Below are 57,671 nucleotides of genomic sequence, written 5' to 3' on the forward strand. Positions count from 1 at the left end.
AAAGCTACACTGCAGGCGCAGGAAGCGGCAGCGGAAAAGGTCGAAGCCGTATACACTATTGTGTCTATGCACAGGGACAATGTCATGTCCCAGATGCTGGAACGAATCGAGTCGCTTAATCAGGATGATCAGATTTCCAGCTCGGATAAGGCACAGATATACAGCCAGGAGATTCCGCAGCGCATTCGTAATTCGGTTGCTAATTTTATCCGCAATCAACGGGAATCAGGTAACTATTCCGCACAGCTGTTGGATGAGATGCAGAAGACCATTGCCAATCAGACCTACAGCATTCCGGAAGAGACTTTCCTGAAGATTCCGCGTTTGTCCACAGAGGAAGTTCAGCAAATGAGCCAGGTGGCCACGTCGATCGTCTCCAGACTGATGAGCGATCAGATCAGGGATGCCCAGTCCGCCAGAGCACGTGTGGCAGAGATGGTCAGTACCAGCTCGCTGAACAGCCGGACAGCGCGTGAAGTCTCACAGGAGTTGATCCGGGCTACATTGACGGCCAACAAGTTCTACGATGAAGAAGCGACCAAGGCTGCCAAAGTAGAAGCGCGTGAGAATACGCCAGTCGTGTATGTGCAGCAGGGAGATGTTATTGTACCTGCAGGCCAGATTATTACCCAGGAAATGTACACACTGCTGGACGAGAACAATTTACTCAAAAACGAAGTGAACTACTGGCCTCAGCTGGGGCTGCTTTTATTTGCTTTTCTGCTGACGCTGGGGATCTATGTGTTTTTCCGCCAGAATGCCCAGAGAGGCACACCGTACAACAATTCGCAGCTGCTTATGCTGATCCTTATTTTTGCGATTAGTATTGTAAGCTTCCATCTGGTGCGTATTTTACAGGCGGGCAATTTCCCGTACTTTGGTTATCTGGTGCCTGCGGCACTCGGAGCGATGCTGATTACCGTACTGCTGGATATTCATCTGGCTTATGTATGTTCAGTTGTACTGAGTATTCTGGTCAGCGTAATTCTCAATATGCGGCAGAATGAGATATTCGATTATCAGTTTGGATTGTTTACCCTGGTCGTTTCATTGACGGCTATTCATTGTATCCACCGTGCGAGCCAGCGTTCCACCATTCTCAAGGCAGGCATTATGACCTGTCTGTTTGGAGCGTTGACGGTACTGGCACTTGTGTTGTTAAATGATGAAAGCTGGACGCGCATGACCGTCATGTATGCGCTGGGTTTTGCTTTTATCGGAGGTCTGCTGACGACTGTGCTGGTGCTGGGGTTGATGCCATTTTTCGAGACGACTTTTGGTATTCTGTCGGCGCTCAAGCTAGTGGAATTGTCCAACCCGAATCATCCGCTGCTGCGCAAGCTGCTGATTGAGACGCCGGGTACATACCATCATAGTGTAATGGTCGGTAATCTGTCCGAGGCCGCAGCGGAAGCGATTGGCGCGAATGGCCTGCTGTGCCGTGTCGGTTCGTATTATCACGATATCGGCAAGACCAAGCGGCCGGGTTACTTTATCGAGAATCAGAATCATATGGAGAATCCGCATGACAGCATAGATCCGAAGCTCAGCAAGTCGATTATTATTGCTCATGCCCGTGATGGTGTGGAGATGCAAAAGGAATACAAGCTGCCCAAGCCGATTCGCGATATTGCCGAGCAGCATCATGGTACGACTTTTTTGTATTTCTTTTACCAAAAGGCGCTCAAGCTAGCGGAAGAGCAGGGGTTAGAACCTGACTTTACAGAAGAAGATTTCCGTTATCCGGGTCCCAAAGCACAGACCAAGGAAGCGGCGGTGGTTGGTATCGCGGACAGCGTGGAAGCGGCGGTACGTTCCCTGAACAAGCCGACTGTCGAGCAGGTCGAAAGCATGATTGAGAAAATTATCAAAGGGCGTCTGGATGATCACCAGTTCAATGAATGTGATCTGACGATGAAAGAGCTGGATGTGATTGCCCAAACGCTCAAAGAAGCGGTAATGGGAATTTTCCATTCCCGTATTGAGTATCCGGAAGATATCAAGAAGCCGGAGATAAAGGAGAAGAACGTATGAGTTTGCAGCTCGCTTGGGAGAATGAACAAACTGAATATGAAATTACCGGGGAGCTGATCTCGCTGCTGGAGCAGGTGCTGCAAAAGGCAGGCGAGCAGGAAGGTGTTCAGGAAGGTGAGGTCGCGCTTACCTTTGTGGATGATGAGGTGATTCACCAGCTGAACAAGGAATACCGGAATATGGATCGCCCGACAGATGTATTGTCCTTTGCCATGCATGAGTCTATGGACGATGAGATGGAGATCAACTATGGTACAGATCCGGAAGCAGACGGTGAGCCGCTGCCTGGAGATATGCTGGGTGACATTATTATTTCCATTCCGCGTGCAATTGCACAGAGCGAGGATTATGGACATTCGGTGGAGCGTGAGATCGGGTTCCTGTTCGTGCATGGATTTCTGCATCTGCTCGGCTATGATCATCAGGATGATGAGAGTGAAGCGGAAATGATGGGCAAACAGGAAGCGGTATTGCAGCAGATCGGATTGACCCGCTAATGAAAAAGAGAACGTGGAGAGCTGTATTTTATTCTGCGATTGAAGGCGTGATTGCAACCTTCCGTACGGAACGCAATTTCCGTGTGCATGTGCTGGCGACGATGGTAATTATCGCGGCAGGCTGGTTTTTTCATGTTGATATTGGAGACTGGATGCTGTTGACGCTGGCCATTGCGATGGTGCTTGGCGCGGAACTGATGAATACCGCTGTTGAGGCTGCTGTTGATTTATGCTCTCCCGACTGGCACCCTTTTGCCAAAAAGGCCAAAGACGCCGCGGCAGGCGCTGTGCTGGTCGCTTCTCTTGCGGCGGCTGTAATCGGTATTGCTGTTTTTATCGGGCCGGTGCTGAGCTGGCTGAATATTTGAATGGGCAAGCTGATAATTATAGAACCAACCTGATTGAATCGGGTGTCATTTGCGAAATCCTCTTCTGCAGCACTTTCGGGTGGCAGGGAGGATTTCTTTGCTCCGTGAGCGAGAATATGGCTTTGGTGTAGATCACAGAAAGATAGTCTGACAGCAAAACCGTTTCACTATGGGCGAACAGGCATAAATCGTGTAAAATAGATATATACTGCTGTATAGCCAGTGATAGACGTCGCTGTCCGAACAACAGCCATTTTCCGATGCAGCAAGCAGAGACCGCAAATGAATGATAGGCAGTATAATTTCTGTACAGGAAATACTTGTCTGTTTATACGGATTTGATTATAAATCAACGTTATGGATAAGATGCGCAGCAGTAAGCAGCCGCGCACATTGTATACAGCAACCTGCAGGGAACCAAACGGGATAATGAATTCCGAATTATAGGAGGAACACGATGGAAGCATCACAATTACTACAGGAAGCCATAATCGCGCGTGCCAAAGCCTATGTTCCCTATTCGCATTTCTCGGTAGGCGCAGCCCTGCTGGATGCCAGTGGACAGGTGCATCATGGCTGCAATATCGAGAATGCCGGCTACTCTCCAAGCAACTGTGCAGAGCGTACGGCCCTGTTCAGTGCGATTGCACAGGGGCAGCGTCCGGGTACTTTCAAAATGCTAGCCGTCATTGGAGAGACCGATGAGCCGATTGCTCCCTGCGGGGTATGCCGTCAGGTGATGGTGGAACTGTGTCATCCCGATATGCCTGTACTGCTTGGCAATATGAAAGGTGATATGCGTATGACGACCATTGCCGAATTGCTGCCGCATGCGTTTGGTCCATGGAATCTGGATCAGTAAATACAGAGATTCATAAAAGCCGGATAAGATTAATTATTTTTAACAACCCAGGCGGATACCGATCCGCTAATGAACGGAGTGTAATATGTCAAAAAAACAATTCAAATCAGGATTTGTCGCGATTGTAGGCCGTCCGAATGTAGGGAAATCCACCCTCATGAACCAGGTGATCGGTCAGAAAATCGCGATTATGTCCGATAAGCCACAGACGACGCGTAACAAGATTCATGGAGTGTATACAACCGAAGAAATGCAGATCGTGTTTCTGGATACACCGGGCGTGCACAAACGTCAGTCCAAACTGGGCGACTTTATGAACCAGACGGCGCTGAACACGCTGAATGAAGTCGAAGCGGCTCTGTTCCTCGTGGATGCAGCTGAAGGACTCGGCGGTGGTGACCGCTTTATCATCGAACATCTCAAAAAAGTAAAAACGCCGGTATTCCTCGTGATTAACAAAATTGATCAGGTGGCTCCGGAGCAGCTGCTGCCGATCATTGACAAATATCGTTCGCTGCATGAGTTTGCCGAGATTGTACCGATCTCCGCCAAGCTTGGCAATAATGTCAATACACTGCTGGAACAGCTGGGCAAATACCTGCCACAAGGTCCTCAGTACTATCCGGACGATCAGGTAACCGATCATCCGGAGCAGTTTGTCTGTGCCGAACTGATCCGTGAGAAGATTCTTCAGATGACCCGCGAAGAAATTCCGCATTCCATCGCGGTAACGATCGAAGACATGTATACCCAGGAAAATGGACTTGTAAATATCTCCGCTGTCATTTATGTGGAACGTGATTCCCAGAAAGGTATCATTATCGGCAAGCAGGGCGCACTGCTCAAGGAAGTGGGCAAGCGAGCGAGGATGGATATCCAGAACCTGCTCGGTTCCAAAACCTTCCTGGAATTGTGGGTAAAAGTGAAGAAAGACTGGCGTAACCAGGATCGGGTCCTCAAGGATCTCGGCTTCCACCGGGACGCGTAATGAAGCGAAACAGAGCATTGATGCAATGCTCTGTTTCTTTTGTAACAGCAATCATACTATCGGCAAATACTCCAACCAGCGCCGGATCGACCCGCTGGAATTCAATACAGATCAGGAGATGACGCATGCTATACAGAGTGGGAGGTATCGTCATCCGCAGCATGGATTACGGCGAAGGCAACAAGATCATTACCCTATGCACGGAAGCACACGGTAAAGTCGCCGTATTTGTGCGCGGAGCCAAAAAAGCAAGAAGCCGCCATGGTGCGCTCGTACAGCCATTTACCTATGGAGAGTTTTCCTTTATCCGCAGCGGAACGGGAATGGGGACGCTGAATCAGGGAGAAGTAATCGAATCTAATCACCGGCTGCGTGAAGATATTATACTGGCCGCGTACAGCGCATATGCGTGCGAGCTGGTGGACAAGGCACTGCAGGATAATGAGACCGGCCATTTCTGGTTTGAACAGCTCAAGGCCTATCTGTCCTTTCTCGGGGAAGGCCGTGATCCGGTCGTGCTCACTTCACTGTTCGAGATGAAAGTGCTGCAGGCCGCCGGTTACGGACCGCAGGTGGATGCTTGCATGTTCTCCGGCGAGACAGAGGGCAAGTTCTGGATCAGTGCGGGACTGGGCGGCATTTTATCCGAGAAGGAGCGGCGCCAGGACCCTGCAGCCGTACTCGTATCTCCGGGTGTGCTCAAGCTGCTGCGTCTGTTCAGCCGGCTGGATATCCGCCGGCTGGGCAATATTGATGTCAAGGAAGAGACCCGTACAGAGCTGAAGAAAGTCATGAATTCCTTTATGGAAGCGCAGCTCGGCCTCAAACTGAAATCACGCCGCTTCCTGGAGCAGCTCGAACGCTACGAGATCTAATAGGCATGAAGATTGGCGTTAGGAAGACATCAGGCAGATATTCCCATGTTTTCCATTGATGGAGAAATGGTAGTTCGCCGAACAGTGGGCCACCGTCATTCCGTCTGGTTTTTCAGCTTGTTGAACCTGTGCGAATGTAGAAATCTGCCTGTAGACTCCTATCCATTTCGTGCATCATTGCAAAACGACATTGACGAACCACGCTAATTCCGATATGATCTAACTTATAAATTGTGTCTCCTGCAGACACACATGATGCGTTGACCGGTATAGTAAATTGCTGATTATCGTCCACTAGCGAGTCAGGGATCGTGAGAGCCTGATGACGACCAGCAGTTGAATGGCAGCCGTGAGCATATGAGCTGAATATGGAAAAGTGGATGACATGCAAATGTCTTCAAATAGGGTGGAACCGCGGGAACTGAACCTCTCGTCCCTATGTCTGTAACCAGGCGTAGGAACGGGAGTTTTTTGCGTGCGTTGCAGATGCCTATTTCAGCGGGAGAGCACGACCGGTTGCTGGCTGCCGGAACCCGATCTTTTCATGGATACAAGATTCGGGCCGATTCCAGTAATCCCACTACGAAGATAAAGGAGTAATGTCAATGAACTTCCAGCAAATGATTTTGACGCTGCAAAATTTCTGGGCCGAGCATAACTGTATTATCGTCCAACCTTACGATACGGAAAAAGGTGCCGGCACGATGAACCCGATGACATTCCTGCGTTCGATCGGTCCTGAGCCTTGGCGTGTCGCTTATGTTGAGCCTTCCCGCCGTCCTTCCGATGGCCGTTATGGGGAGAACCCGAACCGTCTGTACCAGCATCACCAGTTCCAGGTGATTATCAAGCCTTCACCGGACAACATCCAGGAGATTTATCTGGACAGCCTCAAGGCGCTTGGTATTGAACCGCTGGATCACGATATTCGCTTTGTCGAAGATAACTGGGAGAACCCGTCCCTCGGCTGTGCGGGTCTCGGCTGGGAAGTATGGCTGGATGGTATGGAAATTACACAGTTCACTTATTTCCAGCAGGTGGGCGGTATCGAGACCAATCCGGTATCGGTTGAGATCACCTACGGTATGGAGCGTCTGGCTTCGTATATTCAGGAAAAGGAAAATGTATTTGATCTGGAGTGGGTAAATGGCATGACCTACGGCGATGTATTCCATCAGCCGGAAGTGGAGCATTCCACCTATACGTTTGAAGTATCCGATGTGCCTATGCTGCTCAATCTGTTCAGCACCTATGAACAGGAAGCCAAGCGTGCGATGGATCAGCATCTGGTATTCCCGGCTTATGATTATGTACTGAAATGCTCGCATACATTCAACCTGCTCGATGCGCGCGGCGCAATCAGTGTCACCGAGCGGACGGGCTACATTACCCGTGTACGGAATCTGGCGCGCCAGGTGGCGGCCACTTATCTGGAAAATCGTGAGAAGCTTGGCTTCCCGATGCTCAAGAAAGGAGAGATGTAATCATGGCGAAGGATTTATTGCTTGAAATTGGTCTGGAAGAAGTGCCTGCCCGCTTCCTGCGTGCGGCAATGAACCAGCTGCGTGATAAAACGGTCAAATGGCTGGATGATTCCCGTCTGACTTATGGAGAAGCCAAAGCATTCGCAACACCGCGTCGTCTGGCCGTATGGATCAAGGATGTAGCGGAAAAGCAGGAAGACATCAACGAGGAAGTGAAAGGACCTTCCCGTAAGATTGCCAAGGATGAAAACGGCAACTGGAGCAAGGCTGCACTTGGTTTTGCCCGCAGTCAGGGTGTTGATCCGGAACAATTTACATTCCGCGAAGTCGGTGGTGTGGAATACATCTATGCCCGCAAGAGCAGTATCGGTACCAGCACGGAGACTATTGTGGCCGAGGCGCTGCAAAATATCATTACATCCATGAACTTCCCGAAAAATATGCGCTGGGGTGCATATGATTTCCGCTTTGTTCGTCCGATCCGCTGGATGGTCGCTCTGTGGGGACATGATGTAATTGATTTTGAAATTACTGGTGTTCGTACAGGACGTGTGACACGCGGTCACCGTTTCCTCGGCACCGAGACCGAGATTGCCGAGCCTACACTCTATATGGAAGCACTGCGCGGACAGCATGTTATCGCTGATGTGGAAGAGCGTGAAGCGATGATCAGTGCCCAGATCTCCCATCTGGCAGCCGAGCAGAAGTGGAATATCGATGTGAAGGAAGATCTGCTGGAAGAAGTACTGTTCCTGGTAGAGACGCCGACGGTACTGTATGGTACGTTTGATCCGTCTTTCCTGAACATTCCGCAGGAAGTGCTGATCACTTCGATGCGTGAGCATCAGCGCTATTTCCCGGTACTGGATAACGAAGGCCAGCTGCTGCCGTACTTTGTAACGGTTCGTAACGGTGACAGCCGCTCGCTGGATGTGATTGCCAGAGGTAACGAGAAAGTACTGCGTGCCCGTCTGTCGGATGCGAAGTTCTTCTATGAAGAAGATCAGAAGATGAAGATCGAAGACGCGGTTGCCAAGCTGGATAATATCGTTTTCCATGAAGAAATTGGAACACTCGGCGAGAAAGTGCGCCGTATTCGCCAGATCGCCGATCAGCTGGGTACTGCACTGCAGGTGCCGGCCGACCAGGCAGTGGCCATCAGCCGTGCTGCAGATATCAGCAAGTTTGATCTGGTGACCCAGATGGTCTATGAGTTCCCTGAACTGCAGGGTGTCATGGGTGAAGATTATGCCCGCAAAGCTGGCGAGAGCGAAGAAGTGGCCCGTGCCATCTTTGAACATTATCAGCCGCGATTTGCCGGTGAAGCCGCACCTGCTTCGGTGACCGGGGCACTGGTCAGCATTGCGGACAAGATCGATACGATTGTAGCCTGCTTCTCGATCGGCATTATTCCGACCGGTTCACAGGACCCATATGCACTGCGTCGTCAGGCGGCAGGCATTGTTCAGATCTTGCTGGAACGCGGATTGTCGCTGACTCTGGAACAGATTTTTGATATTGCACTGAATATTCATGAAAATTTAAGGAATATGAAACGTTCTTCCGATATAATACGTATAGAATTATATGAGTTCTTTGGACTGCGTGTGAAAAAGCTGCTGTCCGAGGCACTCCGCTATGACGTGGTAGATGCTGTTATTTCGGCAGGATTCAATCATATTGGCTCCGTGGTCGCACGCGGTAATGATCTGATGCAAGCTGTTAATGAAGTCCCTGACTTCAAGCTGATCATCGAATCGTTTGAACGTGTATCCAATCTGGCTGCCAAATCGGCAGGTGCAGTTGTGAATCCGGCGCTGTTTACAGAAGCAGGAGAGACAGAACTCTATGCAGCATGGCAGTCGGTCAGCGTGCCTTACCATAATCTGCTTGCCGATAATCGCACAGGAGAAGCATTGACTTTACTGGCAACACTTCGTCCGGCGATTACGAACTTCTTTGATCATATTATGGTTATGGTGGACGACGCTGCGGTACGCGAGAACCGTCTGGCTCTGCTGACTGTGATCGATCGCGATATCAAGCTGTATGCAGATTTCTCCAAGCTGGTTAAATAATATATTATATACTAACAGATACAGTTATACGGAACGACGATGAGAAATGATGTCGTTCCGTATTTTCGGCTTTGTAAACGAACGTATGATCCGTGAACCTGTATGCTGTCTAATGTAATCCCGGAAAGGAGGACATGTATTGGAATCGGAATCGCTAAGCCGTATCCCTACCATCGTGGTAGATGGCGATGCCTGCCCGGTCAAAGCAGAGATTGCTGAGACAGCGCGCTCTTTTGGAGTGCCTGTACTGATGGTGTCCTCCTTTGATCACCGAATTCAGGCAGAAGAAGGTGTACGTGTTGTTCAGGTAGACCGCAGCGATCAGAGTGCGGATCTATATATTGTGAATCATGTTCATGCCGGCGATATCGTCATTACCCAGGATTATGGGCTGGCTACGATTGCTCTGGCCAAGCACTGCCGGATATTGTCCTTCCGGGGAATGGAGTTCCATGCAGACAATATCGAATTTCTGCTGGCACGCCGTCATGCACAGGCCAAAGCAAGACGTCAGGGCAAGTATGGTAAAGGGCCCAGACCGCTTACAACGGACGATAAGAAAAATTTTCAGGCCAAGCTCGTAAAACTTTTAACAAATTTGCAGGAATTTCATTCGGAATAGCGAATATTATTTATCGTGTGAAAAGAGATGAAGGTGGTAACGATGAACACCGGATATAGCGGTGGTATTCCTGATGAAGTCATTGAAGCGGTACTTCAGCATAATGACATTGTTGACACGGTAGGCAAATATGTTCATCTGACCAAACAGGGAAAGTACATGAAGGGCCTCTGTCCGTTTCATTCGGAAAAGACTCCTTCGTTCACAGTCACACCGGAACGCCAGATTTTTTACTGTTATGGATGCGGCGCGGGCGGCAATGCCATCAAGTTCAGAATGGAAATTGATGGTTTGTCTTTCCCGGAAGCGGTCAGATTAATGGCAGAAGAATCACATGTCCCTTTCCAGGATGGAAAAGGAGCGGCAGCCACTCCGCAGAACAAGGAACTGGAACGTCTGCTTCAGGCTCATGAATGGGCTGCCAAGCTGTTTCATTATCTTTTGAAAAATACGGAACACGGGAAATCTGCGATGGAATACCTGCGGGCCCGCGGATTCGGCGATAAGCTGATTGATCAGTTTCAGATTGGTTATGCTCCGGACCGCTGGGATACGCTTGTGCAGTTTTTTGAGAAACGTTCTTTTGATCTGAAAGAAATGGAAAAAGGGGGACTGCTGTCTCCCAGACAGAATGGCTCGGGCTATGTGGACCGCTTCCGCGGGCGGGTCATGTTCCCGATCATGAACCGCAGCGGAAGAGTAATCGCATTTGCAGGCCGGATTCTGGGCGAAGGCCAGCCGAAATATCTGAATTCGCCGGAGAGCCGACTGTTCAACAAAAGCCGTACACTGTATAATCTGAACCTGGCCAAAGGACCAATCCGCAAGCAGGGACAAATTGTATTGATGGAAGGCTTTGGTGATGTGATTGCAGCATGGGATGCGGGGGTACAACATACTGTAGCGACAATGGGTACAGCATTGACCGACAATCATGCCTCACTGATACGCACGCTAACCGAAGAGGTGGTGGTCTGCTATGACGGCGATAACGCCGGTCAGGCAGCAGCACTCAAAAGTATCCCCATTCTGGAAGGTGCAGGCCTGCATGTGAAGATTGCCGTACTGCAAAACGGGCTGGATCCTGACGAATACATCAAGACGTATGGTCAGGAACGATTTGTGGAGCAGATTATTCATGGTGCAGTGTCAACAACCAAGTTCCGGCTGATTTACATCAAAAAGAATTACAATCTGCTGGAAGAGGACGGCAAGGCTGCCTATGCGCAGGAAGCGATCAATGTGATTGCCAATCTGGGTTCACCGACCGAGCGGGAAGTATACCTCAAGGAACTTTCCGTTGAAGTGGGTGTATCTCTGGACAGTCTGAAGCAGGACTGCAATCTGGCGCGCCAGACGCTGAATCGCAAGCAGCCGCAATCCGGCCAGCAGGGCGGTCGTGGCGGTGGCAGTGGCGGAAATGGACGGAGCTCACGCAAGCCTACTGCTCCGACGCTGCTGCCCGCCTATCATGTGGCTGAGCGACGTTTACTGTCGATTATGCTGCAGGATGGGGAGGCGGCCACCTATGTGGCGCAGCATCTGGGAGAAGCTTTTAATATCCCGGAACATGCAGCGCTGGCTGCCTATATCTATTCGTATTATGCACAGGGCAAAGCGCCTGATGTCAGCCGGTTCATCGGGTCGCTCCATGATGACCGGCTGGAGAAGACTGCAACATCCATCTCCATGATGGATGCCCCGCTGGATGAGACGCTGCGCGGAATGGATGATTACATTCGTGAAATCAAAAAATTCCCGCAGCAAAAACTGATCGAGCAAAAAAGAGAAGACATGCTGCGCGCGGAGAAGTCCGGTGATTTCCTGCGTGCAGCTCAAATTGCAAGTGAGATTATCACCCTGGAAAGACAATAAATGTTCTGAGCATTTATTTTCAGGGAGGAGGGAGTCGAAAGATGGCGAACGATCAGCATACTGAATTGGAAACCGAATTAACGCTCGAACAGGTAAAAGAGCAGCTTATTGAGGTAGGTAAAAAGAGATCCTCCTTGAATTACAAGGATATTATGGAAAGACTGGCCGCTTTTGACCAGGATGCTGAACAGATCGACGAGTTCTACGAACAACTCGGAGATATGGGTATCGAAGTAATCAATGAAGGTGACGAGGAAATCACAACCGATTCCGAGAATGAGCGTGAAAACGGGGATAACGAGTTCAGCTTTGACGATGATCTGGCACTGCCGCCAGGTATCAAAATCAATGACCCGGTCAGAATGTATCTGAAAGAAATCGGTAGAGTACCTCTGCTTTCCGCTGACAGCGAAGTCGAGCTGGCCAAGCGGATTGAACAGGGAGATGAAGAAGCGAAGCGCAGACTGGCTGAAGCCAACCTTCGTCTCGTGGTCAGTATTGCCAAGCGGTACGTAGGACGCGGTATGCTGTTCCTGGATCTGATTCAGGAAGGCAACATGGGTCTGATCAAAGCCGTTGAGAAATTTGACCATACCAAAGGATACAAGTTCAGTACGTATGCAACCTGGTGGATTCGTCAGGCCATTACCCGCGCGATTGCGGACCAGGCCAGAACAATCCGTATTCCGGTGCATATGGTAGAGACCATCAACAAGCTGATCCGGGTATCCCGTCAGCTGCTGCAGGAACTGGGGCGCGAACCGACGCCGGAAGAGATTGCAGCCGAGATGGAACTGAGCGTCGAAAAAGTACGCGAAATCATGAAAATCGCACAGGAACCTGTATCTCTGGAGACACCAATCGGGGAAGAGGATGACTCTCACCTGGGTGACTTTATCGAGGACCAGGATGCACTGGCACCGGCTGATGCAGCAGCTTACGAGCTGCTCAAGGAACAGCTGGAAGATGTGCTGGATACGCTGACTGAGCGTGAAGAGAATGTACTTCGTCTGCGTTTTGGCTTGGACGATGGACGTACTCGTACACTCGAAGAAGTGGGTAAAGTGTTCGGTGTTACCCGTGAGCGTATCCGTCAGATCGAAGCCAAAGCCCTTCGTAAACTGCGCCATCCAAGCCGCAGCAAACGTCTGAAGGACTTCCTGGAATAGAATTCAACCGCTTATTTAAATAAGCAATCATACAAGGGATCTGCTGCTATTGCTGCGGCAGATCCCTTTTTGTTCTGAATAAATGGAACCCCTTTACTTTTGGCACCAATTCAGCGATATATACTATAGGTATAAATGAACTTTGAATGAATGCAGAAGCGGGGGAGTATTGTGAATCAGGACAAAAGAGGAGTTATTCTGGACGAAATTGAATACTGGCGGGAGAATCGTCTGCTGCCGGCGCATTATTGCGACTTTTTGATGAATCTATATGACGTAAACCAGGAGCGGGGCGACAAGAAAGTATTGTCCATGCAATCATTCAAGCAGGGCAATATCAGGACCTGGATGTTTACGTTTCTGATGCTTTGTTTTATCTGTATGGTACTGCTGTACTTTACGACATTTCCAATTCTGGTACAGCTGGTCTGTGTGCCGGTATTTACGGCGCTTTGTTATACAGGCGGCATCCGCTGGCGCAAACGCAATCCGATTGCTTCGTCTTTTCTGCTGGCGGTCGGAAGTATGTTAATGTTGGGACTGGGTATACTGGTGATCCGTCAGCATGGACTGGATCCATCTTTTTGGATTACTGTACTTGTCCTTGGATGTGGGTTAATCTGGTGTATAATGGGATATGTGATTTCCAGTCCGGTGCTGCTGTATATCGGGTTTGGTGCTTTTGTATTGTTGTATGCCGGATTTTTTGCCCGTGTGAATCCAGAGGCGTCATGGCTTGTACTGCAAGGCCTGTGGCTGCCGCTTAGTCTGCTGCTCGTATGGTTCAGCTGGCTGGTACATCATCGTGGTAAAAAGCTGGCGGCCGTATATTTTACGAGTGGAATCGCGATCTGGTTTATGCCGGAAGTGGATGAAGTACTGCTTCGCGGTCAGATGCCGGATATTTTTGCAGCGCTGTGTGTAACCAAGATTGCACTGGCTTGCATTCTTTTATTTATACTTCGAAAAAAATGGATAGTGTGGGTGGCTGCATGAAATTATCAACTAGATTAACAAGAATTGCGGAGCAGATTCCAGCAGGGAGCCGGCTGGCGGACATTGGGTCCGACCATGCCCTCCTGCCGGTATTTGCTGTGCGTCAGGGACGGGTAACGCAAGCAGTAGCCGGAGAGGTCAATCAGGGACCGCTGGATGCGGCTCAGCGCCAGGTCAATGAAGCCGGGCTCGGTCATGTGATTCAGCCGAGGCTAGGTAACGGTCTGGCGGTGCTGCAGCCGGGAGAGGTGGATGTGATTACGATCGCCGGTATGGGTGGTGCATTGATCGTGACCATTCTTTCCGAAGGGCTGGATAAGCTGGAAGGTGTATCACGCCTGATTTTACAACCGAATGTTGGAGAAGAGTTCGTCCGCCGCTGGCTGCTGGAGCATGGCTGGTTCCTGTCTGCCGAGCAGATCCTGGAAGAAGACGGCCGTACATATGAGATCCTGACAGCGGATCGGCTGGAGGATGCGGCGGTGCGTAATGGAGAGCTTTACCGTGAACGGCTGCTGGCAGGACCTGAAGGCTTGCAGGTAGAGCTGCATGATTTCAATCTGCTGCAGTTTGGTCCTTATTTGCTGGAAGAAGCTTCATCAATATTTGTGGAGAAATGGCAGCAGGAAATCGGCAAGCTGGAGAAAGTCGCTGCCTCGGTCGGCCGTTCGGATACGGATGAAGCCAAATTGAAAGTAGCTGCGCTCAATCAGCAGATCAAGCTTGTGAAGGAGGTACTGTTATGCTTGCAAAAGGACAAACGGTAATCCAGTATATGGAGCAGTTTGCACCCAAATCGATCGCTGTACCGGATGACCGGATCGGTCTGCAGCTTGGTACGCTGCAAAAGGACATTACCGGTATACTGGTTGCACTCGATGTGACGGAAGAAGTGATCGACGAAGCGATTGCGCTGAACGCCAATCTGATTATTGCCCATCATGCGATTATTTTCCGGCCGCTCAAAAGCCTGCAAACGAGCACGCCAATGGGCCGCCTGTATGAGAAACTGATCAAGCACGATATTGCTGTCTATATCAGCCACACCAATTTGGATATCGCCGAAGGTGGCGTTAATGACTGGATGGCAGAGGCGCTTGGACTGCGCCAGACGGTACCGATCGAGCAGACGTCCACGGACGATTATCTGAAGCTGGTTGCTTTTGTACCCGCTTCGCATCTGGATGCAGTACGCAGTGCGGTCTGGGCAGTGGGAGCTGGCCATATCGGCAATTACAGCCACTGCAGCTTTAGTGCCGAAGGAACAGGGACGTTCCTGCCGGAAGAAGGCACCAACCCGTACAGCGGCGAGCAGGGCAAGCTGGAACATGCTGCCGAGGTTCGCTTTGAGACGATTATTCCAACCAGTCTGCGCAACAAGGCAGTACAGGCATTGATCAAATCTCATCCGTATGAAGAAGTAGCCTATGATCTGTATCCGCTGGCACTGCCGAGCAAAGCTTATGGTCTCGGACGTGTCGGCAAGCTGGATACGCCGGTCAGCCTGGGCGAATTTGTCGATATCGTTAAAAAGGGACTGGATGTGCCGACTGTACGTGTCGTAGGCGATCTGCAGCGGACGATCAAAAAAGCTGCAGTCCTCGGCGGATCGGGCAGCCGTTATGTGAACGGAGCCCTGTTCAAGGGCGCTGATGTAATCGTAACCGGTGATATTGATTATCATACCGCTCACGATGCACTGCTCGCCGGTATCGCCATTATTGATCCGGGACATAATACAGAGAAGATTATGAAGCCGGGCGTGGCAGGCGTGCTCAGCGCGCGTCTGCAGGCAGACAAGTACACAACCGCTGTGCATGCGTCTGCTGTTAATACCGAAGTATTCCGGTTCGTTTAAACAGGTACCGACAGAGAAGAAGAATAAGACAGAACAAATAATAAGGGCTGTGCAGACTACCAGAATGAACTGGATAGGCTGCCCAGCCTTTTTTTATGAATGGGGTTTGCGCTCTGAGCTGCGGTACTCGGCCATTCAGCACATCAAGGGTTATTTGGATTATAAAAATAGCGAGAATACACTGGAGCTGCTGTATCAGGAGCAGAGACTCCTAAAAAAGAAATATATCACTGAAATTCGGATGCGGGTTGTCAATAAATAGAATTCAAATAAAATTGCATTTGCCTCTTGCCACCACTGCGTGAAAATTATATAATACGATGTGTTGCGTTCGCGGAAAGTTTAACAGACAATCGCCGGTAGCCGAGAGGCTTCGGGAGGAAAGTCCGGGCTCCGCAGGGCAGGGTGCTGGATAACGTCCAGTCAGTGCAAACTGAAGGATAGTGCCACAGAAATGGACCGCCGATGGCTCGCAAGAGCACAGGCAAGGATGGAACCGAGGTGTAAGAGACCCCGAGGAACACTGGTGACTTTGTTCCTGGTAAACCCCATCTGGAGCAAGACCTAAAGAGATACGGCTTTTCTTCGGAAAAGCAGCCTTAGCCCGAGGTGTATCGAGGTTGGTCGCTGGAGCCAAACAGCAATGTTTGGCCTAGATAGATGATTGTCACCAAAAGTGGGAGGGTAGTTCCCGATCGAACCACAACTGGTACAGAACCCGGCTTACGAGAAACTTTCCCCACTGACGCCACGTTGATTTAACAAGTACGATAGCTATTTGGTCATGTATGGCGGATTTATTCGCGTGTATAGAATACAGCTTCATCATATTTTTACTGACCAATTCAATATCCGCTATACAAAAGCGGTGTGTCTTCCGATAATATATGGAGACACACCGCTTTTATGATGAAAAACAGGTAAAAACGGCAATAGTCGATGAAATCTTTATCATGGACCTGCCATATGCCTTGATTGTTGAGGGGAATGGAAGTAATCTATATGATATTAAACCAATCATCGGCTGGTACATTGGTGAGACCAATTTTCAGGAATAAGCCAATTGGTTAAAAGAATCGTAAGACAGTGGCAGTGAAAAGCTTAAAAATTGATGCTTATAAACTGCGCCGTAACTAACACATGAGATGAGTTTTATGGTAGGATGTAAGTTAAATCAGGGTTAAATTTTACAACGACCTAACCCGGTCTTGAAGGAACCAATTAAGGGGGAGCTACAGTCATGTCAGCTGCAAATGTCCATAAGTTGAGTGAAGGCACACGGGAAAAGTTGAAACCGGTCATCGAGAAACTGGAAGGGTTTTTGAATGAGTATTCTCTAAAGGCTTTGGCAGCCGAACAGGGAGAAGATACATTACCTTTTTACAAAGGGTTTCTGGCAGATTTGCGTCACCTGCTGGTATTCTCCGAAGTATCCTATGAGAAATTAGGCGTCGTTCTGCGTCGTGCTAACTTTGATGCAGAATTTGCTGAAAAAGCTCTGTATAACGCATATCATCAATGTGTAAACAGCTTTTTCTATCCCAAAAATGAGTGCTACTCCGAAGATGGACGTTATGCCTACACAGGGCAGGAAGCTATCCGTTTCCGTCAAACGCCAGTGAAGCCGGTTAGAGAAATTATTCTGGAAATCACCAGAACATTCGAAGAACTGCGTGATGATCTGTCGTATTACGAAAGTGACTATCTGACACAGCGCCGTATGAATCAGCGCCACGCTTAAATAACGCATACCAATAATGAAATTGACATGATAAGGGTGCCTGGCTCAGGCATCCTTATTTTTTATAAAATGCAGACTAATCTGCATGGAATCCAAATCAGCGATATACATAAAAGCGTCCAAGGAGCTTCTTGTAGATATGAAAACCAACGACAGAACTACAGATAAACCGTATGCTCAGCGCTATCCTGCCTTTGTGTACTCCGTGCTGAACGCCTGTATACCAGGCACTATATACACAGAGTCAATGGATGGACAGATCCATACGCTAATTGACATCCCTACTCCATTTGATCTGCCGAAGATCACTTCCGCATCCCTTTATGATGTCGACAGACCAATATGGGCGGAGACACCGTCAGGTCTATATTATGCAGGAGGATGCTGTCCTTCGGAATCATTCAGCCATATAGTCCATGAGCGCTGTCTGGATCGGATGCGTACCGGTGAGAGATTTACTTTATTTTCAGGGGAGCCGCTCTGGGATGAAATGGCTGCTGATCTTCCTGCTCCACTTCGGCAACTCACCAGACAAGCGATGAATTATCCATCCACAGCTATGCTGGATACCAGAAGACAGATGCCTGACGGATATGAGCTGCAAAAAATAAATGCTTCCGTTATTCAAAAAAGCGCAGTTTTTGACGAAAAGTATTATATAGCGTATTGGCAGTCGCTTGCGAACTATATGATCCATGGATTGGGCTATGCCATTTTGTATGAGAATCAGGTGGTTTGCGAGTGCACTTCCATTTTTGCAAATGCATGGACAGCGGAGATGGATATCTATACAGTGTCAGAACATCGAGGCAAAGGTTTGGCCGTAATCGCTGCAGCCGCTTTTATAAAAGAATGCTTGCAAACGGCACGCCAGCCCGTATGGGAATGCGGCACAGATAATCAGGCTTCCTTTCAGCTGGCCTTCAGACTCGGATTTGTACCCGCCTATACTTACAGCGTATGGGCACGATAAGGAATTGTGCCATACAGGAGATTGTTCCTATTTCCTCTTAGGATCAGCAGAATCGTCATTCATTCTCATGCCACAAGAGTGCAAAAGCAGTACACTGAGAATATAGAGAATATTTAGACGGATAATCCTTCAATTATTTATAAATAGACAGGAGCTACCAACCGTATGCAAATTGATCCAAATACAGCAAAACAAATGCTTGAACTGCGATATCTGAATGCGTCAGGTGGAGGCAGTACGACCCCTGCGACGGTGAAGACCAATGATACGGACCAGCTGTTTCAACTGATGCTGCAGCAAAATATTGGCACATCTGCGGAAGCACAGAGTTCCGGAGCGGCTGTACAGGATCTGGCTAGTCTGGTATCGACAGGCACCCCTTCTTCCGTAACAGGCAGCACGTATGGAGCAGGATCTACAGATCCATGGTATAACTTTGATCAGCTGCCGGAAGTAAGTCCGGAGAATGCGACAGCTACTGCACGTACTGGCATGTCAGCAGGCAGCATTCCTGCTGCTGTATCTGCCGGTGGTGATGTGTCTGCGCTGCAGGGACTGGGCGGAGACGACAGCGGAAGCAAGGCAACCGCTTATAACGATCTGATCAGCAAGGCCAGCAGCAAGTATGGAATTCCTGAATCACTGATCAAAGCGGTTATCGATGTAGAGTCTTCCTTTAACCCGAATGCCGGTTCTTCTGCCGGGGCCAAAGGGCTGATGCAGTTGATGGATGGTACAGCCGCCGGTCTTGGAGTCAGCAACTCTTATGATCCTGCCCAGAACATCGATGGAGGCACCAAGTATCTGTCCTACCAGTTGAAGCATTATGACAACAATATCAAGACTGCACTGGCTGCCTACAACGCAGGTCCGGGTCGTCTGCAAAGACTCGGTATCTCCAATGATAACGAGCTGATGGCCAAGTTTGATCAGCTGCCAAAAGAAACACAGCGTTATATCGGTAAAATCGAGAACGCACAGAGCAAGTATGCCCTTTAATTTTCAGTGATCCATCCAATAAAGCCAACTCTTCAACCGGTAATGTATGGTATAATGACAGGCAGACGGTTTTAGCATCTGACTGTAACTTTCAGAAGAAATGGCATCGACTATTATTTTTGAAAGAGATCAAAAAGCGGAGCGTTTATCCGTATTTTGGTCTCTTTTAGTCTTGTCTGCTGCCTGTACCTATAGATATGAAGCAGGAGGTAGGATCGAATGAAATATTTTGATTATGCGGCAACGACGCCTCCTTATGCCGAGGTCGTACGTGCCATGTCCGAGATCATGGACCAACATTACGGCAATCCCTCTTCGCTTCACCGGTATGGTGAAGAAGCGGAACGGCTGATTCGCCGTGCGCGCGAAGTGACAGCCGGTATACTGGGTGTTCAGCCTTCCGAGATTATCTGGACATCCGGGGCGACAGAGAGCAACAATATGGCAATCAAGGGAGCGGCCCTGCGCAAAGGACGGACGCAAGGGCATATCGTCACCACCATGATCGAGCATCCGTCCGTCTATGAGACATGCCGTCAGCTGGAGCTGTTCGGATTTGAAGTAAGCTATGTACGTCCGCTGCGGGATGGAACCATATCTCCAGAAGATATACTTGCTGCCATAAGACCGGACACGATTCTGGTGAGCGTCATGCATGTGAATAATGAGACAGGTGCGATCCAGTGGATAGAGCAGATTACACGCTTGGTCAAAAGCAGCTATCCGCGTGTACTCGTCCATGTGGATGGAGTGCAGGGATTTGGCCGGGTTCCCGTATCCCTGCGGGAATGGGGAATTGACCTGTACAGCTTGTCCGCCCATAAGCTGAGAGGGCCCAAAGGAACCGGTCTGCTGTATGTAAAACAGGGAATTGAACTGCTGCCGCTGCTGACTGGCGGCGGGCAGGAGCAGGGCTACCGTTCCGGCACGGAAAATGCCGCCGGTATTGCCGGTATGACCAAAGCGCTGCGTTTTGCGGCAGAGCGGCAGGAGGAGCAGTATAAGCACCTGAGTATGCTGCAGGATCGGCTCCAGCAGGCGATCCGCAATATTCCGGGACTTGTATTGACCGAGGTGTCGCCTGCAGCACCGCATATTGTTCATTTTACGTATCCGGGCATGAAGGCTGAAGTGGTACTGCACAGTCTGGAACAGCAGGGCTGCCTGGTATCGACCCAGTCTGCCTGTTCCTCACGCAAGTCGGTACCAAGCCGTGTGCTGACAGCGATGGGAATGGATCGCGAACATGCGGACAGCGGCATCCGGATCAGTCTGGGAGACGAACATACGCTGGAAGATATGGAGTATCTGATAGGAGCGCTTGAACAGACAGTACAGTCACTGCGCTCATTGGAGAGGAGATAAAACGGTTTGATGCATAATATTAGTCGCCTGATGCTCAGAATGGGCGAGATTACACTCAAAGGAAAAAACAGAGGCCGTTTTGAAAAGGTCATCGCCGAACATGTGCGTGAGATCCTGCGTCCTTATCCGCAGGCCAAGGTACACCGTGAATATGGACGATTATACGTGGAGACCGGCGGCGTATCCGCCGAACTGCTGGTTGGCCTGCTGCGCAATGTATTTGGAATTGTGGATATTATTCCGGTCAAACAGGCAGAGCCGGAGCTGGATTCCATTATTCAGGCTGCACTGGAACTGATCGGCGAACATGGTATACAGGCAGCGACCACATTCAAAGTTACCGCACGAAGGGTCTGGAAGCCATTCCCACATTCTTCCCAGGATATGAATCACCTGATCGGGTCACCGGTGCTGCGTGCCAACCCGCTGCTCAGCGTGGATGTACACCATCCCGACATTGAGCTTCGGGTGGAAGTACGCGAGAATGCAGCCTACATTTACAGCCAGATTATTCCGGCAGTTGGCGGATTCCCGCGTGGCAGCAATGGCAGAGCAATGCTCATGCTGTCCGGCGGGATTGACAGCCCTGTAGCAGGATGGCAGTCGATGAAAAGAGGACTGGAGATTGAGTGCGTCCATTTCCACAGCTATCCATTCACCAGCGAGCGAGCCAAGCAAAAAGTCATTGATCTGACCCGCGTACTGGCTGGGTATGGCGGTAAAATCAAGCTGCACGTAGTACCTTTTACCGAGATTCAGACGGCCTTTACAACGACAGGACAGGATAATCTGATGATTACGCTGATGCGCAGAGCGATGCTCCGGATTACGACCCGTCTCGCTGAGCAGCAAAAGGCACTGGCTATCGTTACCGGTGAGAGCCTTGGGCAGGTAGCGAGCCAGACGCTGAACAGCATGAATGTCATTGAACGGGCGACCGAACTGCCGATTCTGCGGCCGCTGGTCATGCAGAGCAAAGATGAGATTATTCACGTCTCCCAGCAGATTGGCACTTATGAGCTGTCGATTCTTCCTTACGAAGACTGCTGTACGCTGTTTGTGCCCAAGTCGCCGGCAACCAATCCGAATCTGCGGATTGTGGAGAAGGTCGAGTCTTATCTGGAGCTGGAGGAAATGATTCAGCGAGCGGTGGAACAGACCGAGCTGCTCATCATTGAATCCGGTTCAACTGCCGACGATTCCCTGACGGCAGCTGCAGAAGAAGACTGGCTCTAAGCGAAGAGTTACAAGCTGATGCAGACACGATGAGCGTTGGGTGAAAGCAGCTGGCTGTTTGATTTCAACTGCTCATGACTGCGAAAAGAATTTATATAAGTAAATTTATTAACTAAAGGCAAGAGCCTTATCAAAAAACAGCTGCATTATCATTCGCCGATGGATATACCGGATATGAATGAGAGCAGCTGTTTTTTTTGATGCATCTAATGAACAGTGAGCCTACTTTTTTAAGGGCACTTGATTATTAAATAACCATAGCGGTTCATTGGACGAACCAGCGGGATTAGGAAGTTGTACGACGGCTTGCCTGCCGATTTTTTAAATAGCCGGCCAGCAGTACGCCAATGATGATAAAGATAATAAATATCCATTTCCACAAAGGATGTGCTGCAAAAACACTGTGCAGGCGATCTTCCTCGGTAATCATATGCGAAGCGGTATAAGCAAGCACCGCACTGCCGACATAGATAATCCACGGGAAACGATTGGTCAGTTTGATAAAGATAGTACTCCCCCAGACGACGATGGGTACACTGATACAAAGACCGATAATGACCAGGCCGACATGCTGGTTGGCAGCACCAGCGACGGCTATTACATTATCCAGACCCATCGCTGCATCGGCTACGATGATCGTCCAGACGGCACTCCACAGGGAGGTTCCGGCTTTGACTTCCTTGTGCTCTTCGTTATCGGTAAGCAGTTTGTAAGCGATAGCGACCAGCAGCAGACCTCCCACAACAAGCAGCCATGGAATCTGCAGCAGCCAGATAACGGCGATCGTTGCCACGATTCGGATGATCACAGCGCCGCCCATACCGTAAAGGATAGCCTTTTTCTGTGTTTGCTGCGGCAGCTTGCGTGCAGCCAGTCCGATAACGATCGCATTATCGCCTGCCAGGATCAGATCGATAAAAATGATGTTCAAAAGTGCCAACCAGAAGCTGGCTTGAGTAATATCCAAAATGTCTCCACTCCTTTATGTTTGCCTGAATTAACCGATAATAATAGTATACCGGCAGCTGGGTGTTTAACAGGACAGGTCAATTCTTTGAAGTTCTGTTGGATCAGCGGATCAAGTATATCGGAAACGCTGAAGCCTGTTCCGTATTTGCAGATCGGCAGATCATGATTGCATGTTGTATTAATAACCAGAATGCCGACAAGATTAACCGCTGCAGGCGATGAAAGCATGGGCGAAGAGGCAGCTTTTATATAGTCTTTTTGCGAAAGATCGGCTACACTGGAAATATGGAGACACACGGAATCAGCTGCTGTATTTGGATAAAAACGGCTGGGAGGAGAGCATCACATGACGAATCGTAATCAGGGAATTATCGCAATATTTATTATTCTGGCCGGGCTGATCATTTTGCTTGGCAAGCTTGGTGTATTTACTTTTATCGGCCACGTTTTCTGGCCGCTGCTTATTTTGCTGCCGGGTGTGCTGCTGCAGCTGTTTTACTTTAGCCGTACTGCTCCTTCGTATGTATTAATTCCTGCAGGCGTACTGACGGTATACGGTATTTTATTTTTCTTCTGCAATATCTGGGGCTGGTCGTTAATGGCGTATCTGTGGCCGCTGCTGCTGCTGGGTATCGCTGTCGGCTTGTATGAGTATTACATGCTGTCACCGTTTGCCGTATCCCGCAATATCGGCTTTGCTGCAGTCATTCTGGGTGCGCTGTCCATCATTTTGCTCTTTTTCAGCCTGCTGGGAACTTCGGCATTATATCTAATCGCACTGCTGCTGATTGCGGCGGGAATCTGGATGCTGCTGAACCGCAGTAATTCCAAAAGAGGCTGGTAATAAGTATGAATAAGCTTGATTTATGTGATATATGCCGTATAATGAATAATGAATCAGTTTACTAATGACGGTTTTCACAATTTTTTTATAATAAATAGTAGAGCGTCGGCTTCGTTGACCGACGCTCATTTTATGGAGAGGATTTGGAGAATTTTATGCATTTAAGAAATAACATCCGCAATATCGCCATTATCGCTCACGTTGACCATGGCAAAACAACACTGGTAGACAAACTGCTGCAGCAGTCAGGTATTTTCCGTGATCACGAGACGATGCAGGAGCGTGCAATGGATTCCAATGATCTGGAGCGCGAACGTGGTATTACGATTCTGGCTAAAAATACAGCTATTACCTATAAAGACTACCTCATTAATATCGTGGATACACCTGGACACGCCGACTTCGGTGGTGAAGTAGAGCGTATCATGAAAATGGTTGACGGCGTTCTGCTCGTCGTTGACGCTTATGAAGGTTGTATGCCTCAGACCAAGTTCGTACTTCGCAAAGCACTCGAGCATAACCTTACCCCAATCGTAGTCGTTAACAAAATCGACCGTCCGGCTGCACGTCCGGCTGAAGTTATCGATGAAGTTCTGGAACTGTTCATCGAGCTGGGTGCCAATGACGATCAACTGGACTTCCCTGTCGTATACGCATCCGCATTGAACGGTACATCCAGCATGGACCCTGAGAAGCAGGACGAAACGATGCAAGCTATGTATGATACTATCGTAAGCAACATCCCTGCACCAACTGAAGACACAGAACAGCCGCTGCAATTCCTCGTTACACTGATGGATTACAACGAGTATCTGGGACGTATTGCAGTTGGTCGTGTAAACCGTGGTATTATCCGCCAGGGTCAATCCGTAACCGTTATTACCCGTGAAGGCCAGAAGAAAACAGCTCGTATCGAGAAGCTGTTCGGATTCCAGGGTCTGAAGCGTGTTGAAGTTGAAGAAGCGGGTGCTGGTGATATCATCGCACTGGCCGGTATCAAGGACATCAACATTGGTGAGACGATCGCTGATCCACAGAATCCGGAAGCACTGCCGGTTCTGAAAATTGACGAGCCTACGCTGCAAATGACATTCCTCGTCAACAACAGTCCATTTGCCGGACGTGAGGGTAAATGGGTAACATCCCGTCGCCTGCGTGATCGTCTGTTCAAAGAACTGGAGACCGACGTGAGTCTGCGTGTAGACGAAACAGAAAGCCCTGATGCTTATATCGTATCCGGACGTGGTGAGCTTCACCTCGGTATCCTGATCGAGAACATGCGTCGTGAAGGCTATGAGCTGCAGGTATCCAAGCCTGAAGTTATCGTTCGTGAAATCGATGGCGTACGCATGGAGCCAATCGAGCGTCTGATGATCGATGTGCCTGAAGAAAGCATGGGCGCAGTTATGGAAAGTCTGGGAAGCCGCAAGGCCGAGATGGTCAACATGATCAACAACGGTAGCGGCCAGGTTCGCCTGGAATTCCTGATTCCAGCACGTGGTCTGATTGGATATCGTACGTACTTCCTGACACTGACTCGTGGTTACGGCATTATGAACCATGCGTTCGATAGCTACGGCCCGCTCGTAGCAGGACAGGTTGGCGGACGTCACCAGGGCGTACTCGTATCCAGTGAGAACGGTTCTTCCACACTGTACGGTATTTTGTCGGTCGAAGATCGCGGTACACTGTTCGTTGAGCCGGGTGCTGAGATCTACGAAGGTATGATCGTTGGTGAGCATACCCGTGATAACGATATCGTCGTTAACATCTGTAAAGAGAAGCAGCTGACTAACGTTCGTTCTGCTACCAAAGATGATACTGTTAAAATGAAAACTCCGCGTCTGTTCTCTCTGGAGCAGGCTCTGGAATACCTGAACGATGATGAGTATTGTGAAATCACGCCAAAAGCAATTCGCCTGCGCAAAAAGATCTTGAACAAGAGCGAGCGCGAACGTGCTGAGAAACACCGCAAAGCAGCACAAAATAGCTAAAATCGGTCGTGAAGTTGCAATTATAATCTGAATTCTTCATTATAGTAGGTGGCTGAATCCTAAGTATGCTGGTGATCAGCATGCAGGGTTCAGTCACTTTCACTACATTTATCTAAAACGATGGAACAGGTGTTGAGAGCAATGAGTACGACAGCAGGAGGACTTCCGCCGCGAGCGGGGGGCAAGGCCAAATCGCAAAAAGCCGGCAATCCCAAGTCCAATAAAAAACAAAAGAAAAAAGTTAGCGGCTTCAAACGGTTCATGCAGATTCTGCTGGTCGTGATTCTGCTGACAATTGTAGGTGTTATGGCGTACGCTGGTATTCTTTATTATCAGCTGCAGGGAATGTTCGAAGGTAAAGGTGGCACAGGTCAGACTCCAGGTATTATAGATACCAGAGTCCCTGAGAAATCTGCCAAAGAAAAGCCGATTACGATGGCTCTGCTCGGTACGGATTATCGCAAAGAAACCGGCACGCGCCTAACAGACGTAGTAATGGTAGCTACGCTCAATCCGGATACCAAGTCTGCCACGATCGTATCACTGCCGCGGGATACGTACTTCCAGCTGGATGGGTACATTCCCAACAAGCTGAATGCGTATTATCCTAAATTCTATGCGGAAGATAAGAAGAATGGTACGAACAACGCCATGGAAGAAATGCAGACCATGCTGGGCAAATACCTGGGAGTCGACGTCGATTATACGACGGTTATTAATTTCCAGGGCTTCAGTGATGTGGTCGATGCTGTAGGTGGTGTAGATGTTAATGCAGCCATGAATATGTGTTATATTGACCGTGCAGACGGAACCAATATCAATATCAAAAAAGGGCCGCAGCATCTGAATGGAGAACAGGCACTCGGGTATGTACGTTATCGTCATTCCAGCAGCTCCTGTAGTCCAAGAACACAGGAATCCAGTGACTTTGATCGTAACAAACGTCAAAATGAAGTGCTGAATTCCGTAGTCGACAAAGTCCAATCCTTTAGTGGTGTAGCCAAACTGAGTTCGATTATTCAGTCGGTTGATGATAATATGGAGACCGATATTGAAGGCAGCCAGTTCACCAATCTGTTGACGACGTACTGGGATATTCCAAAAGCGAATATTAAGTATATGCCGGTAACAGGTGATTGGAAGAGCCCGTATGTGTATATTAATGAAACCGAGCTGGCCAACGCCAAACAGGCGCTTCAGGACGAACTGAACGGAACAGCTACACATGCGGATCAATTTGATGGAGCAAGTACTTCCACAGGAAGTACCGGTCAGTCAGCGACTGCACAATAAAACAAGATCTTATCATACTTCCGCTTATTTCCGCTTCTGTTACAAGAGCGGAAAGGCAAGTATATTACAGGTTTCTGCTCAGGCAGAGACCTGTATTTTTTTATTTTATGGGAAAATACAATGTCCTGGCGGGCGCATTTCAAAAGCGGATAGGGTGTGCTATAATATCCGTGCACCTTACTTTTCACTGAATGCACGGACTGGAGGTTTTAGGATGCCGCGATTAATGTGCAGTACGCTATCGTATGATGGAGTGATTTTATGCGGACAGAATAAAACTTTCGCTCAGCTGTATGCAAGAGGTGCAGCTTGTTATGTGTTGTCTCAAAAAAGCGATTTAATACGAAAAGTCTGGTGCTCTGCAGCCCAGGCTTTTTTGGTTTTATTTCAAGAGGAGGGTGAGGCTTGGCGGTTCAGGAAGCGGGAAGCATAAGCTGGAGGCATCAGAGATCACAAACAATTCGTACCCAGGGGGGAATCTCCATGAAAAAGATTTTTGTATTGGATACCAATGTGCTTCTTCACGATCCGAATGCCATTTTCGCTTTTGAAGAAAATGATGTAGTTATTCCCGCGGTGGTTTTGGAAGAAATCGATTCAAAAAAACGGAATGCGGATGAAATCGGACGAAATGCCCGTGGCGTCTCCCGTTCACTGGATGCGCTTCGTGAAATAGGACATCTTCATGATGGAGTTCAACTGGATAATGGAGGTACACTGCGTGTCGAACTGAATCACCGCAGCTTTGCCAAAGTGCATGAAATGTTCGGCGAGGTGACGAATGATAACCGGATTCTCGCAGTTGCCTTGAATTATGATCTGGAAGAACGCGAGAAAGAAGTGCCGTGTCAGGTGATTCTGGTCAGCAAAGACGTGCTCGTACGTGTCAAAGCCGATGTGCTTGGACTGATGACGGAAGATTATTTATCAGACCGTGCAGCCGAGCCGAATGAAATCTATACCGGTTACACAACACTGCAGGTTCATCCGTCTGTAATTGATGATTTCTACAATAACCGCTATTTATCCGTGAATGCGCTGAACCTGGGATATACCCTGTATCCCAATGAATTTGTTATTCTAAAAGATGAAATGGGCAGTGGCAAGTCTGCTCTGCTCAAAGTCAGCCATGATGGCAGCAAACTGGAGCCGTTATTCTTGAGCAATGAGCCGATATGGGGCATTGCAGCGCGTAATGCCCAGCAGCGGATGGCACTGGAACTGCTGCTTAATGATGATATTCCGCTTGTAACGATTACCGGTAAAGCCGGCACAGGCAAAACGCTGCTGGCACTGGCCGCTTCGTTATCCAAAGTGGAAGACGAGCAAAAATATAAAAAGCTGCTGATCGCCCGCCCGGTTGTACCGATGGGCAAGGATATTGGATATCTGCCCGGCGAAAAGGACGAGAAACTTCGTCCATGGATGCAGCCAATTTATGATAATCTGGAATTTCTGTTTGATACCAAAAAAGCGGGTGATATCGATAAAATCCTGATGGGCCTCGGCAGTATTCAGGTGGAAGCACTCACCTATATCCGCGGTCGGTCGATTCCTGGACAATTTATCATTATCGATGAAGCACAGAATCTGTCCCGCCATGAAGTGAAGACGATTGTGTCCCGTGTAGGGGAAGGCAGCAAAATTGTACTCGTCGGTGATCCGGATCAGATCGATCATCCTTATCTGGATTCGATCAGCAACGGTCTCACCCATGTAGTCGAGCATTTCAAACAGGAAGGAATCAGCGGCCATATTACCCTCGAAAAAGGGGAGCGTTCCAAACTGGCGCAGCTGGCTGCTGATCTGCTGTAATATAAATGAAGAAAAGCGTCCTCACCGATTAAGGGAGGACGCTTTTTGATATGCTTTATTCCAATTAATATGCATAATCATTAGTAGCAGAAGTTGAGTGTAGCAATGCACTATATTTTAGTTCAGTGATAATTCCAGCTGCACATTCATCGATTGAGGTACAATAGCGACCGAAGTGGCTTTGAGATAGGGAATAATCTGTTCAGGATAAAATCCGAGATCAAATTCATTTTCCAGCATGGCACATGTCGTATCCGGTAAGCGCAGTCCATTAAATACGAGCTGATCGACCCGGAAGCGCATCACATTCTGCGTAGTATTCTCGATTTCATAATGTCCGATAATTTCCAGAGACAGCTGGCCTTCCTGTCCAGTGACAACAAGTCGATCCTGTTCAAAGTTAAACTGCAGACTGTCCGGCAGTCCAGCAGTATGATGCAGAAAATCGTTGAGCTGCTTCTGCTCGATCACGATGGTATACTGCCTGCCGTTGATCCGGATCGCACCGGGCTGTGACTGGAGAAAGTCCGGAAATTGCTGCATGGATTGCGCCAGTGCACGAAAATAGTTTTTTACTTCGTATAGACCGATATTTTCCCAATAAGCATTCATCTCTTCTATGAGCTGCCGGGCAGTCTCCGGCTCGGAACTGGAAGCAAGGCCGCTGTGAATTCGGGTCTGAAGGGAGGCTACCCGCTGTCTCTGCTGCTTTAGTCGGTCGCCGATATCCGTCAATTCAGCAGATGTACGCAGTAAATCGCTTCGTATCGATTGAATCTGCTCATATCGTGATCGATAATCAGCCATAATTTTCTGATCATGATCCAGAATCATTTTGTAATATTCATAAAAGGCAATAACACCGGAGATACTTCCTGCCGCCCAGAATGCATTGCGCAATTGTTCGCGTTCCCCGGTATAGTAGGCAACCAGTATTTTATCGGATTGCAGTTTGGCATCGCTGAGCTGCTGCTGACTCGTAACAGCCTGCTGTTCCAGCTGCTCATACTTGGTACGGGCAGTCTGTTCTTCCTGACCAATTCGCTGGATCTCCTGATCCAGTTCATTTACCGAAAGGCTGTCTTCCAGCAGCTGACGGGTCTGTGGATCAAGCTGTGCTGCAGATTCAATGGAAGGAGCAGCATTTACCATGGCAGAAGGTGCCATTATAGCAGTAGTAAGAGAGAAGCAAACGACACAGGCAGCGTAAATGGGTTTCATCTATCGTTTCCTCCCTGTATAATTAATATTGTTGCTGCAAATAAATTCATTATTCGATTTGCGCAGGCAATCGTGCAGCAGGATAGCAGCAAAAGTTGTCTTTATGTATACATATAGCTGTTATTGATTTTAATCATGTATCATGCAGTGAATGAGTATTATAGAATAGGGTTATTCTTGACTCATCTATTCTTATTTTATCGTATACTATGTTCGGAGGGAATCACATGATTATTGATATTTTTGGAGCAGGCTCTCTTGGCTTGCTCTTTTATAGTAAATTGGCGCTGACAGAAGAAGAGATCCGACTGAACTTATGGACACGTACCGAGGAACAGGCTTCACTGATCCGCGAGCAAGGGGTCCAGTTTTATCCGTCTGCCAATTCGGTTTCCCTTATGGATAGTCTGACGATTCCGGCGAAAGGAAGCGTAAAGCCAGTATCGGACATTCGGCAGACAGATCAGAATCAAAAAGCAGACATTATTTTGGTGACCGTAAAGCAGACCCATCTCACAACTGATTTTGTTCGTCAGGTGGGAAAACGTGCATCCGAGCGGACTGCCATTATCTGTTTTCAAAATGGGATACGAATGGACAATCTATGGAGGGATCAATGGCAGGTTTATGCAGGCATTACAACAGAGGGCGCCAAGAAACCATCAGCTCATGCGGTAGTCCATTCCGGGTATGGGGAGACAGTAATCGGCCGATTGGTCCAAGGTCACAGTACTGCAGACAGGGGAGATGAATCGAAAGGTGCAGAGAATGGGCAATCGGACGCTATACTTTTGTTATTAAATTTATGGACTAAAGCAGGACTTAATGCCTCGCTGTCGAATAATATCGAGATGGCCATATACCGGAAACTGATGATCAATGCGGTGATTAATCCACTTACGGCTTTGTGGCGTATACCTAATGGAGAGCTTTTGCAGAGTCCCGAGCGGATATCGGTGATGAAAAGGCTCTATGAAGAAGCGATTCAGGTATATGACAAAGCAGATATAGAATGGTCAGAATCACTGTGGAATGATATCTTACAGGTATGCCGTGCGACAGCATCCAATACCTCTTCCATGCTTGCTGATGTACAGCAGGGCAGAAGAACCGAGATTGAATGGATAAATGGCAGTATCGTCGAGATTGGCCAGCGTCATCAGATTGCAGCACCCGGGCACGAATGGGTATGCGCCCTGATTGAGGCAATGACCACAAAGGAGGCAGATTAATGGGAGGATTTTTTGGGTGGCTGCTAAATGGAGCGATTTTCTTGAGTCTCGTTCCCTTTATTCCTTTCCTGGCTGCATACCTCATCAGCCGGTTTAAGAAAGAGCCGAAAAAGAAAGCGATCGGAAATGCAATGGATGTGACAACGCCTTTCCTTTATATTTCGGTAGCCGCATTATTTAACATCATATTCAACAGCCAAATGGGATTTTACATATTTTTGTTAATTTTGCTGTTGGCGATTGGTATTATAGGCAGCGCACAGAATCGGTTAAAAGGGAAAGTGGATTTCCAACGACTTTTCCGGGCGGTCTGGCGTTTATCGTTCCTGTTTTTGAGCTTAGGTTACATCGTGCTGCTTTTGATCGCAATTTTGCAATACATAACACGATAAACGTGTCGAAAATTGGAATAATTTTGCTTTATGTCAGGTATTCCTCCGTGGGATGAAGCCTAATATACTCACACATGTGATAAATTTGTTGAAAAAACCGAAAAAAAACGCTTTTTTTAAGATTAAGATATAGATTTTTTTGACCACTGTTTTTTGACCACTGGTTGTATAATAAATAAACATATACCACATTTTTTAGGGGGAAACTGCTAGATGAAAAAGAAAAGTTGGTTAGTACTTATGACCCTCGTGCTAGCTTTTAGCACCTTGCTTGCAGCTTGCGGCAGCGGTTCTGAGAGTGGTACAGGTACAAGTGGACAAGCAGGAGAAGGCACTGCAACACAGGATTTACGTATTAACATGAGCGCAGAACCTCCTACTTTTGATCCGGCTCAGGCAAAAGATAGCCAGACAAATACGGCTCTGAAGCTGATGTACGAAGGTCTGACCCGTATGGGCGCAGATGGCAACCCCGCTCCTGGCGTTGCTGAGAAATGGGATGTATCCGAAGATGGTCTGAAATATACTTTCCACCTTCGCGATAACGCAACTTGGAACAACGGTGAACCTGTAACAGCGGAAGATTTCGCTTATGCATGGGAACACGTTCTGAGCCCAGACACTGCTCCGGCATCTGAATATGCTTACCAGCTTTACTACCTGAAAAATGGCGAAGCGTTCAACACTGGCAAAATCAAAGATTTCTCCCAGGTTGGCGTAAAAGTTGTTGACGAGAAGACGCTTGAGGTAACTCTTGAGAACCCTGCACCTTACTGGTTGGGTCTGACTTCTTTCTACACATACTATCCGGTTAACAAAAAGAACGTTGAAGCTAATGACAAATGGGCTGCAAAAGCAGACACTATGGTTACTAACGGACCGTTCACTTTGACAACATGGACTACAGGCCAACAGCTGGCTTGGACCAAAAACGACAAGTACTGGGACAAAGATAACATCAAATTGAATACGATTACGGCTTCCCTGGTTAACTCCGGCGCAACCGAGTATTCCAGTTATCAAAGCGGCCAGCTTGATTATGCTGGTGCACCAACTGGTGAGATTCCAACCGACCAGATCCCTGCTGCAAAACAACAATTCCCGGATCAATTCCAGGCAAAAGGTATTGCAAGCACGTACTACTATGAATTTAATAACAAAGAAAAACCTTTCGATAACGCAAAAATCCGTAAAGCGTTTGCAATGTCCATCAATCGCCAGGCGATCGTTGACAGTGTAACACTGGGCGGTCAAATTCCGGCATTTGGTTTTGTACCTCCAGGTATCAAAGGCCAAACGGACGAATACCGTGCTGAGCATAAAGACAGCTATTTCAAAGAAGATGCAGCACAAGCAAAAACACTGCTTGAAGAAGGTATGAAAGAGGAAGGTTACACAACTCTGCCTCCAATCACACTGATCTACAACTCCAGTGAAGCTCACCAAAAAATCGCTCTGGCGATTGCTGATATGTGGAAAACCAACCTGGGTGTAGACGTGAAAACCGAAAACCAGGAGTGGAGCGTATTCCTGAACAACCGTCAAAGTGGTAACTTCCAAGTTGCCCGTGCTGGTTGGACAGCTGACTACAATGATCCAATGACATTTATGGACATGTGGGTAACTGGCGGTGGTAACAACAACGCAGGTTATGCAAATCCGGCATACGACAAACTGATTGATGATGCAAAAGCAACTCAAGACAGTGCAAAACGTATGGCTGATATGTCCCAAGCAGAGAAAATGCTGGTTGAAGACGATATGGTTATTATGCCAATCTACTACTACACTAGTATTTCCCTTGTAAAACCTAATCTTAAAGGAATCGTTGTTGATTTCAGTGGAGCAGTTGACTTCTCCAAAGCGTATTTCGAATAATTCAATAATGAATTTGGCAGTTAGATGATTGCTGCGGGATATATGTGGAGATTTTCCAACCATATATATCCCGCTTTTATGTGTGTTTGTTGTTTTACCATATATTGCTTTTTCTAACTTTGAATATTGCAAGTTTTTACTTGTTTCTATTAAATAATATGAATCGCAATTTTGCTTTTTATGAATAGTAAAAGGAATATCATGGTTCAACGTAGCGCATAAAAAATACACAAAGGAGGGTTCCAGAAGAATGGTTAGGTATATTGCCGGCAAGTTTCTTTTTATGCTAGTGTCTCTATTTATTCTGGTATCACTGACATTTTTTCTGATGAAAGTCATTCCAGGGGATCCTTTCATGTCAGAAAGAGCAGTACAGCCTCAGATTAAAGCACGTCTGATGGCGCAATACGGATTGGATCAACCAATTCCTGTACAGTATGTACGTTATCTGGGCAATATTATTCAAGGAGATCTTGGTATTTCGATGAAATATCAGAACCAGGATGTTACCGGACGGATTGCTCAAACCTTTAAGCCTTCTTTGCAGATTGGTATTTTTGCAATTATCATTTCGATTATTGTCGGAATTGTGCTTGGTCTAATTGCGGCTTTGTATCATCGTAAGCTGATCGACCATGTGGCCATGATTTTGGCAATTATAGGAATCGCGGTACCGAGCTTTGTGCTTGCGACGCTCATTCAGTATTTGTTTGCTCTCAAACTTGGCTGGTTTAACGTAATGGGTTTCAGCAAGCCTAGTGATTTTGTGCTTCCGGTAGCCGCTTTGGCGGTACAGCCAATCGCCTTTATCGCACGTTTGACCCGTTCCAGCATGCTGGAGGTACTTAACTCCGAATATATCAAAACAGCCAAAGCCAAAGGTCTGAATGGCTTTACTATTATGACTCGTCACGTCGTACGTAACGGTATTTTACCGGTTGTTACTTATGTAGGGCCTATGACTGCTAACGTTATTACGGGTTCTGTTGTTATTGAGCAGATCTTTGGTATTGGTGGTATTGGTAAAGTATTCGTTGAAAGTATTACCAACCGTGATTATACAATGATTATGGGTGTAACCATTTTCTATGGTGTAATTCTGATGCTTGCACGTTTTATAACAGATATTTTGTATGTGCTGGTTGATCCGCGCATCAAACTGTCTGGAAGAAAGGGGGCTTAACCGTTGGCAGCTACTGGAAACCAAAATCCGAATAATGCAACTGCTGATACGGCGAGCGATCCGACTATTCAGCAGAAAAGTGTGTCGTTATGGCAGGATGCCCTGTATCGTTTATCTCGTAATCCTGTCGCTATGATTAGTTTGGTTGTACTCTTTATTATTATTTTGATGTCAATTATTGGCCCGCATATGGTGCCATATAATTATTATAGTAATGATCTGATGAACACGAATAAATCAATGTCGGCAGAACACTGGTTTGGTACGGATAACCTGGGGCGTGATATGTGGGTTCGTACGTGGATGGGAGCTCGTATCTCCCTGATCGTTGGTTTCTCTGCAGCACTGATTGACCTTATTATCGGTATCATTTACGGCGCTGTTATGGGTTACAAAGGCGGCCGCGTCGATGAAGTGATGAACAAAATCTCCGAGATTTTGTACTCCATTCCTTATCTGCTGATCGTCATCCTGCTGCTGGTTGTTATGGAGCCAGGATTGACAACTATCATTTTCGCACTTGCTGTAACCGGCTGGGTAACCATGTCCTGGATTGTACGCGGTGAGATTATGCAGCTGAAAAATCGTGACTTTATCCTGGCAGCACGTTCCATGGGTGCAAGTGGCAGCCGTCAATTGTTCAAACATCTGCTGCCCAATGCATTGGGACCTATTATCGTAACAGTAACACTGTCGGTACCAAGTGCAATCTTTGCCGAAGCTTTCCTGAGCTTCCTCGGTCTTGGTGTACAGGCGCCTGTATCTTCTCTGGGTTCGATGATCAATGATGCACTGCAGGGATGGAATCTGTATCCTTGGCGTATGTGGTTCCCTGCTGGTCTGATCTGTATCACTATGCTGGCATTCAACTTGCTGGGTGATGGTCTGAGAGACGCACTGGATCCGAAACTGAGAAAATAAAATCTATAGGAGGTGGGCTAAGTGGAGAAAATCTTAACAGTCAAGAATTTGAGCGTGTCTTTCAGCACTCGTGCAGGTGAATTTAATGCCGTAAAAGATGTCAATTTTGAAATTGGCAAAGGAGAGACGCTGGGTATTGTTGGGGAATCCGGTAGTGGTAAAAGTGTAACCGCTCAAACCATTATGCGTCTGATTCCTTCTCCGCCTTCTAAGATTAAAAGTGGAGAAATCACTTTTTTGGGCGAGAGCCTGCTTCATAAAACTGATAAGCAAATGGAATCGATCCGTGGTAAAGATATCGGTATGATCTTCCAGGATCCAATGACTTCCCTGAATCCGACTATCAAAGTCGGCAAGCAGATCACGGAAGTATTGCAGAAACACCAGAAGATGTCTTCTACCGAAGCCAAAGCTTCTGCATTGGAAATGCTCAAACTGGTCGGTATCAAAAATCCGGAAGTCCGCTTCAACCATTATCCGCACCAATTCTCGGGTGGTATGCGTCAGCGTGCGATGATCGCGATTGCACTGGCATGTCGTCCATCCCTGCTGATTGCGGATGAGCCGACTACAGCACTGGACGTTACGATTCAGGCACAGATTCTGGACCTGATGAAAGACATGCAGCAAAAGCTGGGTACATCCATCATTCTGATTACACATGACCTGGGTGTCGTAGCAGGCATGTGTGATCGCGTCGTGGTTATGAAAGAAGGAGATGTTGTAGAAACAGGTACAACATCCGAGATCTTCAAAAACCCGCAGCATCCGTACACCAAACGTCTGCTGAACGCATTGCCTCGTCTGGATGAGCCGAAAAAACCGAAAATGGTATCTGCCATTGCCGGTCTGGACCCGACTCGTCCGCTGGTAGAAGTGACGAATCTTCGTCAGCATTTTAACCTGGGCAAAGGTAACATCCTTAAAGCTGTTAATGATATAAGCTTCAAAATCTATGAAGGTGAGACACTTGGGGTCGTAGGTGAATCCGGTTGTGGTAAGTCGACAACAGGTCGTACGATGCTTCGTCTATATGAGCCGACTGGAGGAAGCGTTAAATTTAACGGGACGGATATTTTCAACCTGTCTCCACGTAAAATGAAAGCGATGCGTAAAGATATGCAGATGATCTTCCAGGATCCATATGCATCTTTGAACCCACGCTTCAACGTTATGGATATTATCGGAGAGTCTCTGGATATTCATGGACTGGCGGGAAGCCGTGCAGAACGCAAGAGACGTGTAGAAGAATTGCTGGATATGGTAGGACTGACGGCGAGTCATGCTACCCGTTATCCGCATGAATTCTCCGGTGGTCAAAGACAGAGAATCGGGATTGCCCGTGCGCTGGCTGTTAATCCAAAATTCATCATCTGTGATGAGCCGCTGTCCGCACTGGACGTATCGATTCAGGCGCAGGTTGTTAAATTGCTGGAAGAACTGCAGCAGCGTCTTGGTCTGACCTATCTGTTTATTGCCCATGACCTATCCATGGTAAAACATATCAGTGACCGTGTAGCTGTTATGTACATGGGTAAAATTGTGGAACTGGCAGAAAGTGAGGAGCTGTACGCGAATCCGCTGCATCCTTACACCAAAACACTGCTGTCTGCAATTCCAATCCCTGATCCGGATGTGGAAGTGAACAAGCGCAGAATTCTGCTGCCAGATGAGCAGCAGGCGCCTGTAGAATCCGCTAACCCTGGTGCTCCAAAAGATCCTTTCAATCTGGAAAATTCCGAGCTGTTGGAAGTATCTCCAGGACACTGGGTGGCTCAGCCGCTTGCTTAATTTATAATCGTTTTATATAAAAACCGTCATAATATATGACGGTTTTTTTCTTTATTTCAAAAAGTATAAAAGTATGCTGATTTCTTTGACTAAACGGCTATACTTTCGTTACAATCATATAAGGTATAGAAGTTACAATAAGTAACAACGATGAGGAGGACCTTACCCCATGAATGTAGTCCCGGAGAGGCTACCTGCGAATCAGCCGCTCGCAGAGCGGTATATGAATGATTTTGCATCGGTAAGCAGCTTGTATAATATGAAAGTTACTGATCCGCAGACGTGGGTTCAGCGTGCAGCATGGCTGGATCAGAGTAAGCACTCCCGGATGGAACGTGGAGCGTTGGTAGATTGTCTAGAATCCTATAATCATTTACACAATAATCATGAAGAAGTCCACAAATCACTGGAACTGCTTCGCCAGGAGGAGACACTGACGATGGTCGGCGGCCAGCAGAGTGGTTTGTTTACAGGTCCGCTTCTGGTTATTTATAAAGTAGTAACCTTGATTCTTGGTGCACGGGAAGCGGCAGCCAGGCTGAACCGGCCTGTAGTGCCTGTGTTCTGGATTGCCGGTGAAGATCATGACTGGGATGAAGTGAATCATACGTATCTTCCCGATCGTGACGGCCAGGCGGTCAAAATCCGTATGGATCATGAACGTGGAGGTCATTCACCGGTAAGTCGTACATCCATCGACCGCAGTCATACGGAAGGTGTACTGAAGCAGTTCGAGAGCCTGCTGCCTGACAGTGAACATAAGAGTGAATGGATTCAGGAGCTGCGCAAGTATATGGAGCAGTCAGACAATCTAAGCGGGGCATTTGCCAAACAGCTGGGACGTTTGTTTGGACGCTTTGGTGTGGTGCTGCTGGATTCAGATGATCCACAGCTGCGCCGACTGGAAGTTCCTGTATTCCGCAAAATGATTCAGCAGAATGATCAACTGACACAAGCTTATCTGGCAGCAGCGGAGAAAGTGCGTGCACTTGGCTACGAAGAACAGGCGACAGTTGCCGAGGAAAGTGCCAATCTGTTTTATATCCATAGTGATGAAATTTATGCCAATGAGCGGATACTGCTGTTCAAGCGTGACGGCATGTTCACCGATCGCAAAGGTCTGGTGACATTTACACCAGATGAACTGCTGGACATACTGGAACAACACCCCGAGCGATTCAGCAACAATGTACTGACCCGTCCATTGATGCAGGAATCCCTTTTCCCCGTATTGAGTACGATTCTGGGTACCGGAGAGATTGCCTATTGGGCGCTTACTCATCAGGCATTTGAGATTCTGGATCTGCAGATGCCGCCGATTTTGCCGCGGATGTCCTTTACGATGGTAGAAGAGAAAATTCAAATGCTGATGCAGCAGTTCGATCTTTCTTTTGATGATGTGCGGCAGCGGTTTGGAGAAGTAAGAGAAAAATGGTTGTCCGAACAAGAAGATTACCATTTGGACGAGCGTTTCGCAGAACTGAGACGCCAATTTGATCAGATATATATGCCGTTTATTGAATCTCTGGCTGAGGTGGATCCATCATTGCCTCATATCGCCGAGACCAATCAGCACAAGATCGAAGCACAGATTGAATACTTGCATCGCAAAAGCAGCAACGCGGTAGCCAAGCAGCACGAAGTGGGACTGCGCAGACTGGATCGCATTGCTCATTCGCTGTATCCTTTTGGCAAGCCGCAGGAACGTACGATCAACAGCTACTATTATCTGGGTCGGTATGGTGAGCAGTGGCTGGATCAGCTGCTGTGTATCGAGCCTGATCTGGATGGCGGGCACCGCTTGATCTACATGTAAATGATGCATGCGACAAATGGATTTACTTTACCACTATACGGCATGACAAACGGTGGATATTCCGCATCCGATCAGGCTGTTGAGGACACCTTTTACAACAGATCGGATTCATAACTGCAATGCATATCAAATAGAGCATTCTCGTCGGGAGATGCTCTATTTTTATGTGGAAATGGACATGGGCCAAGCAGTATGAATAGTATCTGTATCCCGTTTGAATACTGCGGCAGGAGTGGTGAAAGAAGAAATAAAGATTGCTTCTTGGATAGGTATGCCTTTAAATGGAACTATCAGTGGGTTATAATAATGAGCTGGAATTATCTATATGCAGAGGAGAAATGAATATGACATTGCCATCCCTTCAAAACAGCATCGTCGCTGATATGGCGCTTGCTCCGGAAGGCCACCGTAAAATTGAGTGGGTATCTTCCCATATGCCGGTATTGAACCGGATTCGCGAAGAATTTGAACGTGATCTTCCTTTCAAGGGACTGAAAGTTACGATCTGTTTGCATCTGGAAGCCAAAACGGCTTACCTGGCCAAAGTGGTCAAGGCAGGCGGCGCGGAAGTAACTATTACCGGCAGCAACCCGCTGTCCACACAGGATGATGTATGCGCGGCACTGGTTGAAGACGGAATTACCGTATTTGCCAAATACAATCCGGACCCTGCCGAATATAAAAGTCTGGTTCTGCATGCACTGGAGACCCGACCGGATCTGATTATCGATGATGGTGGAGATCTGATTACATTGATGCACGGCGAGCGCCCGGATCTGCTGGAAGGTATTCGCGGCGGCGCCGAAGAGACGACTACAGGAATCATCCGCCTGAAAGCCCTGCAAAAAGAAGGCACACTCCAGCTGCCGATGGTCGCTGTCAATGATGCGTACTGCAAGCATCTGTTTGATAATCGTTATGGTACCGGTCAATCTGTATTTGACGGTATTATCCGTACGACCAATCTGATGATCGCCGGTACTACGGTTGTTGTCGTCGGCTACGGCTGGTGTGGCAAAGGGGTGGCGATGCGTGCCAAAGGACTCGGCGCGAATGTCATTGTCACTGAAGTGGATGCGATCAAAGCGGTGGAAGCCCATATGGACGGGTTCCATGTAATGCCAATGATCAAAGCGGCAGCGCTTGGCGATTTCCTTATTACCGTAACCGGCAATAAGGATGTTATCGTAGGCGAGCACTATGACGTAATGAAAGATGGTGCTATCGTATGTAACGCCGGTCATTTCGATGTGGAAGCGAACAAGCCGGATCTGGCAGCCCGCGCCGTATCGATCCGTACCGCCCGCAAAAACATCGAAGAATACAAAATGCAGGACGGCCGCCGCATTTATCTGCTGGCTGAAGGCAGACTGGTTAATCTGGGTGCTGCAGACGGTCATCCGGCTGAAATCATGGATATGACATTTGCCTTGCAGGCAGTGGGCCTTCGTTATGTCAATGAAAATTACAAGCAGCTGGGTGCTGGCGTCATCAGTGTACCTTATGAACTGGACGAACAGGTGGCCCGTTACAGACTGGAGAGCCTGGACATTGGTATTGACGTTTTGAGCGATGCACAGAAATCTTATCTGGACAGCTGGTCTTAACAGCCGTCGAACCGAAGTCCTTATTGTATAGTTAGTGGAGATGGATAATATATTTGTCTGAGAAGATGGCAAATGTATTATCCATTTCTGTGTTGATTGTCTGATCGAAAGGGAGGTTTTGTTATGAACAGGGTACAGGAAGAGTACATATTGAAAAACAGACTCAATATGCTCAAACAAAAAGACTTTAAGCTGGATAAAAGCGATCGTATTGAAGAGGTTATCAAGTTAATGCTTAGACATATAGGATCAACAGATAGCGAATTGCGGGATGGTCTTATTTATACAACTTTCGCGCACTGGATTATTTCAGGAGAACTGTCCGAAAATATACTGGCTTACATAAAAGATAGCATGCTGGATCATGAACATTTGTTTTATAACATAGGCGAGACAAATACCGATTCGGTTTTTGTTCGTTCCTTTTCGGTTTTGTTGATCCCACTGCTGCTGGAAAGAAATCAGGCACGTCCATTTCTGGAGCGAGATGAACTGATGGAGATCAAGGAAAATCTTCTGCTTTACATCAGGAAAGAGAGAGATAGAAGAGGTTTCGTAGAAAATAAAGGCTGGGCACATACACTGGCTCATACGGCAGATGCCATACATGCATTATTTCTTTATACTGATCTGCCGCCGCAGGATCATATTACATTTTTGGAAGCTATAAAGATGGCTGTCTGTATAAAAGAAGTTGCCTATACCAACCTTGAAGAAGAAAGACTGGTAACTGCAGCAGTAACCCTGCTTGATCAGCAGAAGCTGACGGAGACAGAAGTTGAAGACTGGATCGACAACTTTTTGAAATGGGATAAAACCGAGGTATGGAATGAAGAATATAAAATCATATTCAATATTAAAAGCTTTCTGGGAAGTCTCTATTTTCGTATTCATGGCAATCCCGAATTTGTCCATACAGCCAGTAAGATAAAAGTTGGGATACATACAATGATGAAGAATTACATATAAGGAGACTGTTCGTAAGGCAGAAATGTAAAACTTCAAAAAAAGCTCTCACTAGTCAGACAGCAATCGAAATTTTCTCAAGCAAGTTACTAAGCAAAAAGACCGATTCTTCCGATATAGAAAAGTCGGGCTTTTTGCGCGCTTTTTTGCAAAACAATATGCTGATTTACATAAAGATTTAAAAAAAGTTACGTTTTTCAAAAAAAATTGACATTTAAAGAAGGGTTTTGATTTTATACGACGAATCTATTATGCTAGATAGAGTGGAGGAAAGTGGTACATAGTGGGGAACAATGGGTAAAAGGAGTGAGCCGCCAATGTTCATGGGTGAATTTCAGCATAACATTGACGATAAGGGCCGGATTATTATTCCAGCCAAATTTCGCGAACTTCTGGGTCAATCCTTTGTTGTTACCCGCGGTCTGGACCATTGTCTTTTTGTCTATCCCATGGAGGAGTGGTCTCTCCTGGAACAAAAGCTTAAATCTTTGCCGCTAATGAAAGCTGATGCCCGTGCTTTTACACGCTTCTTTTTCTCGGGAGCACTGGAAGGAGAATGGGATAAGCAAGGGCGGGTCAATCTGCCGGGCAATTTGAGGCAGTACGCCAGGCTGGAGAAGGAATGTATCATTATCGGTGTCTCCAACCGGGTAGAGATTTGGAGCCAAGCTGTATGGGAACAATATTATAACGAATCAGAACAATCATTTAACGAAATTGCTGAGAAGCTGGTTGATTTTGATCTTGATCTGTAATCGTCTAGGAGGTTTACATCTTGTTTCATCACATCACTGTATTAAAAGAAGAAGCGACAAGAGCACTTCAGGTCAAACCTGATGGAATCTATGTCGACTGTACGCTCGGGGGAGCAGGACATAGTTCGGTAATTGCAGCTGAACTGGGAGCGGGTGGACGACTGATCGCTTTTGATCAGGATGATACTGCGCTGAATAATGCCAAAGCGGTACTGGCACCATATGAGGACAAAGTCACTCTGATCAAAAGTAACTTCCGTTATCTGGAGGAAAAGCTTTTGGAAGCCGGAGTGCCGGTCAAAGATGGAGTACCGCAGGTAGACGGCATTCTGTTCGATCTTGGCGTTTCTTCACCTCAGTTCGACGATGCTGACAGGGGATTCAGCTATAATCATGATGCTGCGCTGGATATGCGGATGGATCAGTCCATCGAATTAACCGCCCGGACTATTGTGAATACCTGGCCTGAACAAGAAATCGCCCGCATACTATATCGATATGGCGAAGAAAAGTTTTCAAAGCGTATTGCCAAAGTAATCGTAAATCGGAGAAATGAAGTACCGATTGAGACAACAGGGGAACTGGCAGAACTTGTCAAGGAAGGCATTCCTGCTGCAGCCAGAAGAACGGGTGGACATCCGGCCAAGCGTAGTTTTCAGGCGCTTCGGATCGCTGTTAATGATGAATTGGGTGCTTTCGAAGAAGCGCTTCATCAATCAGTACGCTGTCTGGCACCAGGCGGACGCGTATCTGTCATTACGTTCCATTCTCTCGAGGATCGATTGTGCAAGCAGATTCTTGCAGAATATCTGGAAAAGGACGTTGCACCACAGGGCTTCCCTATTTATGTGAGCAACGGCGGCGTACTGAAATTGGTCAACCGCAAGCCGGTTCTGCCAACAGATGAGGAAGTAACGAGTAATAAACGGGCAAGATCCGCTAAATTGCGTGTTGCCGAAAAAGTAAACAAAGAAAATCTACAATAAATACAGTGAGGAGACGGATACATGGCTTATACACGCGGGAACCTGGCCGTTAAGCAAAAACCGGCTGAAAAGGTCGTACGGAAATATCGTGAAACGACAAAAGTGGTTGTACGCCGATCTGCCCTGCCGATTCAAGAAAAAATGCTGTATCTCGCAACCGTTCTGTTCTGTGTTGCGATTGCAGGAATTATTGTTTGGCGTTATGCGTATATTTATGAAATCAATAAAAATGCGCAGGAAATGGCGAGTGCTACAGCCAAGCTGCAGCAGCAGACCACACAAAATGAACTGCGTCAGCATCTGCTTGAGAATGATATCGTTGCGCGCGCAGCTGCTCTGGGTTACATAGAGCCTACCGATATTGTGCCTATCCAGGTATCACGGGACAAAGGAACAACCGCTACCTCGACGGATATCAAAGTGAACAACTAAAGCGGGGGATCAGGCAGTGGATAAAAGAATAAGACTTCGTGCTTTACTCATAGGAGGAGGCATCCTCCTTTTTTTTGCTGTACTCATTATCCGTGTATTCTGGATTCAGGTCGTACAAGGATCGGATTGGCATAAATATGCAGTCAAACAATGGGAAAAGACAAGTACCATTTCTGCTGTTCGTGGTACAATTACCGATCGTAACGGTAACAAACTGGCGATGGATGCCCCTGCCTATGATGTCGTACTTAATCCTAAAGTGATTGCAGAACTTGGTGTAAAGGATGAGATTGTAAGCAGATTGCATGAGATCCTGGGCACGGATGAAAGTGAAATTGAAAAGCAGGCTACATCCAAAACCACACCCACAGCCAAAAATCCTGTAAGCGAGCTTCGTGTATGGCGTGAGCTAAACTCGGGCGGTCGTAGGATTCCACAGGACAAAGCCGATCAGGTGAATGCACTGATTGCTGAACTAAAGGAAAAAACAGATGAAAAGTATGACGTGGGTGTACAGCTGAATGTTACAACAAAGCGGTACTACCCCAAAAATGAATTGGCTTCCCATGTACTCGGATATACGAATAACGACGGCGCAGCTGTAGCCGGAATAGAAGCTTATTATGATAAGCAGCTCAAAGGCACAGACGGTTCGATCCGTTATCAGCGTGATAATCAGAATGACAAACTGCCGGATTCACAGGATGTGTATCAGCCAGCTATGAATGGCAGTAATCTGAAACTCACAATTGATGAGACAATCCAGTATTACACGGAGCAGGCGATGAAAGAAGCCTACAAGCAGCTCCAACCGAAAAGCATAACGGTTATTGCTGCCGATCCGAATACGATGGATATTCTGGCAATGGCGAATATGCCGACATTTGATCCAAACAAGTTCAATGAGGTTACCGAAGAGAATTACGATAGCTTCAAAAATCTCGGGATCAAAGCGGAATATGAGCCGGGTTCCACTTTTAAGATTATTACTCTCGCTGGTGCAGTCGAAGAAGGACTGTTTAACCCGGAAGCAACCTATCAATCAGGTACCATACAGGTAGGCCGCACTACACTGCATGATATCAACCGTGTCGGCTGGGGACCTATCACTTACCTGACAGGTCTCAAGCGTTCCAGTAATGTAGCTTTTGTCAAACTCGGCTATGAAATGTTGGGAGCCGAGAGACTGCGCAAATACATTGATGCTTTTGGATTTGGTGCTCGGACCGGAATTGATTTGCCTGGTGAACTGCCGGGTGCTATTACATTCGATCCCAATATCAAAACAGAGGTCGCTACAGCAGCATATGGGCACGGACGTGTACAGGTTACCCCTTTACAGCAGCTGGTCGGTGTCTCTGCAGTAGCCAATGGCGGCAAGCTGCTGACTCCTCATGTGGTCAAGTCGATTACCGATCCGAATACAGGTGTCACTACCGATGTTCCTGTGCATGAAGTGCGTCAGGCAATTGACGCCGCCACATCGGAGAAAGTACGCGGCTATCTGGAGCAGGTCGTATCTGACCAGGAAATCGGTACCGGCCGTCATGCTTACATTGATGGTTACCGTGTCGCCGGTAAGACCGGTACCGCGGTCAAAGTTATTAACGGCAAGTATGATTATACCAAGCAGGTCGTTTCCTTTATTGGATTCGCACCGGCAGACAAGCCGAAGATCGCCATGATCGTCGTGATTGACCAGCCGGCCGATTCCAAGCTGGGCGGCGGTGCAGCCGCAGCACCTGTATTCAAGAAAATCGTGAGCCAGGCGCTTCCTTACATGGGCGTGCCGAAAGCAAACGAAGATATCACGACGCAGAAAAAAGAAAAGACACCAACCTCTGCACCTGCTCCTGCCGTATATAATGTACCTACACTTACCGGCAAAACGGTGGATGCAGCCAAGAAAAAGCTGATTGCCAGCGGAATTGCCTTTAAAGTGGTAGGTACAGGCAGCAAGGTCGTCAAGCAGTATCCTCCTGTAGGTTCGGTAATGGACGGCGGTCAGAGTGTGTATCTGATGACTGAAGACCCGACCAAAATGGAAATTCCCGATCTCAAAGGAGAATCACTGCGTGATGCGCTGGAGATTCTGAATCTGATGAAGGTCGAGGTCACGACAGTAGGACAGGGTTATGTGGCAGAGCAGGTGGAGTCTTCGGGCAATGGCCGGAGAATTATCACACTTACGCTCAAGTCGGCAAGAGCTACAGTCACAGGCGTTGATGATCCGGAAGAAAATGCACTGGGTACCAAAGATGAGACCCAGCCGGCAGACAGTAAGGATGCAGCGACCGAATCCAAAGAAAAAGATTCAACAGAAAAGGCGACAGAAGAATCCACTTCATCGCCGGATGCATCTGCCGAGTCATCGGCATCATCTTCCCAATCAACGGGTACAGCAGCAGATCCATCCATAGCAGAGGTAGGTAGTGGCAGTGCTACGACGACTGGCTCTGTGCAAGGACAAGGAAGTACCTCCGGAAGTTCGCTCAAAATTCCGGAACCTACAGGTGCTCCAACGAACTAATGAGTTAATGCTAATTATGATAACCCGGCAGTCATCGGTGAAGGGAAGCCCCCTTTATTCATCCGGAGACTGCCGGGTATCGTTATTAATTTTGGAAAAGAGGAATCGCTATGTTGTTATCTGAAGCGGCCAGCCTGCTTATTACATCCCGCATTGAAGGTGCTGCAGATGTTTCCATTACTGGCATGGAAATTGACTCACGCAAGGTAAAAGCAGGGGATTTATTTATCTGTCTGCCAGGCTTTACGGTAGATGGACATGATTTTGCCGAACAGGCATTGAAACAAGGTGCTGCTGCTCTGGTGGTGGAGAGAATCCTGCCGCTGGATATTCCGCAGCTGCTGGTGAGCAGCTGCCGTCATGCGATGGCTGTACTGGGAGATGCATTTTACGAACATCCCAGCCGCAAGCTGAATATGATTGGAATTACAGGCACGAACGGCAAAACCACAACTTCTTATCTGATTGAGCGTATTATGAATGATCATCATATCAATACAGGCTTAATCGGAACGATTGAAATGCGTTATAACGGTAAAGCTGTGCCGATGCCTCGTACCACACCAGAAGCGATGGAGCTTCAGCGTCTGCTGCATGAGATGGTGCAAAATGACGTAGAGTGCTGTGTAATGGAAGTGTCTTCCCACGCGCTGGAACAGGGACGTGTCAAAGGTACGGATTACCGGACAGCCATTTTCACAAATATCAGTCAGGATCATCTGGATTATCATGAGACGATGGAACAGTATGTGGCAGCCAAAGGGCTGTTTTTTGCACGTCTGGGGAACTCTTATGATGCCGATCCGGCTGAGCGCAAATATGCGGTACTGAATGCCGACGATCCGGCAGCAGCCTATTTCCGCAGCATTACAGCTGCCGATGTGATTACATATGGTGTGGATCAACCTGCAGATGTACAGGCATCCCGTATCCAGATTACAGCTAAAGGCACTGCATTCCACCTTGATACATTCCGCGGAAGTACAGATATCACACTTCAGATGGTAGGCAAGTTCAATGTGTATAATGCACTGGCTGCAATTACAGCAGCGCTGATCGAGAATGTGCCGCTGGAGCGCATCCGTGAGAGTCTGGAGCAGATGCCTGGTGTAGATGGCCGTGTTGAAGCGGTCGACGCCGGACAGCCATTTGCCGTCATTGTAGATTATGCCCATACACCGGATGGACTGGAAAATGTACTGCGTACCATTACCGAATTTGCAGAAGGACGGGTATTGACCGTATTCGGCTGTGGTGGTGACCGTGACCGTACTAAACGTCCGTTAATGGGACAGGTAGCTGCGAGATACAGCGATTATACACTGGTAACATCGGATAATCCGCGTACCGAGGACCCGCAGGCGATTCTGGATGATATTGAAGCCGGACTGCGCGAACAGCAGGTGGCAGCGGATAAATATGAACGTATCGTCGACCGCCGTGCCGCGATTCAAAAAGCGGTTGAAATGGCACTCCCCGGCGATGTACTATTGATTGCGGGCAAAGGCCATGAAACGTACCAGATTGTAGGTACGGAGGTTCATGATTTTGATGACCGGCTGGTAGCCAAAGAAGCGATAAGGGGTCTTTTCAAGTGATAAATACAACTATTGGACAGATAGCAGCCATGTGCGGCGGACAGCTGAACGGCGATCCGTCGGTGCTCTGTCATGGCGTCGTTATTGATTCCAGACAGCTGCATGATAACTGCCTGTTTATCCCGATCATCGGGGAACGGGTAGATGGACATGATCTGGTAGGACAGGTGCTGGCAAACGGAGCCGCAGCAGCGCTGTGGCAGGCGGATCATGGCACGCCGCCTACCGGGAATACCATTGTCGTCGAAAATACGCTGGAGGCGCTCCAGCAGCTTGCGAGCGCTTATCTGGATAGTACCGAAGCGAGAGTAATCGGCATTACCGGGTCCAACGGCAAGACAACGACCAAGGACATGATTTATGCCCTCATGACCGAAGCCTATCGGGTGCACAAGACAGAAGGCAATTTTAACAGTCATATCGGTCTTCCACTGACCATTCTGGCCATGCCTGGGGATACGCAAATTTTGATTCTGGAAATGGGTATGCGTGCACGCGGCGAGATTGAGCTGCTGTCCCATATCGCACGTCCCGATACGGCTGTTATTACCAACATCGGAGAATCCCATCTGGAGCAGCTCGGCAGCCGGGAAGAAATTGCCCGTGCCAAGCTGGAAATTGTAAATGGTCTAAAATCCTCGGGTCTGCTCGTATACCATGGAGATGAGCCGCTGCTCAAGCAGGTATTGGCTGAACCGCAATATGTCAGTCAGGAAATGCGCAAGGTTACGTTTGGCATGGAGCATAACAATGATTTGTATGCTACTGGAATGATGACCCAGGGACAGTCCACCATATTTACAACCAATGCGCTATCGGAAGAAGCCTGGAATCTGCCGGTGCTGGGAGCGCATAATATGGTCAATGCCATGGCGGCGATCCTGGTGGCTAATGCATACGGGCTGAGTGAAGCCCAGATTCGACAGGGATTTGCCAAGCTGCGTCTGACAGGCATGCGGATCGAGATATTGCAGGGGAGAGACGGAATCACCCTGCTCAATGATGCCTATAATGCAAGTCCAAGTTCCATGAAGGCAGCTATCGATGTACTGGGCAGTCTCAAAGGCTACAAACGCAAAATCGCCGTACTCGGGGATATGCTGGAACTCGGAACCGAAGAGCTTGCTTATCATGAACAGATTGGTGAATATGTGGATGGGCAGGCAGACATGCTGCTGACCTATGGAGAGCGGGGAAAAGCGATTGCCAGCGGCGCAGCCAGACATTTGCCGCCGGAAGCTATCCGTTCCTACACATCCAAACAGGAATTGATCGATGATCTGCTGCAGACCGTCCGCAGCAAGGACGTTATCTTATTCAAGGCTTCCAGAGGCATGAGACTGGAAGAAGTTATACAGGCGCTGATGCCTGATTCAATAAGCAACGCATAGGCGCTGGAGGAGTAGGAAAATGGATTTTCAAATATTGTTATTAGCGGCTGCCGCATCATTCATATTGTCAATTATCGCGATGCCGATACTGATCCCGCTGCTGCGGCGCATCAAGTTCGGACAGCATGTACGCAGTGACGGCCCACAGACCCATCTGAAAAAGGCAGGAACGCCAACAATGGGCGGTATTGTTATTATCCTGGCAGCGACACTCGTCTTCATCAAGTTCTCGGTGATTGATACGAACTTTTGGGTGCTGTTAACGTCTACAGTAGGATTTGGCCTGATCGGATTTCTCGATGATTACATCAAAATCGGCCTGAAACGTTCACTTGGCCTGACAGTCAAGCAGAAATTGGTAATGCAGCTGTTCTTTTCGGCGATTATCTGTTATTTGCTGATTGATAAAGGGCATAGTACGGCGCTTGGTATCCCAGGGACTTCATTCTCCTTTGACTGGGGCGGCTGGTTCTATTATCCGTTCATCGTCATTATGCTGCTGGCAATTACCAATGCGGTTAACTTTACCGATGGAGTAGACGGATTGCTGTCCGGGGTAAGTGCAATTGCATTTGCTGCTTATGCAATTATTGCGATTCAGGCGACGGCACCTGCTGCTGCCGTATGTGCTGCAGCAATGATCGGCGCAGTAATCGGATTCCTTGTGTTCAACGCGCATCCGGCCAAAGTATTTATGGGAGACATGGGTTCACTTGGGATAGGAGGAGCGATCGGCGGTATTGCGATCGTAACCAAAAGTGAACTGCTGTTCCTGATTATTGGCGGTGTGTTCGTTGTGGAATTGCTGTCCGTTGTTATTCAGGTGGTCTCCTACAAGACCCGTAACGGCAAGCGTGTATTTAAAATGGCACCGATTCACCATCATTTTGAATTATCCGGCTGGTCGGAATGGCGTGTAGTGACGACCTTCTGGGCAGTCAGCCTCGTATTGGCTGTACTCGGAATCTATATTAGCAAGGGGTTGTAGTGATGAATGATCCTCAATCTTACCGCGGACTGCCGGTCGTTGTGATCGGCCTGGCACGCAGCGGTGTCGAAGCGGCCAAAGCGCTGCATCGTCTCGGTGCTGTTGTGACCGTCAATGATTTGAAACCAAGAGAGCAGTCCCCCGAAGCAGCCGAGCTGGAAGAACTGGATATACAGGTCATCTGCGGCGGGCATCCGGAAGGACTGATTCACCGGGACGTGGCACTGCTTGTCAAAAATCCCGGTATCCCTTACAGCGCGCCGCCGATTCAGCAGGCGCTTGAACTGGGTATCGAAGTCATTACCGAAGTCGAGCTGGCTTACCGAATATCCGATATTCCAATGATCGGTATTACCGGTTCCAACGGCAAGACGACAACCACTACATGGGTAGGTCAAATGCTGGATGCCTGTGGACTGCATCCGATCGTGGGCGGTAATATCGGTATTCCGCTCTGTCAGGCTGTTGTAGAGGCTGAAGAGAAGGATAATGCCATTATTGTGGCGGAGCTGAGCAGCTTCCAGCTCAAAGGCACCCGGGATTTCAATCCGACAATTGCCTGTCTGCTGAATGTAGCCGAGACCCATCTGGATTATCATGGCACGATGGATGACTATGTAACGTCCAAACGCAAAATTTTTGAAAATCAGGGTGAAAAGGATACCGCTGTTCTGAACTGGGATGACAGCTACTGCCGCAGTATGATCCCTTATATCAAAGCAGGCCGTATCATTCCTTTCTCCGTGAACGAGGAGCTGGGCAATAACGCAGCGATGACAGCTGCCCTCTCAGCGGAGACGAATATGTCTGTATGCGGAATGTACGTATCCCCGTCCTACCTGCCGGATATCGAGGATGAACTGGTACGGACGATCATGTACTGGGATGAAGTGCGGGGCGCTGTGCCGATTCTGCGTGTGGATGAGCTGGGTATTCCCGGTCGTTATAATGTGGAAAATGCACTGTCCGCCTGTGCGATTGCTATTGCCGCAGGCTGCCAACCGGAACAGCTGGCAGACACCCTGCGCAGCTTCCGCGGTGTGGAGCATCGTCTGGAGTATGTGACGACCCATAATGAAGTGGCTTACTACAACAATTCCAAAGCTACCAATGCCAAGGCTACGATGATGGCACTGTCCGCTTTTCAGGATCAGGGAATTGTACTGATTGCCGGTGGATTGGATCGGGGATCCGATTATATGGATCTGCTGCCTGTGCTTCAGTCCCATGTCAAGGCTCTCGTTCTACTTGGTCAGACCCGTCACAAGCTGGCGCGTGTCGCCGAACTGGCAGGAATCGTTTCCGTACAGATTGTAGAAGAGACAGCCGATGCGGAGCAGGCCGTTCGACAGGCCGTTCAGCAAGCATCTGAACTAGCGGAATCCGGTGATATTGTGCTGCTGTCGCCTGCATGTGCCAGCTGGGATATGTTTGCCTCCTACGAAATCAGAGGGAAAGTATTCAAGCAGGCTGTCAGCGAACTGTAGATTCCTGATATATACAGCTCTGGTAATCCTGCTAATAGCCAGGTACCCTATTGTGCTATACAATATGTAACTTAGAGACTAAGATACGCAATTTTAAATGAAAGGAGGTGCGATAAATGCGAGTTATATTAACAGGAGGCGGAACAGGAGGCCATATATACCCTGCACTGGCTATTGCCGAGCAATTCAAAGAGCAAGGCATCAAAGCGGAGTTTCTGTATATCGGCGGCAAGCGCGGCTTGGAGACCCGGATCGTACCGGAAACCAAAATGCGCTTTGAAACGATTGATATTACCGGATTCCGCAGGCGCCTGTTCTCACTGGAAAATATAAAGACAATCAATCGCTTTATACAGGGTGTCAAAATTTCCAAAAAGCTGATTCGTGAATTCAAGCCGGATATTGTAATTGGTACCGGTGGTTATGTATGCGGACCGGTAGTGTATGCAGCTGCCAAGCTGGGGATTCCGACCATGGTTCATGAGCAGAATGCAATTCCGGGACTGACCAATCTGTTTTTGAGCGGTTATGCCGATACGGTAGCAGTCAGTTTTGAGGAAGCTATCTCCAAGTTCAAACGAGCCAAACATGTGCTGTTCACAGGAAACCCGCGGGCTACCATGGTACAGCATGCTGATCGCGAACGTGGACTGGCTTCACTGGGACTTCCGGGAGATGCCAAAGTAGTACTGATGGTTGGCGGAAGCCGTGGTGCACGCGCCCTTGTGGAAGCGATGGTGCAGGCAGCACCTTTGCTAAAGCCAAAGCCCGATGTACATTATGTATTTGTAACCGGTGAAATCTACTATGATGAAATCTATGAACGCATTGATCAGGCGACTGATTCGATGCCGAATTATCTGCATGTACTGCCGTATATCCCGAATATGCCTGAAGTGCTGGCAGCGACTTCTCTGGTGATTGGCCGGGCAGGTGCTTCTTCACTCGCGGAGATTACTTCACTGGGTACACCTTCCTTGCTGATCCCTTCTCCAAATGTAACCAATAATCATCAGGAAGCCAATGCGCTGGCTCTCCGAAAAGCTGGAGCGGCGGAGATGATTCTGGAGCGTGAACTGAGTGGAGAAACCTTGATTGCCCATATTGACAAAATTATGGATCATGAAGAGGAGCGACAGAGAATGTCCGAAGCTGCTTCCACTCTGGGCACTCCGCAATCGGCCTTTTTGCTTGTGGAAGAGATACAGCGTATCTGCGGTGCTTCTGCGGTAACCCAATAAGGATACTGAACCGTTACATAGCAGTCGTCCATGCCAAAAACGGAAATGGTTTATCCATATCGGACGACTGGCACTGTGCTAAACAGTTCTCGTGATATGCAGGCAATATCGGGAGACGTTTTGCACTGATTGGGGATTCCAAATGGGACATGCTATAATGACGGAGAAGTTCAGGTATAATCTGGCTGCACTACGGATTGAATTGAAATAAGACTTATTGGAGAATTGCCATGCCAAAGCAAAAACTAGTTGTTCTTCCGAAAAATGAATCTCCTGCAGGATCCCGTCCTTCTGCGGGTCACAAACGATCCGGACGCAAAAACCGATTGATCATTCTGCTGAGCATATTCTTCCTGCTGGTACTGGGAATTGTATTCTGGTTCTCACCGCTGGGCAAAATATCAGAGATCACTTTCAGAGGTAACGCGTTTACATCCAAGGAGGATCTGCTGTCAGTGACCCGTCTGGCCAAAGGCAATGCTTTTTACGGTACTTCTGCAGACACGATCAAGGAAAGGCTGCTGAGTATTCCTGCAATCGAGAGTGCTGCAGTGACCAAGCATTTTCCGGGTAAAATCGATGTTACGATCAAGGAGTACCCTGTTGTAGCCTATGAACTGGCAGGGTCCGGACAATTGACAGCTATTTTGCAGAGCGGAGCTTCGGTACGTGCCGACACGCGCGGCGTAGCTGTAGAAAAGCCCGTCCTCACCCAGTGGGCGGACTATGAAGCGCAAAAGGTTCAGCTGTGCAAAGTACTGGGAACAATACCGGGTGAACTGACATCGGATATTTCGGAGATCATCCCTTCTCCAACGCCTTCGTTCCCAGATCGGATCATGATGTATACCCGTTCACGCTTTGAAGTGATTACAAGCATATCGCTGCTCGCGGACAAGGTGGAATATCTGAATCAGGTTATTGAGACGCAGCCACCCGGCGTAATTACCATGCTGGAAGCCGATGCCTATACCCCGTTCAATCCGGATGATATCAAGGATGAGACGGAAGAGACACCACCTGCACAGTAACGATTTTGACATCTTTTACTAGCAGAATGTACTTTTTGACAATGTTCGGGCCGCAATACTTTCTGCCGCGTCAGAAAAATGCTAGAATAGGCTGTATAGATATTAAAGAATTGTAAACTTTAATACTGGCTTAACAATTTTCTGAAGTACCCGGTGAGCTCTTTCTTTTTTCTCCAGACTTTTAGCGTTTTTCGAGACCTCAAAAAGTTTGCAGAAAAAAGAGGGAAAGCATATGAAATGTGGAATACTAATGTAGAGAGCGTTTTATGGAAAATGATTTTCGGAAATTGAGTTTCCAGCTTTTAGGCAGCAAGCCCGGAAGAACGGAAATGCACTATTTTAACTAAGGAATTTACAGGAGGTGCCAAGGGCTTGAGCAACAATGACATCATTGTTAGTTTGGACATCGGTACATCCAAAGTTCGTGCTATTATCGGGGAAATGAACAATGGAACCTTTAATATTATTGGAGTTGGATCTGCCGACTCGGAAGGAATTCGCAAGGGCGCGATCGTTGATATTGATCAGACCGTGCAGTCCATCCGAAATGCAGTTGATCATGCAGAGCGTATGGTCGGCATTCAAATATCTGAAGTGATTGTAGGTATTTCGGGCAACCACATCGGACTTCAAACGAGCCACGGAGTAGTAGCCGTATCCAATGAAGACCGCGAAATTGGCGAAGAGGATATCGAACGGGTGCTGAAAGCGGCAGAGGTTATTGCCCTTCCGCCTGAACGGGAAATTATCGATGTGGTCGCCAAGCAATACGTGGTTGACGGACTGGAAGGAATTCAGGATCCGCGCGGCATGATCGGAGTCAGGCTGGAAGTGGAAGCGACCATCATTACAGGCGCCAAGACATCCATTCATAACCTGCTTCGTTGTGTAGAGAAAGCGGATCTGCATATTAAGGATCTGGTATTGATTTCCCTGGGAGCCGGACAGCTGGCACTGTCCAAAGACGAGAAAACGATGGGAGCCGTGCTGGTTGATATTGGAGCAGGTTCATCCACCATCGCTATTTTTGAGGAAGGTTCTCTTAAGGCTACCTCTACCTTGCCGATCGGCGGCGAATTCGTCACGAACGATATTGCTTATGGTTTGCGCACCCTGACAGAGAATGCGGAGAAAGTAAAGCTCAAATACGGCTGTGCGCTTCATGAAGAAGCGGCTCCGGATGTTGTATTCAAAGTACAGCGTATCGGCAGCAACGTCGACAAGGAGTTCACACAGCAGGATCTGGCAGCGATTATAGAACCGCGCGTACAGGAAATTTTCGAATTGATTCGTCAGGAAGTTGTACGTCTCGGTTATCATGAGCTGCCGGGTGGTTATATACTCACAGGAGGCACTGTATCCATGCCGGGCGTTCTGGAGATTGCCCGTGAAGAACTGGCAGCCTCTGTCCGGATCGCAGTTCCTGATTACATCGGTGTACGCGACCCTGCCTATACGAGCGGTGTCGGCATCCTGTATAATGTGATTCGCAATATTCGCGGCGGCGGAAGTACAGCTGGCGCCAACAAAAAGGCACCGGCTCGTAACAAAGCCGCATCGACCCCGGAGAGCAATGCAAAACCGGGCTTGATTGAACGGCTCAAAAACATGTTCAGTGAATTCATTTAATAAAAGAAGTTCATTCTAGCTTGGAACGAGCCATTCATGGACAATGAGGGGGAGATGGAAGAGTATGTTGGAATTTGATTTCGAAATGGAGAGCCTGGCCCAGATTAAGGTCATCGGTGTTGGCGGCGGCGGAAGCAATGCAGTCAATCGGATGATTGAGAATGGTGTCCAAGGCGTGGAATTTATAACGGTAAATACAGATGCACAAGCACTGCATCTGGCCAAATCCGAACACAAACTGCAAATCGGCGACAAGCTGACACGCGGTCTGGGTGCAGGAGCAAATCCTGATGTAGGTAAAAAAGCAGCCGAAGAATCCCGTGATCTGATCAGCAATACGCTGAAAGGGGCAGATATGGTATTCGTGACTGCAGGTATGGGCGGCGGTACAGGAACAGGTGCAGCCCCTGTAATTGCAGAAATTGCGAGAGAGTGCGGCGCGCTGACAGTCGGCGTCGTTACTCGTCCGTTCACTTTTGAAGGCCGCAAGCGGTTTTCCCAGGCAGAACTTGGTATCGAAGCACTCAAGGAAAAAGTAGATACCCTGATCGTCATCCCAAATGACCGCCTGCTGGAGATCGTCGACAAGAAGACTCCAATGCTGGAAGCATTCCGTGAAGCGGATAATGTACTGCGTCAAGCCGTACAGGGTATTTCCGATCTGATCGCTGTACCGGGTCTGATCAACCTTGACTTTGCTGACGTGAAAACCATTATGACCGAGCGTGGCTCGGCCCTGATGGGTATCGGTGAAGCAACAGGCGAGAACCGTGCAGCGGAAGCGGCACGCAAAGCGATCATGAGCCCACTGCTGGAGACTTCCATCGAAGGCGCACGCGGCGTGATCATGAATATTACAGGCGGCAACAACCTGTCCCTGTATGAAGTGAACGAAGCGGCTGAGATTGTTATCAGTGCATCTGATCCCGAAGTCAACATGATCTTCGGTGCGATCATTGATGAGAACCTCAAGGAAGAGATCAAGGTTACCGTCATCGCGACGGGTTTTGAACATAAGCCTGCACAGCCAATGCAGCCGGCACGCCGTCCATCCGCGTCCCAGCCGCAGCAGCCAACTTCGGGCGAAGCTCCAGCTGAAGAGAAAGCGCCTAGTCCGCGCCAGTTCAGCAACAATAATCAGCAGCCAAGTGGAGACCAGCTGGATATCCCTACTTTCCTGCGTAACCGTTCCCGTCACAAAAACGACTAGAACCGGTAACACATAAGCGGAAATGGGAACCGGATTGGTGAACATTCCCTGATAGAAGATGGACATGATTTACGGAAAGGACTTGTTTTCTACGGAAAACAGGTCTTTTTCATTTCAACAGGCTTTATGTATTTTGTTAAATATCCGTACATCTGCTATAGAGCAGTATATTATTCTGCGGCTCCATAGGAACTGTACAGAACTGCCAGAGATGAGGTATGCCATATGGAACCATTTATTCATACAATCGAAAATAACAGGCCGGAGCTGTTTATGCTGGACTGTTCCGCATACAGCAGCGGATTGACTGCAGGCTTTACCGGACGGCGCGGCGGTGTCAGCAAAGCGCCTTACAATTCCTTTAATCTAGCCTATCATGTCGAGGACCAGGCAGCAGATGTGCTGGAGAATCGCAAGCTGCTCTGCGATGCGCTCGGCTTTCGTCCGGAGA

At 48.2% G+C, this 57,671-nt stretch carries 47 protein-coding genes and 1 other RNA gene (2 of these 48 cut by a window edge); 46 read left to right on the top strand and 2 right to left on the bottom strand.

The genetic code is table 11. The annotated features are described in order from the left end of the window. From WH45_RS12235 to thiI, 20 genes are all read left to right on the top strand, one after another. Positions 1–2,034: the 3' portion of an HD family phosphohydrolase gene (locus WH45_RS12235; protein ID WP_046214714.1), read on the top strand. 213 nt of this gene lie to the left of the window's left edge; the window shows 2,034 of its 2,247 coding nt (coding positions 214–2,247); its start codon lies off the left edge, out of view; the stop codon is at positions 2,032–2,034. Beyond that, on the top strand, positions 2,031–2,531 hold the full coding sequence (gene ybeY, locus WH45_RS12240; RefSeq protein WP_046214715.1) for an rRNA maturation RNase YbeY: 501 nt from the start codon (positions 2,031–2,033) through the stop codon (positions 2,529–2,531). Before WH45_RS12235 ends, ybeY begins: the two co-directional genes overlap by 4 nt. Then, positions 2,531–2,899, top strand: a complete 369-nt coding sequence (locus tag WH45_RS12245) for a diacylglycerol kinase family protein (protein ID WP_046214716.1) — start codon at positions 2,531–2,533, stop codon at positions 2,897–2,899. Before ybeY ends, WH45_RS12245 begins: the two co-directional genes overlap by 1 nt. Positions 2,900–3,356: 457 nt before the next feature. Next, complete coding sequence (gene cdd / locus WH45_RS12250; protein ID WP_046214717.1) at positions 3,357–3,761, top strand: cytidine deaminase; 405 nt, start codon at positions 3,357–3,359, stop codon at positions 3,759–3,761. Positions 3,762–3,846: 85 nt separating this feature from the next. Then, a complete protein-coding gene (gene era, locus WH45_RS12255) occupies positions 3,847–4,749 on the top strand; it encodes a GTPase Era (protein ID WP_046214718.1) in 903 nt (300 codons plus the stop codon). Between the two features lie 125 nt (positions 4,750–4,874). Next, a complete protein-coding gene (gene recO / locus WH45_RS12260; protein ID WP_046214719.1) occupies positions 4,875–5,624 on the top strand; it encodes a DNA repair protein RecO in 750 nt (249 codons plus the stop codon). A 605-nt stretch (positions 5,625–6,229) separates the two neighbouring features. Continuing rightward, positions 6,230–7,108: a glycine--tRNA ligase subunit alpha gene (glyQ, locus tag WH45_RS12265; protein ID WP_046214720.1), complete on the top strand. Its 879-nt coding sequence runs from the start codon at positions 6,230–6,232 to the stop codon at positions 7,106–7,108. Between the two features lie 2 nt (positions 7,109–7,110). After that, positions 7,111–9,186, top strand: coding sequence for a glycine--tRNA ligase subunit beta (gene glyS / locus WH45_RS12270; RefSeq protein ID WP_046214721.1), 2,076 nt, complete (start codon positions 7,111–7,113; stop codon positions 9,184–9,186). 139 nt (positions 9,187–9,325) lie between these two features. After that, positions 9,326–9,808, top strand: a complete 483-nt coding sequence (locus tag WH45_RS12275; RefSeq protein WP_046214722.1) for a YaiI/YqxD family protein — start codon at positions 9,326–9,328, stop codon at positions 9,806–9,808. A gap of 42 nt (positions 9,809–9,850) precedes the next feature. After that, on the top strand, positions 9,851–11,683 hold the full coding sequence (dnaG, locus tag WH45_RS12280) for a DNA primase (RefSeq protein WP_046214723.1): 1,833 nt from the start codon (positions 9,851–9,853) through the stop codon (positions 11,681–11,683). Between the two features lie 41 nt (positions 11,684–11,724). Next, entirely contained in the window at positions 11,725–12,852 is a 1,128-nt protein-coding gene (gene rpoD / locus WH45_RS12285; protein WP_046214724.1) for an RNA polymerase sigma factor RpoD, read from the top strand. 171 nt (positions 12,853–13,023) lie between these two features. Further along, positions 13,024–13,848 (top strand): hypothetical protein, encoded by an 825-nt coding sequence (locus tag WH45_RS12290; protein WP_046214725.1) that lies wholly within the window; start codon positions 13,024–13,026, stop codon positions 13,846–13,848. Then, the gene (locus WH45_RS12295; protein WP_046214726.1) at positions 13,845–14,615 is read left to right on the top strand and encodes a tRNA (adenine(22)-N(1))-methyltransferase; all 771 of its coding nucleotides are present in this window, start codon (positions 13,845–13,847) and stop codon (positions 14,613–14,615) included. Before WH45_RS12290 ends, WH45_RS12295 begins: the two co-directional genes overlap by 4 nt. Then, complete coding sequence (locus WH45_RS12300; protein ID WP_046214727.1) at positions 14,591–15,706, top strand: Nif3-like dinuclear metal center hexameric protein; 1,116 nt, start codon at positions 14,591–14,593, stop codon at positions 15,704–15,706. Before WH45_RS12295 ends, WH45_RS12300 begins: the two co-directional genes overlap by 25 nt. 337 nt (positions 15,707–16,043) lie before the next feature. Continuing rightward, positions 16,044–16,447, top strand: an RNA gene (gene rnpB, locus WH45_RS22905) — RNase P RNA component class A. 499 nt (positions 16,448–16,946) lie between these two features. After that, complete coding sequence (locus tag WH45_RS12310; RefSeq protein ID WP_046214729.1) at positions 16,947–17,447, top strand: YpuI family protein; 501 nt, start codon at positions 16,947–16,949, stop codon at positions 17,445–17,447. Between the two features lie 139 nt (positions 17,448–17,586). Then, positions 17,587–18,420: a GNAT family N-acetyltransferase gene (locus tag WH45_RS12315; RefSeq protein WP_046214730.1), complete on the top strand. Its 834-nt coding sequence runs from the start codon at positions 17,587–17,589 to the stop codon at positions 18,418–18,420. A 165-nt stretch (positions 18,421–18,585) separates the two neighbouring features. Beyond that, positions 18,586–19,419: a lytic transglycosylase domain-containing protein gene (locus WH45_RS12320; RefSeq protein ID WP_046214731.1), complete on the top strand. Its 834-nt coding sequence runs from the start codon at positions 18,586–18,588 to the stop codon at positions 19,417–19,419. 219 nt (positions 19,420–19,638) lie between these two features. Continuing rightward, positions 19,639–20,784, top strand: a complete 1,146-nt coding sequence (locus WH45_RS12325) for a cysteine desulfurase family protein (RefSeq protein ID WP_046214732.1) — start codon at positions 19,639–19,641, stop codon at positions 20,782–20,784. A gap of 9 nt (positions 20,785–20,793) precedes the next feature. Beyond that, complete coding sequence (thiI, locus tag WH45_RS12330; RefSeq protein WP_046214733.1) at positions 20,794–22,020, top strand: tRNA uracil 4-sulfurtransferase ThiI; 1,227 nt, start codon at positions 20,794–20,796, stop codon at positions 22,018–22,020. 286 nt (positions 22,021–22,306) lie between these two features. On the opposite strand, the gene WH45_RS12335 is transcribed toward thiI, so the two are convergent. Next, positions 22,307–22,987 (bottom strand): TerC family protein, encoded by a 681-nt coding sequence (locus WH45_RS12335; protein WP_046214734.1) that lies wholly within the window; start codon positions 22,985–22,987, stop codon positions 22,307–22,309. Positions 22,988–23,335: 348 nt separating this feature from the next. Between WH45_RS12335 and WH45_RS12340 the strand changes: the two genes are divergently transcribed. The 4 genes from WH45_RS12340 (at position 23,336) to WH45_RS12360 (ending at position 28,935) form a co-directional block, all read left to right on the top strand. After that, positions 23,336–23,833 (top strand): hypothetical protein, encoded by a 498-nt coding sequence (locus tag WH45_RS12340; RefSeq protein ID WP_046214735.1) that lies wholly within the window; start codon positions 23,336–23,338, stop codon positions 23,831–23,833. A gap of 155 nt (positions 23,834–23,988) precedes the next feature. Beyond that, positions 23,989–25,827: a translational GTPase TypA gene (gene typA, locus WH45_RS12345; RefSeq protein ID WP_046214736.1), complete on the top strand. Its 1,839-nt coding sequence runs from the start codon at positions 23,989–23,991 to the stop codon at positions 25,825–25,827. A gap of 141 nt (positions 25,828–25,968) precedes the next feature. After that, positions 25,969–27,120: an LCP family protein gene (locus WH45_RS12350; RefSeq protein ID WP_046214737.1), complete on the top strand. Its 1,152-nt coding sequence runs from the start codon at positions 25,969–25,971 to the stop codon at positions 27,118–27,120. A gap of 483 nt (positions 27,121–27,603) precedes the next feature. Continuing rightward, positions 27,604–28,935 (top strand): PhoH family protein, encoded by a 1,332-nt coding sequence (locus WH45_RS12360; RefSeq protein WP_046214739.1) that lies wholly within the window; start codon positions 27,604–27,606, stop codon positions 28,933–28,935. 117 nt (positions 28,936–29,052) lie between these two features. Here the strand turns inward: WH45_RS12360 and WH45_RS12365 are convergent, their stop codons facing one another. Beyond that, the gene (locus WH45_RS12365) at positions 29,053–30,156 is read right to left on the bottom strand and encodes a hypothetical protein (protein ID WP_046214740.1); all 1,104 of its coding nucleotides are present in this window, start codon (positions 30,154–30,156) and stop codon (positions 29,053–29,055) included. A gap of 227 nt (positions 30,157–30,383) precedes the next feature. On the opposite strand from WH45_RS12365, the gene WH45_RS12370 reads away from it, so the two are divergent. From WH45_RS12370 to pgeF, 22 genes are all read left to right on the top strand, one after another. Then, complete coding sequence (locus WH45_RS12370; RefSeq protein WP_052723757.1) at positions 30,384–31,388, top strand: ketopantoate reductase family protein; 1,005 nt, start codon at positions 30,384–30,386, stop codon at positions 31,386–31,388. Further along, a complete protein-coding gene (locus WH45_RS12375) occupies positions 31,388–31,780 on the top strand; it encodes a DUF3397 domain-containing protein (RefSeq protein WP_046214742.1) in 393 nt (130 codons plus the stop codon). Before WH45_RS12370 ends, WH45_RS12375 begins: the two co-directional genes overlap by 1 nt. Positions 31,781–31,993: 213 nt before the next feature. Beyond that, entirely contained in the window at positions 31,994–33,658 is a 1,665-nt protein-coding gene (locus WH45_RS12380) for a peptide ABC transporter substrate-binding protein (RefSeq protein ID WP_046214743.1), read from the top strand. Positions 33,659–33,908: 250 nt separating this feature from the next. Next, on the top strand, positions 33,909–34,841 hold the full coding sequence (locus tag WH45_RS12385; RefSeq protein WP_046214744.1) for an ABC transporter permease: 933 nt from the start codon (positions 33,909–33,911) through the stop codon (positions 34,839–34,841). 66 nt (positions 34,842–34,907) lie between these two features. Beyond that, positions 34,908–35,762 carry an ABC transporter permease gene (locus tag WH45_RS12390; RefSeq protein ID WP_407668028.1) on the top strand — a complete coding sequence of 285 codons (855 nt, stop codon included), beginning with the start codon at positions 34,908–34,910 and terminating at the stop codon, positions 35,760–35,762. Positions 35,763–35,783: 21 nt separating this feature from the next. Further along, positions 35,784–37,553 (top strand): ABC transporter ATP-binding protein, encoded by a 1,770-nt coding sequence (locus WH45_RS24140; RefSeq protein WP_046214746.1) that lies wholly within the window; start codon positions 35,784–35,786, stop codon positions 37,551–37,553. A 169-nt stretch (positions 37,554–37,722) separates the two neighbouring features. After that, positions 37,723–39,369 (top strand): bacillithiol biosynthesis cysteine-adding enzyme BshC, encoded by a 1,647-nt coding sequence (gene bshC / locus WH45_RS12400; RefSeq protein ID WP_046214747.1) that lies wholly within the window; start codon positions 37,723–37,725, stop codon positions 39,367–39,369. Between the two features lie 344 nt (positions 39,370–39,713). Beyond that, positions 39,714–40,976 (top strand): adenosylhomocysteinase, encoded by a 1,263-nt coding sequence (locus tag WH45_RS12405; RefSeq protein WP_046214748.1) that lies wholly within the window; start codon positions 39,714–39,716, stop codon positions 40,974–40,976. A 123-nt stretch (positions 40,977–41,099) separates the two neighbouring features. Beyond that, entirely contained in the window at positions 41,100–41,945 is an 846-nt protein-coding gene (locus tag WH45_RS12410) for a DUF2785 domain-containing protein (RefSeq protein ID WP_052723758.1), read from the top strand. A gap of 314 nt (positions 41,946–42,259) precedes the next feature. Next, positions 42,260–42,697, top strand: coding sequence for a division/cell wall cluster transcriptional repressor MraZ (mraZ, locus tag WH45_RS12415; protein ID WP_046214749.1), 438 nt, complete (start codon positions 42,260–42,262; stop codon positions 42,695–42,697). Positions 42,698–42,717: 20 nt separating this feature from the next. Beyond that, positions 42,718–43,683 (top strand): 16S rRNA (cytosine(1402)-N(4))-methyltransferase RsmH, encoded by a 966-nt coding sequence (rsmH, locus tag WH45_RS12420; RefSeq protein ID WP_046214750.1) that lies wholly within the window; start codon positions 42,718–42,720, stop codon positions 43,681–43,683. 21 nt (positions 43,684–43,704) lie between these two features. Beyond that, complete coding sequence (locus WH45_RS12425; RefSeq protein ID WP_046214751.1) at positions 43,705–44,115, top strand: hypothetical protein; 411 nt, start codon at positions 43,705–43,707, stop codon at positions 44,113–44,115. Between the two features lie 16 nt (positions 44,116–44,131). After that, positions 44,132–46,645, top strand: coding sequence for a penicillin-binding transpeptidase domain-containing protein (locus WH45_RS12430; protein WP_046214752.1), 2,514 nt, complete (start codon positions 44,132–44,134; stop codon positions 46,643–46,645). A gap of 110 nt (positions 46,646–46,755) precedes the next feature. Then, a complete protein-coding gene (locus WH45_RS12435) occupies positions 46,756–48,243 on the top strand; it encodes a UDP-N-acetylmuramoyl-L-alanyl-D-glutamate--2,6-diaminopimelate ligase (protein ID WP_046214753.1) in 1,488 nt (495 codons plus the stop codon). Beyond that, complete coding sequence (locus WH45_RS12440) at positions 48,243–49,634, top strand: UDP-N-acetylmuramoyl-tripeptide--D-alanyl-D-alanine ligase (RefSeq protein WP_152663561.1); 1,392 nt, start codon at positions 48,243–48,245, stop codon at positions 49,632–49,634. Before WH45_RS12435 ends, WH45_RS12440 begins: the two co-directional genes overlap by 1 nt. Positions 49,635–49,653: 19 nt before the next feature. Then, positions 49,654–50,622 (top strand): phospho-N-acetylmuramoyl-pentapeptide-transferase, encoded by a 969-nt coding sequence (mraY, locus tag WH45_RS12445; RefSeq protein ID WP_046214754.1) that lies wholly within the window; start codon positions 49,654–49,656, stop codon positions 50,620–50,622. A gap of 2 nt (positions 50,623–50,624) precedes the next feature. Continuing rightward, positions 50,625–52,109, top strand: coding sequence for a UDP-N-acetylmuramoyl-L-alanine--D-glutamate ligase (gene murD, locus WH45_RS12450; RefSeq protein WP_046214755.1), 1,485 nt, complete (start codon positions 50,625–50,627; stop codon positions 52,107–52,109). Positions 52,110–52,225: 116 nt separating this feature from the next. Beyond that, on the top strand, positions 52,226–53,350 hold the full coding sequence (gene murG / locus WH45_RS12455) for an undecaprenyldiphospho-muramoylpentapeptide beta-N-acetylglucosaminyltransferase (protein ID WP_046214756.1): 1,125 nt from the start codon (positions 52,226–52,228) through the stop codon (positions 53,348–53,350). 230 nt (positions 53,351–53,580) lie between these two features. Further along, positions 53,581–54,381: a cell division protein FtsQ/DivIB gene (locus tag WH45_RS12460; RefSeq protein WP_046214757.1), complete on the top strand. Its 801-nt coding sequence runs from the start codon at positions 53,581–53,583 to the stop codon at positions 54,379–54,381. A 372-nt stretch (positions 54,382–54,753) separates the two neighbouring features. Then, on the top strand, positions 54,754–56,010 hold the full coding sequence (gene ftsA, locus WH45_RS12465) for a cell division protein FtsA (RefSeq protein ID WP_046214758.1): 1,257 nt from the start codon (positions 54,754–54,756) through the stop codon (positions 56,008–56,010). A gap of 64 nt (positions 56,011–56,074) precedes the next feature. Beyond that, positions 56,075–57,220: a cell division protein FtsZ gene (ftsZ, locus tag WH45_RS12470; RefSeq protein WP_046214759.1), complete on the top strand. Its 1,146-nt coding sequence runs from the start codon at positions 56,075–56,077 to the stop codon at positions 57,218–57,220. A gap of 225 nt (positions 57,221–57,445) precedes the next feature. Further along, positions 57,446–57,671 carry the beginning of a peptidoglycan editing factor PgeF gene (pgeF, locus tag WH45_RS12475; RefSeq protein WP_052723759.1) on the top strand. 620 nt of this gene lie beyond the right edge of the window, so only the first 226 of its 846 coding nucleotides appear in the window; its start codon is at positions 57,446–57,448; its stop codon lies off the right edge, out of view.

The organism is Paenibacillus wulumuqiensis (genome assembly GCF_000971965.1).
GTDB classification, from domain to species: Bacteria; Bacillota; Bacilli; order Paenibacillales; family Paenibacillaceae; genus Saccharibacillus; species Saccharibacillus wulumuqiensis.

Excerpts from the sequence above, each read along its gene's own strand:
- ybeY (WP_046214715.1), top strand. The coding sequence starts at position 2,031 with ATGAGTTTGCAGCTCGCTTGGGAGAATGAACAAACTGAATATGAAATT.
- WH45_RS12245 (WP_046214716.1), top strand. The coding sequence starts at position 2,531 with ATGAAAAAGAGAACGTGGAGAGCTGTATTTTATTCTGCGATTGAAGGC.
- cdd (WP_046214717.1), top strand. The coding sequence starts at position 3,357 with ATGGAAGCATCACAATTACTACAGGAAGCCATAATCGCGCGTGCCAAA.
- era (WP_046214718.1), top strand. The coding sequence starts at position 3,847 with ATGTCAAAAAAACAATTCAAATCAGGATTTGTCGCGATTGTAGGCCGT.
- recO (WP_046214719.1), top strand. The coding sequence starts at position 4,875 with ATGCTATACAGAGTGGGAGGTATCGTCATCCGCAGCATGGATTACGGC.
- glyQ (WP_046214720.1), top strand. The coding sequence starts at position 6,230 with ATGAACTTCCAGCAAATGATTTTGACGCTGCAAAATTTCTGGGCCGAG.
- glyS (WP_046214721.1), top strand. The coding sequence starts at position 7,111 with ATGGCGAAGGATTTATTGCTTGAAATTGGTCTGGAAGAAGTGCCTGCC.
- dnaG (WP_046214723.1), top strand. The coding sequence starts at position 9,851 with ATGAACACCGGATATAGCGGTGGTATTCCTGATGAAGTCATTGAAGCG.
- rpoD (WP_046214724.1), top strand. The coding sequence starts at position 11,725 with ATGGCGAACGATCAGCATACTGAATTGGAAACCGAATTAACGCTCGAA.
- WH45_RS12295 (WP_046214726.1), top strand. The coding sequence starts at position 13,845 with ATGAAATTATCAACTAGATTAACAAGAATTGCGGAGCAGATTCCAGCA.
- WH45_RS12300 (WP_046214727.1), top strand. The coding sequence starts at position 14,591 with ATGCTTGCAAAAGGACAAACGGTAATCCAGTATATGGAGCAGTTTGCA.
- WH45_RS12310 (WP_046214729.1), top strand. The coding sequence starts at position 16,947 with ATGTCAGCTGCAAATGTCCATAAGTTGAGTGAAGGCACACGGGAAAAG.
- WH45_RS12315 (WP_046214730.1), top strand. The coding sequence starts at position 17,587 with ATGAAAACCAACGACAGAACTACAGATAAACCGTATGCTCAGCGCTAT.
- WH45_RS12320 (WP_046214731.1), top strand. The coding sequence starts at position 18,586 with ATGCAAATTGATCCAAATACAGCAAAACAAATGCTTGAACTGCGATAT.
- WH45_RS12325 (WP_046214732.1), top strand. The coding sequence starts at position 19,639 with ATGAAATATTTTGATTATGCGGCAACGACGCCTCCTTATGCCGAGGTC.
- thiI (WP_046214733.1), top strand. The coding sequence starts at position 20,794 with ATGCATAATATTAGTCGCCTGATGCTCAGAATGGGCGAGATTACACTC.
- WH45_RS12340 (WP_046214735.1), top strand. The coding sequence starts at position 23,336 with ATGACGAATCGTAATCAGGGAATTATCGCAATATTTATTATTCTGGCC.
- typA (WP_046214736.1), top strand. The coding sequence starts at position 23,989 with ATGCATTTAAGAAATAACATCCGCAATATCGCCATTATCGCTCACGTT.
- WH45_RS12350 (WP_046214737.1), top strand. The coding sequence starts at position 25,969 with ATGAGTACGACAGCAGGAGGACTTCCGCCGCGAGCGGGGGGCAAGGCC.
- WH45_RS12360 (WP_046214739.1), top strand. The coding sequence starts at position 27,604 with ATGAAAAAGATTTTTGTATTGGATACCAATGTGCTTCTTCACGATCCG.
- WH45_RS12365 (WP_046214740.1), bottom strand. The coding sequence starts at position 30,156 with ATGAAACCCATTTACGCTGCCTGTGTCGTTTGCTTCTCTCTTACTACT.
- WH45_RS12370 (WP_052723757.1), top strand. The coding sequence starts at position 30,384 with ATGATTATTGATATTTTTGGAGCAGGCTCTCTTGGCTTGCTCTTTTAT.
- WH45_RS12375 (WP_046214742.1), top strand. The coding sequence starts at position 31,388 with ATGGGAGGATTTTTTGGGTGGCTGCTAAATGGAGCGATTTTCTTGAGT.
- WH45_RS12380 (WP_046214743.1), top strand. The coding sequence starts at position 31,994 with ATGAAAAAGAAAAGTTGGTTAGTACTTATGACCCTCGTGCTAGCTTTT.
- WH45_RS12385 (WP_046214744.1), top strand. The coding sequence starts at position 33,909 with ATGGTTAGGTATATTGCCGGCAAGTTTCTTTTTATGCTAGTGTCTCTA.
- bshC (WP_046214747.1), top strand. The coding sequence starts at position 37,723 with ATGAATGTAGTCCCGGAGAGGCTACCTGCGAATCAGCCGCTCGCAGAG.
- WH45_RS12405 (WP_046214748.1), top strand. The coding sequence starts at position 39,714 with ATGACATTGCCATCCCTTCAAAACAGCATCGTCGCTGATATGGCGCTT.
- WH45_RS12410 (WP_052723758.1), top strand. The coding sequence starts at position 41,100 with ATGAACAGGGTACAGGAAGAGTACATATTGAAAAACAGACTCAATATG.
- mraZ (WP_046214749.1), top strand. The coding sequence starts at position 42,260 with ATGTTCATGGGTGAATTTCAGCATAACATTGACGATAAGGGCCGGATT.
- WH45_RS12425 (WP_046214751.1), top strand. The coding sequence starts at position 43,705 with ATGGCTTATACACGCGGGAACCTGGCCGTTAAGCAAAAACCGGCTGAA.
- WH45_RS12435 (WP_046214753.1), top strand. The coding sequence starts at position 46,756 with ATGTTGTTATCTGAAGCGGCCAGCCTGCTTATTACATCCCGCATTGAA.
- mraY (WP_046214754.1), top strand. The coding sequence starts at position 49,654 with ATGGATTTTCAAATATTGTTATTAGCGGCTGCCGCATCATTCATATTG.
- murD (WP_046214755.1), top strand. The coding sequence starts at position 50,625 with ATGAATGATCCTCAATCTTACCGCGGACTGCCGGTCGTTGTGATCGGC.
- murG (WP_046214756.1), top strand. The coding sequence starts at position 52,226 with ATGCGAGTTATATTAACAGGAGGCGGAACAGGAGGCCATATATACCCT.
- WH45_RS12460 (WP_046214757.1), top strand. The coding sequence starts at position 53,581 with ATGCCAAAGCAAAAACTAGTTGTTCTTCCGAAAAATGAATCTCCTGCA.
- ftsZ (WP_046214759.1), top strand. The coding sequence starts at position 56,075 with ATGTTGGAATTTGATTTCGAAATGGAGAGCCTGGCCCAGATTAAGGTC.